The following is a 55,346-nucleotide window of genomic DNA, read 5'->3' as shown; positions in this document are numbered from 1 at the left end:
GCGGCGGTCTCCTTGCCGGCCACGTGCTCCGCGAAGACGTGCTCGGCGGCGGCGTCGAGCAGCGCCTCCTTGTCCTCGAAGAGCCGGTAGAGCGCGGGCGGCTGCAGCCCGGCCTCCTGGGCGACGCGGCGGGTGGTCACTGCGGCGGGCCCGTGCTCGCCCAGCAGACCGGCCGCGGCCTTCACGATGCGCTCGCGGGTGAGGTCTCGCCGCTCGGTGTTCGGTGCCATGGCAGCGATGGTACCGCTGATACCAGTTCTCTTCGGCTTCCCTTCGGCTTGAAGCGAGCCCTTGCACTCACTGGAAGTATCAGTGTTAACGTTATTTTCGTTCCACTGGAAACAAGGGAGGGAGTCAGCCGTGCTGATCGTCACAGGAGCCACCGGCCGCCTCGGCACACTGATCGTCGACCGCCTGCTGGAGCGGGTGCCGGCCGACCGGATCGGCGTCAGCGTGCGCGACGCGAGCCGGGCAGCAGGGCTCGCGGAGCGCGGAGTCCGAGTGCGCGAGGGGAACTTCACCGAGCCCGACGGCCTCACGCACGCCTTCGAGGGCGCGGAGCGCGTCCTCGTCGTCTCGGCGGCCATCCGGGGCGGCGGCGCACTCGCCGCCAACACGGCCGCCGTCGACGCGGCCCGGGCGGCGGGCGCCCGGCGCGTCCTGTACACGAGTCACCAGGCCGCGTCCCCCACGTCGCTGTTCCCGCCGCAGCCGGTACACGCGGCCACCGAGGAGCACCTGAAGCGGCAAGGGGTCCCGTACACCGCTCTGCGGAACGGCTTCTACGCCTCCACCCTGAGCCTCTACCTCCGCGCGGCGCTGGAGAGCGGCACGCTCGCCCTGCCGCAGGACGGCCCGGTCTCCTGGACGGCGCACGAGGACCTGGCGGAGGCTGCCGCCGTCGCACTGACGGAGGACGGCGTACTCGACGGCATCACGCCGCCGCTGACGGCCCGCCGGACGCTGGACTTCGCCGGCGTCGCCGCGATCCTGAGCCGCATCACCGGCCGGACGATCACCCGGGTCGTCCTGGACGACGACGCGTGGGTCTCGGCGGCCGTCGCCGGCGGGATGCCACGGCCGGCCGCGGAGTTCGCGCTGACGATGTTCGCGGCAGCGCGCAACGGCGAATTCGACGTCACCGGCCCCGCGCTGGAGGATGTGATCGGCCACCGAGCGAAGAGCGTCGAGGAGGTCCTGGAGGAAGCCGTCCACTCGTGGTGAGTGGTCGGCTGCTGATCGAGATCTCGACCTGGAGCGGTGCGCCGGGGAGACTGAGGGCATCCCTCACGTGAAGGAGCTGTGATGCAGGTAGCCGTGGTCACTTTCGACGGTTTCAACGAACTCGACAGCTTCATCGCTTCCGCGTTGATCAACCGGTGCCGTGCGGACGGCCTGGAGGCTTTCATCACGACGCCGACGCCGGTGGTCACGTCGATGAACGGCGTCGAGGTGACCGGGCAGCGCCCGATGGAGTTCGTGACCGACGCCGATGTCGTGCTCATCGGCAGCGGAGTGAAGACGCGGGACGTGGTCGCCGACAACCGGCTGATCTCCCGGCTGCCGCTCGACCCTTCGCGACAGCTGATCGGCTCCCAGTGCTCGGGCGCGCTGGTGCTCGCCCGGCTCGGGCTTCTGAAGGGCATGCCCGCCTGCACGGACAACACGAGCCGGCCCTTCGTCGAGGCCTGCGACGTCACCGTACTGGACGCACCGTTCCACGCCGAGGGGAACATCGCCACGGCGGGCGGTTGCCTGGCGTCCCAGTACCTCGCCACCTGGGTCATCAGCCGCACGCTCGGGGATGACGCCGCGCGCGGCGTCATCACCTACGTGGCCCCGGTCGGCGAGAACCGGGAGACCGTCGAACGCGCCCTCCGCACCGTCCACTCGGGGGAGGCTGCACTGCACTGACGCCGGCAGGCCGTCGCGGGGGCGACGACAAAGGACATCGTCCTGATCGTCGATGGCATCCCGGTCCCAACGCGCGGCCACACCATTGGTCGTCCGCGGACGTGGCCGGATCAACCGCGCCGGCCTGGGCGAACCCGACCAGGTGGTCCATGTCCGAGGCATGAAGTCCACAGCGTCGTTACTCGGTGCCCGTCGGTTGCACTCGTGTCGCGCAACACGATCTATCGGATCAGACGCGCCCGCGAAACCCGAAAATTGCTCACACCCCGATACGCACCCCACCGGGCCCCGCCCGGCGCGTGCGCTCGTGGATGGGGCCGCCCGGCACGAACCAGCCCGCCTTCTTCCGGACGGCCGGGCTCGGGTCCCGTTCGTGCGACGCCCGCAGCGCCTCGGCGGCGCGGGCGTCGTCGTGGACGAACTTGCCGACGAGCTCGGCCGCCATGGCCCGCGCCCGCGGATCCGGATCGGACGCCAAGTGCCGCAGCCCGGGCTCCAGAACACGGTCCGCGCCCGGGGCGCAGACGTCCCCCTTGCAGCGGTCGCACGCGAGCGCGTGAAACGCGGCGATCCTGACCGAGGCGTCCGGATCGTCGGCCATGGCGATCAGCTGCCCCATCGACTCGACGTCGACCATGTGGTCCAGGAGGCGACAACACCCCTCCCGTACCGCCGCGTCGGCGTGCGAGAGCCCCGCCCGTATCGCGTCACGCGCCCCGGCGCCGCGCCGCAGCAGCTCCCGGTAGGCGGGCACGGCGCGCTGCGGATCGCCCAGGCAGGTGACCAGGGCGTCGTTGTCGGTCCGGACGAATCCCAGCATGGCACCACCTTCCGCCCGCACCGCCCGTACGGACAAAGGGTTTTCGCCCGTCGCCCCCGTGCGGCGGGGCTGGTGCGGGTAGGGCGACGGGGGATGACCGACAGCCGAGGAGGAGGCACACGTGCAGGAACAGGTGCTCGACGTGATCGTGGTGGGCGCGGGCGTCCTCGGGCGCTCGCTCGCACTGGCGCTGGCCGAGGCCGAACCCGCCCTGCGGGTGGGCCTGTCCGGGCCCGGCGGGCCCGGTGCGTCGCCGGCGGCGGGGGCGATGCTCGGCGTGCTCGGCGAGGTGACGGCGGGCGCGCTCCGCACCGCCCACGGGCGCCTGCGGGTCGACCTCGCCGTCGAGGCCGGGCGGCGCTGGCCCGCCTGGCGCCGACGGATACGGGCGCTCGCGGGGAGCGCCGCGCCGGCGGACGGCTTCGGTCGGGGCACGTTCGTCCTGCTCAACGCCGTCGGCTCGACGCTCGACCAGCAGTCCCTCGGCGCGATCGGCCGCGCCGGCGCCGAACACGGGCTGCCGGTGGAGGAAGTCGACCCGCTGGAGGTACCCGGCGTCTCCGCACTCGACAACGACCGCCCCCTGCGCGCCCTGCACCTGCCGGACGAGGCCTTCCTCGACGCCCGCCGCTGGCTGGCGACCCTGGACGCCGCCCTCGCCGCGCTGCCGAACGTCGTGCCCCTGCCCGCGGGACGGCCGCTCCCCCACCCGGACGGCTACCTCCTGAAGACCCCTGAACTCCGGGCCACCGCACGCATCATGGTCCTCGCCACCGGAGCCTGGACGACGCAACTGGTCGAGGAGCTGGATCCGGACCTCACGCTGCTGCCCGTCGTCTGCACGGAGGGCACGGCCGTCACCCTCACCGCCCCCGCCGCCCTCCCCACCGTCCTGCGCACCCCGAACCGGGCCTACGCGTGCGGCCTGCACGCCGTCCCCCAGGCCGACGGCACCTGGTACGTCGGCGCATCCGCCAACCCGGCCCTCACCCCCGGCACCCACCCGACCCCGGGCGCCCTGCGGTTCCTCCTCGACGCAGCCCTCGGCCAGCTCCACCACGGCCTGGCCACCGCCCGGTTGCTCCACGTCCACCACGGCAACCGCCCCATCGGCCTCGACGGACACCCCTTGATCGGCCCGACCGGCCGCCCCGGCCTCTGGCTGCTCACCGGAACCCACCGCGACGGCCTGCACGGCTCCCCGCTGATCGCCCGGGAGCTCGCCGCCGAGATCCTCGGCGCCGCGCCGAGCGCGTGGCTCGCACCCTGGCGACCCGACCGCACCCCGATCGCCGACTGGACGGCCGACGAGGCCATCGCCGAAGCCGCCGCCCACCACCACGCCCTGACCGCCGAGTCCCGCATGCGCCCACCCCTGAGCGGCAGTTGGCCCCAGGCCCTTGCCGACGCGTACCACCAGCAGATCGCCGACGCCTACCGCCGCCTGCCCGACGGCTTCGTCCTGCCACCCGACCTCGCCCCGCTCGCCTACGAGCACGGGCCGGCGCTGGCCAAGCTCCTCGCGAGGACGATCGGGAGCCGACGCATCACTCCCTAAAATTCCCTATCGAGACCTTTAATAGGTATGTTTAAGTACACACCATGACTCACCCAGGCATCTACAAGTCCGCCGAGGGCGCTCGCGTCCTCGCGCGGCAGTACACCGCCCTGCTCGACCGATGGCCTGTCCCCGCCCAGTACTTGGACATCCCCACGCGCCAGGGCCGGACCTTCGTCGTGGCGAGCGGGCCGCCCGACGCGCCGCCCCTCGTGCTGCTGCACGGCTCCGGGGCGAACTCCGCCATGTGGACCGAGGACGTCGCGTGCTGGGCCCCGCACTTCCGGATCCTGGCGGTCGACGTCATCGGCGAACCCGGCCTGAGCGCCCCCGCCCGACCTCCACTCGCCTCGGACGCCCACGCCCTGTGGCTCGACGACGTCCTCGACCACTTGGGCGTCGACCGCGCCGCCTTCGTCGGCACGTCCCTCGGCGGGCGGCTCGCCCTCGACTACGCCGTCCGGCGCCCGGAGCGGGTCGAGCGGCTCGTCCTGCGCTGCCCCAGCGGCATCGGCCGCCAGAAGACGGCCGTACTCGCGGCCTCGCTGCTGCTCCTGCCACTCGGCCGGTGGGGGCGGCGCACGATGCTGAAACTGGCGCTCGGCCCGCTACCGCCCACCACCGCGAGGGAGCACGCCTTCGGCGAGGCCGTCCTCCTGATCCACCGCCACTTCCGCCCCCGGCGCGAACGGATCCCCGTCATCGACGACGCCGCGCTGGCGGCCCTCCCGATGCCCGTCCACGTCACGCTCGGCGCCCGGGACCGCCTCCTCGACTCCCGACACACCGCCCGCCGCCTCCAGCGTTCGGCCCCGCACGCCACCGTGTGCTTGCTCCCCGGAGAGGGCCACCTGCTGAGGGGACTGGCGGAGCCAACCCTGGAGGCGCTGCTGGCGGAGGCGGCCAGGTAGCCAGGCCGAGGCCGGCAGGATGGAAGTCCTGCCGAAGGTCGACCGGGGCCTGGCCGCGCAGTGGTGCGGGAGCGTAGACAACGGCTGGATGCCGGCGACGGGCTGCGCCCTCAATTGTCGGGACGACCGTCAGCCGAGAGACGGTGGTGAAGAACGCCCGCGGATCGGCGGCATCGGGAGGTCAGAGTATGCGCAGCTGGTCGAAGGCCGGCAGCCGGCCGTCCGCCAAGGCCTCCTCCGCCTTTGCGACTTCGCCGTCCGACGGTGGTTCGAGATCCAGGTAGCCGGGGTCGTCACCACCGCCGTCGGAAGTCGCGTGCGTGCCCAGGTGGCCGTGCAGCGCCGCTTTGGCCGACCGCGGCAGCTGCATCGGTTCGTCGGCCAGGAACCGGAAGACGTCGTCCGTGACCTGCCGTTCGTTGGGCAGGCCGCCGTGGACGGCGCGGACGTAGCGGACCTCGCCGACGTGCTCCAGCTCGGCCGATGCGAGCGGCACCCTGCCGTCCCCTTCCCGGTCGCGGTCGCCGGGAATCCGTTTGGTCACCCGCTCCATGGTTTCCCAGCCGAAGTCGACCGAGGACGGCAAGCCGGGATCGAGCCGCCTGCGGAAGGCAACGCGGAAGAGCGTGCGGTAGCCGACGCCCGCGATGACGGCCATCCGGTCGCGCTTTCCCTGGTCCAGCTGCTCGTGCCAGGCGTGGAGCTCGCGGTGCGCCGCACCGGCGGCCGACAGGACCGTCTGGAGTCGATCCTCCTGCTCGGCGGTGAGGCCGTCGAGCCGCCAGGAGTGCGCATCGTAGAGGTCGAAGTTCGCGCATGGGTGCGGATATCGGTCTCCGCCCTCCGCGGGCTTCGGATCGTCATCACGAGTGCCCGGGTAGACGCCCACGGGTGCCGGCAGCAGAGCGAGTACGCCCCACATCGAGCGGAACGTCCGGCGGCTCAGGTACTTCCCCAGCACGGCGAACCAGCTGAACCCCCAGAAGTGGTTCTTCAGGTAGCCCGCGATGGCCGGTGAACCGTAGTGCGGCGTCGCGAGGAACACCACCTTGCCGACCTGCCGCCACAGCTCGGGGTAGCGGCCGAGGGTCGTCCGGACCACCAGGCCGCCCATGCTGTGCGCGACCAGGTGGACGGGACGGCCCCCGTTCGCCGCGTGCGCGGCCAGCACAGCGTCCCTCAGCCGGGCGGCATCCGCCGCGATCGGTTTGCGCCAGTCGTAGGGGAAGCCCTGGTAGCCCAGGTCGGACCGACCACGGGTCGCAGTGAAGAAGGCATCGTAGCCCGGGTCGACGACGACCGGACCCACCTGGAAACCCTCGTCCTCGTCGGTCGTCCCGTCAGGGGACAGGCGCAGATCGTCGAGACGGTGCCGGGTCCGCGGATCGATCCACCAGATGCCGCCCTGGCCCTGGCTGGCGAGCACGCTGCCCATGACCCCCGGAAGGAAGATCAGGTCGACCGGTCTGGTGGCGAGATGGCCGGGCTCGCGTGCCGACCGGGCGAGGGCCTGGAGCTCCCGGAACCCGTCCTCGCCGAGCAGGGCCCTCAGCGGCTCCCGCGCACCGGGCTCGTCGGCCAGCCGCAGCCGTCGCGCCGGGTCGACGGTCAGGAACTCCGCTATGACGTCCGATGGTTGCCTACTCATCGTCGCACCTCCGGGTGCACGGCCGGCCCCCGTCAACGCAGGGCCGAGACCGCGGCGTAACTCCGGACGCACACCTTGTAGTCGTTGACGTAGTTGTAGAACAGGCCGCCCGGGTTGCGGTACTCGTCCCACAGGAACCGCCTGGCCTGCACCATCGCCTCCCCCGCGGGCACGGCGTGGCCGTCGGGCCGCAGGTACAGGAAGTGGAAGAAGACCTCGGCCAGGCGGGCGGCCAGCCTGATCGGCACCTCGCCCTCGGTGCCGATGAACACGCGGCACCCGCGCTCGAAGAAGACCTCCTCCAGTTCGTTGGCCTCGCCCGGGCCGGCGGCGGACGTGCCGCAGGCATTCAGGAACACCAGCGGGCGGTCGGGGAAGGGCGCTCCGGCGCGCAGGTCCGACAGGTCGAGTTCCTCCTCGGGGTCATTGGTGCTGCCGAAGCGGAGCCTTGGTGCCGATCCGGTCCCGGCGGCCTGGCAGTACGCGTACACGAGCCGGACCGGGGAGGGACCGGGCTCGGTCAGGAACTCTCTCACCTCGGCACGTGCGCCGTCCGGGCCCGACGGCAGCACGAGGCCGGTCCAGCGGCGCAGTTCGCCGCGGTGCACCCGTGCCTCCGGCGCAGTGATGTCACCGTCCGCGCTGCCCCAGTAGAGGAGGTGGGCCCGGGTGGTCTGCTCGCTCTCCCCAAGTGCCCGGCCGGCAGAGACCCGATGGGCTTGGTGCTCTGCCCGCAACCGCATCCCGAGGAACCTGCCCACCTCGACGGGCGCGCGATCAGTGGGCTCCGGCCCCGTGTAGAGCAAGGCCCACGGAACGTGCGGCAGCCGCTCGCTCTGTTCCGGGTACCAGACGATCCTGAGCCGGTCGCCCGCCGCGAGCCCGCCGACCAGTTCATTGAGCTCGGTGCCCGCGGGGAACAGCGCCAGGTACAACGCACGGCCGTTGGACCCGAGACGCCGAAGCTTCCTGCTGTGGACCGCCTCCTCCCAGGCCCTGCGGTGCCGCTCGTCCGCGCGGTCCACCGGCGCACTCCAGTCCCGGCACGGCTCGAACCGAGCGAGGCGGCCGACGAGGTCGGCCGGCTCCACGTCGTCGAGCAGGTCCGAGAACTCCTCTCTGAAGTCCTTGAGTGCAGAACGGAGTTCGGCGATGCGCTGCACCACGGTGGCCGCGGGCTTCCACGGAACGGTGCCATGGGCTTCGCTGTCCTCCCGGCGTGGGTCCGTGGTCTCCAGCTCCCAGTTCACCGTGTTTCCGTTCATCGACAGGCGCAGCTCGGTCAGCGGGTCGAACCAGTCCACGGGGATGCGCACTCCGGTGTGTTCGGCGGGCAGGAGCTCCACTTCGTCGACGGTCGTCGACGGTCCCTTCGGTGCTCTGTGCGGAAGTAGCCACGCCCGGTGCGTCGGGGCGGTGTAGAACGTCACGGTCAGCTCGCGGTAGAGATCGCCGCGCGCGAACACCCGCGCGTGCAGGGCGGGTGACCCGTCGGTGCGCAGCGTGACACCGAGCGTGCGGAGCTCGGAGTCACCGAAACGCGGGATCGTCAGGTCGAACGCGGCCTGCCACTGCGGTCCGTCGGCCGTCTCGACGGCCTCGAACGTGACGGGAGCGGGCCCGGAGCGGAACAACAGCGCCCCTTCCGGCGGTATCAGCTCGACGTCGCGGGACCAGACCTCCCAGCGGGTCTCCAGCCCGGACGCCGGGATGTCCGTAGCGGGGATCGGGGCCGCATCGGTCAGCAGGTTGCCGGGCACCGGTGCGCCGACCCGGAAGCAGCCTCGGTAGGGCCGTCCCACCTCAAGGGCGGTCACGGCGGCGAAGCCCGTTTCGGGCTCCTCGACCCAGAAGTTGATCGACCGTTCGTCGAGCGGGCCGCGCTCGTCCGGCGACAGACCCCCGTCCCGGGCGGGTGCGGGTCGGGATTCCAGGCGGCCGGTTCCGACGTTCGGGAGGTCCTTGTCCGCGTGTGAGGACCGGAACCGGAACCAGGGGCGCTTCTGAGGCCGAGCCGGCGGTCCCCCGCTTCCGTAGCCACCGGGATTCGCCGGGTTCCATGGGGACGAAACGGACTCGCCGGCCGGGGCCGGGGCCCCCAGCGGCGGGAGCGCCGGGGCAGGGGCTGGGGTGGGGAGAGGTGGGAGCGCCGGGGCCGGGGCTGGGGTAGGGAGAGGCGGGAGCGCCGGGGCCGGGGCCGGGGCCGGAGAATCGATGTTCCGCACGGGCTCACGGTCGTCGATCACTGCGCCGCCGTTCCCGGCCGTGTCCGCGGGACTGCCGTCACCCCCGAAGACCGGACCGACAGGCCAGCTCCGGTACTTCATCGCGTCCTCGAGCACCTGAAGCGCGGACACTCGGTCCGGCACCGACACAGAGTGCAGCCTGCTCGCCGTCTGCCGGACGATGTCCGGGACGGTCGCGCGCGACACCAGCCACGTGATCTGCCACCGCAGTCCCGTCGCGGGGAACTCGTCCACGTCCCGCAACCCGACGGCCACCCGCCCGATGTCACGGTGCGTGTCGAACAGCCGGGGAAGATCGGGTACGAACGCGCCGTGACCGGCGGCCGCCCCGACCACGCCCTGACCGATCGGCAGCCAGTCCTGCGGTGGGCGCGTCTCGACCGCACGGGCGAGCAAGGACGCGAGCAATGCACCCGCTGCGGCATCGTCCTCCACCGGAAGGGCCCCGGGTTCGAGGCGCAGTTGCCCGTCCGGAGGGAGCAAGCGCTCGGCCAGCCGGTCCGCCACGACACGGTGCAGGCCCGCGACCGCTGCCGGGACCGTGCGGGCGCCCTGCGTCGGCGGTGGACGCCGCGCCATGCTGTCCGCGTCGAGCAGCAGTCGGACGATCTCGTCGGCGTCCGTCGGCGTCACTCCGTCCGGGACCCGGTTCCGCAGGAAGTCCCCGAGCGCCGTGTCGACCGGGGTGAAGGCTGCGAAGGTCTCCCAGGGCAGTGAGCTCGGATAGTCGAGAGACCGGAGGTACTCGTCCCCCCGAGCAAGCCGATCAAGAGCCTTCCCGAGCCACCGGGTCGATCCACCGCCCCGTGCCACCGCCAGCCCGAGCCAGAACTGCACGTCGAGGTCACCGTGGTCCTCGATCCGGCGGGCCTCCTCCTCCGGCAGCCCGATCACGGCCAGCTTGCGAGCGGCCTCGATCCGTTCGTCCCGATCAACGCTCCGCGTCCGGGCGACGACCCAGGGCACCACCACTGGGCTGCGCGCCGTGACCAGCGCGTCAACGGCAGGCTCCCGGTCTCCCGGAAGCTCGTCGAGCAGCTCGGCCAGCCGCCTCCGAACCCGCGCGGTCGGCACCCGGCCCGCCACGGCCAGTACCGCCGACCTCTCGGTCCCGTAGCCGCCGGGTTCGAGCACCGCCAGCACCGCATCGGCCACGGCGATCCAGGCCCGCCGGGGCAACGGCAGCTGGACCAGAGCCCGCAACGCGGCGATCCGGACTGCCGGTTCCGGGTCCGATAAGGCGCTCAGCAGGGGCGAGACGACCTGATACGAAAGCTCCGGTTCGGCGCGGGCCTTCTCCTGGATCCGATCGGCTCCCATGGCGACCCCCAATGGGTGTGTCGATCCGCCGCGTGGATCGTCGCCTACATCCAAGCTACGTCCGATTCACGGCGTCCGGCGGAGCCGGCAGGCGGCCGCGACCACCACGTCCACAGAGGCTGGTGGCTGCCCCCTCACCGGCCCCGCCGGCAAGGTGCGCGTGGTAGGGGCGGAGACGTCGTCGGCGCGGGCGTCGGCGCGGATGTCTCCGGTGGTCGTGGCGAGGACCGCAGTGATGGCCGACGGGAGCTCCTGCCGGGTGTGAGCGAAGGAGATCTCGCCGGCATCGATCACGGCGAGCGGGGTGTCGAACTGCCGATGGCGGCCCTGGGGAGCGGTAGTCGGAAGCGCACCGGCGCGTTCGGTCCGACTCTGCCGGAGATCCGCGCCTCCCCGCTCCTACGACAACCATGTCGACATAGGATCCGGGCATGAGCGAACGCGTGGTGCCCGAGCCCCAGCGCCGACGGCGTCGGCCCACCAAACAGGGCGTGGTGCTCTCCCAGGAGCTCATCGTCGACACGGCGCTGCGGCTGATCGGGCAGCACGGCGCCGACGCGCTCACCGCCCGGCGACTCGGCGCCGCTCTCGGCGCCCACCCGAGCGCCGTCTACCGGTACTTCCACAGCACCGACGACCTGCTGCTGGCCATCACCGACGAACTCATCGGCCGCGCCCAGGCCGGCTGGCAGCCCACCGGCGACTGGCGGGCCGACCTGCGCGCCATCGGCCTGCGCATCCACTCCTCCTACCAGACCCACCCGCAGGCCGCTCTGCTCGCCGCCCACCGCACCACCGGGCGTACCCACGAGATCGCCGCCGTCGAGACCATCCTCGGCGTCCTGCGCACCGCGGGCTTCCCCGACCCCGAGGCCGTCCGTCTCTACCACGCCTTCGTCGACCAGAGCCTGGGCTTCGCCGCCCTCGACGCCGCCGCCCTCGCCCTCCCCGCGGTGTCCCAGGCGGCGGACCTGCAGGTCTGGCAGGCCTCCTACGCCCGCGTCGACGCCACCACCCACCCGCACATCGCCGCCACCGCCGACCTCCTCGCCGACGACATGCGCCGCAGCGGCTACCCGTACGCGCTCGACCTCCTCCTTGACGCCGCAGAGGCCCGCCTCACGGCGATCCGCTGAACACGGCCGCGCCGCTCCATCCTCGGGCCGGCGGCGCACCGGACCAGCGGCGGGCCACGGACAGGTCGGCGGCGATCGCGGCGGCGGTCTCGGCGTCGGCGGCGCCCGCTCCAGCGCGGAGTTGATGCTCGACCTGCCGGCCGGAGCCCGGACCGATCGCACCGCCCTGGAGCCGGAGCGCCGCAGGCCACTTCCGTTCCCGCCCGAGCCGGCCCGGTCGATCACCATGGGTATCGCCCAGTGGGCACTCACGCGTGCCGGCGCCGGCGCCGGGCAGCCCAATCCGTGGCTGCGCACGCCGGATCGCTTCGGCCCGAGCATCGCCGGCCGACACTCGGGCCCGTCCGGCGCCCGCACCCACCGCAGGCCGCCGTCGCCGAGCGCCCCCAGCCCGGCGACGGCAGCCTGCGCCGCGTTCGGCCGGCCTCGTTCAGCCGGCCCCGTTCGACTGGCCCCGTTCAGCCCGCCGCGTGGACGAGTTCGCCGCCCACGTAGGTCCGCAGCACCCGGGCGTCGGCGATCTCCCCGGCGGGGCCGGTCAGGATGTCGCGGTCGAGGACGACCAGGTCGGCGAGGTGTCCGACGGCCAGGGTGCCGGCGTCGTCGTGCCCGTTCACGTGGGCGGCTCCGGCCGTGTAGGCGGCGAGGGCGGAGGCCGGGTCGAGGCGCTGCTCGGGCAGGAAGATCCGGCCGTCGGTGGCCTCCGGCGTGATCCGGTTGACCGCCACGTGCAGGCCGGCCAGCGGATCCGGGCTGCTCACCGGCCAGTCGCTGCCCGCCGCCAGCGTGGCGCCCGCGCGCTGGAGCGCGCCGAACGGGTACTGCCAGGCGGCGCGTTCGGCGCCGAGGAAGGGGATGGTCAGCTCGTCCATCTGCGGTTCGTGGGCGGCCCACAGCGGCTGGATGTTGGCGATCGCGCCGAGCCGGGCGAAGCGGGGGATGTCGTCCGGGTGGACCACCTGGAGGTGGGCGAGGTGGTGGCGGGTGCCGCGCCACCCGTTGGCGGTGCGGGCGGCCTCGACGGCGTCCAGGGCCTCGCGGACCGCGCGGTCGCCGAGGGCGTGGAAGTGCACCTGGAAGCCGAGCGCGTCGAGTTCGGTGACGTACCCGCGCAGTGCGGCCGGATCGACGAAGCTGAGGCCCGAGTTGGCGGTGGCGCAGCCGCAGCCGTCCAGGTAGGGGCTGGTCATCGCGGCGGTGAAGTTCTCCGCGATGCCGTCCTGCATGATCTTCACCGAGCCGGCCCGGAACCGGCCGTGGGTCAACTCGGCCCTTCGCGCCACCAGTTCGGGGATCTGTTCGGCGCCCCGGTCGCGGTCCCACCAGAGCGCACCGGTCACCCGGGCGGTCAGGGCGCCGGAGCGGGCGGCGGCCAGGTAGGCGTCGGAGGGGTCCGGCTGGCCGTTGAACTCGCCGAGCAGGGCGTCCTGCCAGCCGGTGATGCCGAGCGAGTGCAGCAGGCGCTGCGCCCGCAGCAGGCCGTCCACCCGCTCGGCGGTGGTGGCGGCCGGCACCAGCCGGGCGACCAGGGCGGTGGCGCCCTCCTGGAGCGTGCCGCTGGGCGTGCCGTCGCCCTCGCGCTCGATCCGGCCGTCGGCCGGGTCGGGGGTGTCCCGGGTGAGGCCGGCCAGTTCGAGGGCCCGGGTGTTGACCCAGGCGCCGTGGTGGTCGCGGTTGGTGAGGAAGACCGGGCGGTCCGGGACGACGGAGTCGAGCAGCTGCCTGGTCGGCCGTCCACCGTCGAAGCTCTCCAGCGACCAGCCGCTGCCGGTGATCCACGCCGGCCCGGGGTTGGCCTCGGCGTAGGCGCGGATCCGCTCCAGGCACTCGGTCGCGCCGACCGTGCCGGTGAGGTCGCAGGCGGCCAACTCGACGCCGCCGTACACGGCGTGGACGTGGGCATCCTGGAAGCCCGGCAGCAGCAGCTTGCCGGCGAGGTCGACGACCTCGGTCTTCGGTCCGATCAATCCGCGGACCTCGTCGTGCCCGACGGCGGTGATCCGCTCGCCGGTCACGGCCAGGCCGGTCGCCCGGGTGCGGGCGGCGTCGCCGGTGTGGACGGGGCCGCGGGTGAAGACCAGATCGGCCTGGGTCATGGGTGGTGCTCCGTTCTCGGGTTGCGTGTTGCGTGTTGCGCGTTGCGCGTTGCGCGTTGTGTGCTGCGTGCTGTGTGCGGTGTGTCGGTCGTGCGGGAATCGCTCAGTGCGTGGGCCGCTGGAAGTACGGTGAGCGGCGCCGCCAGCGGGCCCAAGCCGCCGACGGGAGTCCGGTGACGACCATCAGCACCACGACGGTCAGCTCGAACCAGCCGTTGTCGGCGGAGAGTTCGAAGTGGTCGGCGGAGTCGTAGAAGGTCCAGGCCAGGTAGCCGCCGACGGCGAGCAGCGCCGCCGCGCCGAGCAGCGGACCGACCACGGCGCGCAGCCCCTGCAACGGGTCGGTGCGCAACAGGTGGCGGAAGCGGACGGCGGCCGCGACGGCGGTGAGCGCGTAGTAGAGCGCGACGATGACGCCGATCGCGTTGACGGCGGCCGAGATCAGGTCGTTGACGGTCGGGATGGCGATCGAGGCGAGGGCCAGCAGGACGGCGACGCCGGTGATCAGCAGGGTACCGGCGGCGGGGGTGGCGTGCTTGCGGTGCAGCCGGGTCCAGACCGGGCCGAGCACGCCGTCGCGGCCCATCGCGTACATCCCGCGCGCGGTCGGGATCACCGAGGACTGCAGCGAGGCCACGGCGGAGAACGTCAGCGCGATCAACGGCAGTGCGGCCAGCGGCTGGTGGGCGAGCCGGGTGCCGAAGTAGGTCAGTCCGTGCGCGCCGTTGTCGGCCAACTCACCGAGCGGGAGGACCCGTTGGAAGGCGGTGCCGGCCAGCAGGAAGAGCAGCATCATCACCACCAGGGCCAGGAAGCCGCCTCGGGAGGCGTAGCGCGGATCGCGCACTTCCTCGCCGACGCTGAACACCGACTCGAAGCCCCAGTAGCAGAACACCGCCAGCACCATGCCCTGTGCCACCGCGCCGAAGGAGGGGATGTCGAACGGGTTGTACCACTGGAGCGAGAACGGCTGGTCACCCGCGAACAGCCCGTACCCGCAGAAGCCGAGCAGCACCAGGTACTCGAAGACCAGTAGCGCCTTCTGCAGCCGGGCGGCGAGGTCGAGCCCGCGCACCGCGACGAGTGCGGCGCCGATCAGGACGACGAGGCCGAGCAGGGTGCACTGGACGGTGGAGTCGGCGTCCAGGCGCAGGCCGGCGATGCCGCGCAGGTGCGCTTCGTCCAGGAGTTGGATGACCGCCGAGCCGGTGACGGTGGTGGTGTAGGCCATGAAGACCACCGTGCCGACGGTGTTCACCCAGCCGGTGAGGAAGCCCAGCCAGGGACTGAGGGTCCGGCCCACCCAGCGGTAGCTGCTGCCGGCGTCCGGTTCGACCGCGTTCAGCCGCCCGTAGCCACCGGCGATGGCGAGCACGGGCAGGAAGGCCAGCAGCATGATCGCGGGCAGGTGCAGGCCGACGACCCCGGCCATCAGGCCCAGGCCGATGCCGATGCTGCTGGTGGCGGCCGTACTGGACGCGGCGATCACCGCTCCGTCCAGCAGGCCGATGGATTTGTGCATGGCGCCGTGGCTCGCACCCGTTCTCGGACCGCTGCCCGTGTCCTTCAGCGTCGGTACCAACGGATCACCGCCTTGCTCGTGGGGGTGGGGGTGAGGAAGTGCGAGTCATGAAACCGGGGGCGCCCTTACACGTCAATGCTGTTGTCATAAGCGCCCGGAGGCCTGCCGGAGGTTCTCCGGCCCGAAGGGCGGGTCGGCGGGTGGCGGGTCTTTCCGGATGGACGGCACCAGCCCGGACTCGTTCCCGAAGGCGTGGGCGACGTAGAGCTCGCCGGCGAAGTCTCCCGGCCGCTTCTACAACCGGCCCATCGCGCTCAGCATGAGACCCACGCTTCGGGCGGCACCCACATCCGCGACGTTCGACATCGCGAGATCATCGCGCTGTCCCACCCCGACGTCTCCAGCCAAGCCCCTCTGCCGACGAGACGGCGGCGAGGATCTCGCGGGTGGCAACGGTGTCGGGGTGGTGCTGGCCCAGAACGCGTTCCTGGTCGACGAGAAGCTCTTCCCACAGGGTGCCAGGGGGTCAGTTCTCCAGGGCGCGGGCGATGGGGAGGGTGTCGGAGGTCTGGCGGAGGTGGGTGATGCGGCCGGCGGCGAGGGTGAAGAAGTGGGCGAAGCGGGAGGTGAACTGATTGCCCTTCGTCGTGGTGCCGACGTAGCGGCCGAGGACGATGACCTGGTCGCCGTCCTCGTAGAAGGCGTCGCCGATGCACCGGAACTCGCTGAAGTCGGCGAGGAAGGGGAAGAAGTCGCCGACGATGCGGTCGAGTCCTTCGTGGACGCCGCCGTTGGGGAAGCCCTCCGTCACGTCCCAGCGGGCGTCCGCGGCGACGACGGAGCGGATGACGTCCAGGTCGCCCCGGGCGTCGTAGAAGCGGCGGACGACGTCGATCTGCGGGGAGTGGGACACCGTGGTTCCTCTCGACGGGGCTGCGACTGCCATGCGGGATACGCGACGGACGTTACCGGCCCGGAGGCCGGTTGGCGGGCGAATCACGGCACTTCACACCCCCGCTCGGCGGGCTCCGGGAGCAGCGCCAGCAGGCTGCGCCGTGCCACGTCCACGTGCTCCGCGGCGAGCCGGTCGAGCACGTCCTCCGCGCCGCCCGCCCGGAGCAGCCCGGCGAGTTCGCGGTGCTCGTCGACGACCAGTGCGCGGTACTGGCCGCGGGCGAGGGTCACCCGTTGCAGCTGGAACAGGAACACCTGCGAGCGCACGGCCTGCCAGGCCTCGGTGAGGCGGCGGTTGCCGGCGGCCTCGTAGATCCGGTCGTGGAAGGCCATGTCGAGGGCCAGCAGGCGCGGCACGCCGGCTCCGGCGGCGAGTTCGGCGGCCATCTCGTCGACGAGCCGGTCCAGGGCGTCGAGCTGCTGCGGCGTCGCGCGCCGCATCGCAGTGACGGCGGCCAGGCGGTCGAGGGCGGCGCGGACGCGGTAGACCTCCTCCACGTCGACGGCGGTCGCCTCGACGACGGTGGTCGGGCGGTGCCAGCCCGTGCGGATCAGACCCTCGCGCTGGAGCTGCGCGAGGCCTTCGCGGACGGCGCCGCGGCTCACGCCCAGCGACTCGGCGAGTTCGACCTCCCGCAGCGGGGCGCCGGGCGGGAAGCGCCCGTCGAAGATCGCGTCGCGCACCGAGTCCGCGCACTCGTCGGCGAGGCCGCGCCGGGCCGCCTTCCGCAGGGGTTCATCCGTCATGTTCGAATGTTGACATCCGGACATACCGCGGATCAAGGTGGGGGCATGACCCGTCCTGCGTTTCATCTCGCCATCCCGGTCGACGACCTGGCCCGGGCCCGCGCGTTCTACGGCGGTGTGCTCGGCCTCCCGGAGGGCCGCTCGACCGGCCACTGGGTCGACTGGGATCTCCACGGCCACCAGTTGGTGACGCACCTCGTGTCCGGCCCCCGCCCGGACGCCCCCGGACACGGCACCGTGGACGGCCACGCCGTCCCCGTGCCGCACTTCGGGCTGGTGCTGGGCGCCGACGCGTTCCACGCGCTCGCCGGGCGGCTGACGGAGGCCGGCACCGCGTTCGTCATCGAGCCGACGCTGCGCTTCGCCGGGCAGCCGGCCGAGCAGTGGACGATGTTCCTGCACGACCCGGCCGGGAACGCGCTGGAGTTCAAGGCGTTCCGCGACGAGTCCCGGATGTTCGCCCGATGAGCCCGACCAGCCCGATGAGCCCGGCGAACCCCACCGGCCCAGCAGGCCCGGCGAACCCCACCGGCCCGGCGCGGGGCGTGCTGGTCACCGGCGCCTCCCGGGGCATCGGCCGGGCGGTGGCCCACGCCTTCGCCGCCCGGGGCGACCGCGTCGCCGTCCACTACGGCTCGGACGCCGCCCGGGCCGAGGCGACGCTGGCCGCCCTGCCCGGCGAGGGGCACGTCGTCGTCGGCGGCGACCTCGCCGACCCGGACGCGGCCGAGCGGATCGCCGCGACCGCGGAGCGCGCGCTCGGCGGGGTGGACGTCCTGGTCAACAACGCCGCCGTCGCCACCTCGGCGGCCAACGCCCACCCGGTGGCGGAGGTGTCGTACGAGGACTGGCAGCGGGTCTGGCGCCGGATGGTCGACGTCAACCTGCTGGGCGCGGCGAACCTCGGCTACTGCGTCGCCCGCCGCATGATCGCCCGGGGCGCGCCCGGCCGGATCGTCCAGATCGGCTCGCGCGGCGCCTTCCGCGGCGAGCCGGACCACCCCGCGTACGGCGCGAGCAAGGCCGCCCTGCACGCCCTCGGCCAGTCCCTCGCGGTCGCCCTGGCCCCGCACGGCATCGCGGTCACGTCGGTCGCCCCCGGGTTCACCGCCACCGACCGCGTCGCCGACCGCCTGACCGGGCCGTCCGGCCGGGCCCTGCGCGAGCAGAGCCCGTTCGGCCGGGTCGGCACCCCGGAGGAGGTCGCCGCCGCCGTCCTCTACCTCGCCTCCCCGGAGGCGACGTGGGCCTCCGGCACGGTCCTCGACCTCAACGGGGCTTCGCACCTCCGCCTTTGAGCGGTCCGGCGGCCGCTACAGCTCCGGCAGCCGTTCACCGGGCGCGGGGGACCTGCCCTCCTCCAGCCAGTGGAGGTAGATCCGCAGGTCCCCCGCCAGGCCGCCGTCGATGTACGAGCGGTAGTCCCGGACCGCGTCCGCGATGCCCTGCTCCGCCCAGTCGACCTCATTCCAGTCCTGCTCGGACAGGTACCGCGTGATCCGGCCGCGGTCGCGCCACCACTCGCGGACCGCGTCCGGCGTCCAGTGCGCGTCCCCGTCGCAGCCGTACCCGAGGAGCGGATCGCACTCGGCCGCCTCGACCAGCCGGGCCGCCTCCGCCGCCGTCCGGGGCTGCCGGTAGACGTACTCGGCGAGGTACGTGCCCCCGTAGAGGACGTGGTCGGGCGCGGAGAGGCGTCCCGTCCAGCAGTTGTCGGTCTCGGCGCCGTAGAAGGGCCCGGGGACGTTGAGCCAGAGCCGGTCCTCCCAGCGGCCCCGGAACGCCTCGCGGTCCTCGCCGAGGGCCGCCGTGGGATCGAAGTACAGGGTCACGGCGCGAGCATAGGGCCACCCTCCCGACCTGCTCGCGGGGAGGTCGGCCCGGCGGACCTCGCGGCCATCCGCCGCAGTGCCGAGGCGACCTGCCGTCGGATCAGGTCGTCGGGGTCGTGCTCGACCGGTCTCAGGTCGGGCTCCGTCAGCCACCGCCGCCTGATCCCGATGGCGACCGCGGCGTGGCGCGGGACCGGATCGGGGTCGGCGAGGGCCGCGCGGGCCACGGCCGGGGCGCTGGGCGCGTCGAGGCGGGAGAGGTGGCTGATCGCCGCGGCCCGCACGGACGGCGCGGTGTCGTCTCGCAGCGGCAGGACGTCCTCCTCGGTCAGCACCTGGGACTCCTCCAGGGCCTTGAGGGCCGTCTTCCGCACGTCCGGGTCCTCGTCGCGCAGGAGTCGGCGGGCCCGGGCGTGCCAGGAGGTCCCCCGTCCGGCCAGGGCGCGGACGGCGGTTTCACGGACGGCCGCAGCCGAATCGGTCAGAGCCCGCTGGAGTACCGGGAGTTCCTCGTCCGGGAGCGCGACGTTCAGGGCTCTGATCGCGGTCGCGCGGACCCCGGGTTCCGGGTCCGCGGTGGCCGCCGCGCGCAGGACGGCTCTGGTCGCGGGGGTGAGGTGCGGGCGTCGCCGGAGGGTCCTGGCGGCGGCCGCGCGCAGGTCGGGGTCCGGGGAATCGGCGAGGGTGTCCGCGAGCGTCGGCTCGGTGCCGGGGAGGGACAGTTCGAAGCCGTGGGTGTCCAGTCCGTCCGCGGTCTCGTCGAGCCAGCGCTCGTACCAGGCGAGGAAGTCGGTGTCGGGGCTGAAGAAGGACTCGCGCCGGGGGTCGAGGTCGATGTTGAGGATCCGGCCGCGGGCCGGGCCGGTGACCACGAGCACGGTCAGGTAGCCGCACCCCTGGCTGGTGATGGCCATGGTGCCGGCGAACGGCGGCCTCGGGCTCCCCAGCCGCTCCCACCAGCCCCGGCCGGCCCGCACGGTCGTGGGGCGCAGCGGGAACGGCCGGGCCAGGTCGCCGGACTCGCTCAACCCGCCCTGGTTCCAGGCCCGGAGCGGCAGCAGCCCGTAGTGCGGCCCGGCACCGTCGTGGCCCACCTCGGTCAGGAACCGCCGGTACGCCGCAGGGAGCCGGACGCCGTGCTGCGCTTCGAAGGCGGAGACCCGGTCCTCGGTCAGCGGCGGGCCGAGGCGGAAGCCGTGGCGCTCTTCGCCGAAGGACTTCGCGCGGCCGGGCAGACGGGGAACCCTCGCCAGTTTGGCGGTGATTCTGCGGAGACGTTCATCCACGTCGCGTTGCTTCTCAGGGGAAGGCACGCACCCGTCGGGTGGTGCGGGGCCACCGATCATGCCAGGCGCCGGGGCCGTCCCGCCAGGCCCTACGGTCCGGCGGCGGCGCGAACACCGCCGGCGCTCAGCACGTTTCGCGCGCCGGGAGGGCGGCGAACAGCCCGGCGAGCGGGGCGGGCACGCGCTCCGGCGCGAGGGCCTCGACGAGGACGCGGCCGTAGTGGATCTTGCGCCCCTTCTTCGTGCCGAAGAACCGCCGCAGCTGCTGCTGCGCGGTGCGGCTCCGCTGCGCGGGCTGGCGCAGGAACACGTCCAGGGTGCGCGAGTCGCCCTGCTCCCGCACGACTTCGCGCACCGCGTCCACACCCAGCGCGCGGATCAGCTCGTCCTCCAGGTCCGCCGCGCACACGAAGACGTCGTGCGGGTCGGCACCGGCCCGCGCCCAGCCGCGGTCGTAGTAGCCGCGCTCCTGCTCGTCGCACAACCCCGTCAGCCGGAGCCCCAGCCCGGCCGGCCCGAGCAGCCCGGCGAACCGCCCCACGCTCATCGCCCCGCCCATCGCCAGGACGCAGACCCCCTCCCCCGCGAGGTCCCGCCCCCGGCCGGCAGCCAGCGCGTCGACGGCGGCGACATCACTCGGTCCTTCGAGCAGCACGACCGCCCGGACGGACAACCGCCCGGCCAGCTCCCGGGCCTGTTCCGCACCCGGCCCACCGGCCGCCCACGCGACGACCGCGTCGCGGAACGCCGTCATGCCCGCCGCCACGTCCCCCGCCGAACTCCCATGACCCGCTGCGCTCATGGCCGCATCCAAGCAGAAGGAGCAGCGGACGACCGCGGATTTTCCGGCGCCGGACGCGGCGTCGTGCCGGAGCGAGAGCCCTCCGATCAGCGACGAGGCCGCGGAACGGGCGGAGCGGAGCAGATGGGCACCGACCGGCGGAAAAGCGTTGGCGCGCCCGTCGGCGCCGTGCTGGAGTGGGCGGATGGATCATGGAGAACTGCTCGCCCTGTTCGACCGCCGGCTGCGACGTGAGGCGAAGCCCGACAGCGCCGGTGCCCGGATCGAACGGGACGGCGGCGTCCTCCGGCAGGTCGGCGCACCGCACGACTGGAACGGCGTGCTCTGGTCGGACCTCGACGAGGCCGGCGCGGACGCGGCGATCGCCGCACAGGTGCGCTACTTCACCGCGCGGGGCCTCGAGTTCGAGTGGAAGGCGTACGCACACGACCGGCCGGCCGACCTCGGGCGGCGGTTGCGGGCCGCCGGGTTCACGCCGGAGCCGGAGGAGGCGGTCATGGTCGCCGCCATCGCGGACCTGCCCACCGATGCCGCGCTGCCCGACGGTGTGCACCTGCGCCAGGTGACCGACGCCGCCGGGGTGGACCTGGTCGCGGAGGTACACGAGCAGGCGTTCGGCACCAGCAGCGCCCGGCTGCGGCAACGGCTGCTCGACCGGCTCGACCGGAACCCCGGGACGGTCGGCACGGTGGTCGCGATGGCCGGCGAAGTGCCGGTGTGCTCGGCGCGGATGGAGCTGTACCCGGGCACCGAGTTCGCGGGCCTCTGGGGCGGCGGCACGGTCGCCGCCTGGCGGGGCCGGGGCATCTACCGGGCCCTGGTCGCCCACCGCGCCCGGATCGCCGCCGACCTCGGCTACCGCTACCTCCAGGTCGACGCGAGCGACCAGAGCCGGCCCATCCTCCAGCGCCTCGGGTTCGCGGTTCTCAGCACCACGACCCCGTACGTCCACCAGGCCGGGCACGACGGCGGGGCATAGGCGGGCGAAGGGGCTCAGGCGCGCTTGAAGAACTCCACCTCCGCCAGGGCGATGGGACGGCCGGGGGCGGTGCCGGCGGCCTCCTGGACGGTGAGCCTCACCTGGGTGACGTCGCTGATCCCGGTCGCCACGGTCTGCGGTCCCGGCTGGTCGTTGAGCGTGACCTGCCGGCGGTGCACGGTGCCGTCCGACGAGGTGACGTCCATGGCCAGGACGAGCGGGCGGGCCTGCTCCTGGAAGTGCTGCGGGTCCGCGGTGCCGCCGGTGTGGACGATCAGGTCGACGAGCCGGTACGGGGTGCGGAAGTCGAAGGTGATGGAGTCCCCGACCGCGGGTGCTCCCCAGTAGGTGTTGGTGAGGCCGTCATCGGCGGCCGTCGCCGGGTGGCCCTCGACGGCGGCGCTCGCCGTGGTGCGGGAGGGGGCGATCGCGGCGGTGCTGCCGAGCTTGTCCCGCACGTCCTCGAAGGCCCGCCGGCCCGCCGGGTACAGCAGGATCGCCGCGATCACGAGCGCGGCCAGGGCGAGCAGCGCGATGGTGCGGCGCAGCGCGTTGCCCGAGCCGCCGATCCGCGTCCGGCGGCGGAACGGCCAGCGGGTGCGCCACCAGGGCAGCTTCGGTGCGGCCGCGGTCGGGGTCAGCGGTGCGGCGCAGCGGCGGCAGAAGCGGCGGTCGGGCAGGTTGGGCGTGCCGCAGCGGGGGCAGGGCGGGCCGTCGGGGACCTCGTCGGCTGCGGAGGGGCGGACGACGGGGCGGGCCGGGAGGGGTTTGGCGGGCTCGACGGCGACCGGGTCGGCTTGCGGAGCAGGGGCCGGGACAGGGGCCGGGGCCGGAGCCGGAGCAGGGGCCGGGACAGCGGGAGCGGGATCCGTCGTCGATGCGCGCTTCGGTTCGACGGCCGGCGGCGGTTCGGGGGCGGGGACGGGTTCGGGGACCGGCAGCGGCGCCTCCGCCTGCGGGGCGGGCGGCTGCTCCCTCCTCGCGCGCGTCACCCGTCGCGACACCGCCCGCCAGGTGGATTCGGTGCGGGCCGTCTCGGGCTCAGCAGGCGCAGGCCCGGGCGAAGGCTCGGACTCGGCCTTCGCCGGCTCAGACGTGGGCGTGGGCGCAGGCACGGGCACGGGCACGGGCGAAGGCGCGGGCAGAGGCGCCGGCGCGGGCTTCGCCGCGGCGCTGCGCGACCAGCCCAGGTACGCACCGCAGTTGCCGCAGAAGTCGTCGCCCTCTCCGTTGGCCGTCCCGCACTCGGGGCACACCGGCATCCGTCAGCCCTCCGCTCGTCCGGGCAGCCCCGGCGGACCGGGCAGGATCTCCACCCGGCAGTTCAGGTGGACCGGGCAGCCGGCCCTGACGACGGCCAGCACCTGCTCCGCGTCCGGTTCCGGTCCGTTCAGGGGCCAGACCCGGACGAGCACCTCACCGCCCCCGCCGGGCGGCAGGGCGGCGCCGGGAGCGGTCGACCAGGAGACGCCGCCGCCGTCCGTGATCTCGGCGCCGGCGCCCAGCACCAGCCGCAGCCGCTCGACGAGCCCGCGCCGGGTGCCGCGCCAGCGGTGGAGCTCCATCGCGCGCCCGACCACCGCGCGGCGCACCTCGTCCGGCCAGGCCGGGTCGACGTCCACCGCGACCCAGGTCGCCAGCCAGTCGAGGAAGTCGGCCGGCGCGAGGCGGGGCCGGAAGTAGGCGGGCAGGTTGTCCAGCGTCGCGAAGACGGGGGCGAGGACGGTGTCCAGGCCGGCCGTGAAGCGCTGGGCGAGGTCGTCGTCGGCGAAGAGGGCGGGCAGCAGTTCGCCGATGGGGTGCGGGCTCGGCAGACCCGGGACGGCGGCACGCGTCATGCGTCCGCCTCGCTCCGCTCGGCAGGGGCCTCGGCCCGTGCGCACCTTCCGATGACGAGCTCGCTGCGCTCACTCATGACGCACCGCCGTCGGAGGCCACCGCCGTGACCACCACCTGGTGCTGGTGGGAGAAGACCAGCGCGTCCGCCGGTACCTCGACCCGCTCGGCGGGCGCGCCCCGGCGGCCGGTGATGGGGTCGGCGGGGAAGAGCCGCAGCTCCTCCACGCCCGTGACGGCGGCCACCCGCTGGAGCACGGCGAACACCTCCCCGTACTGCACCGCCCGCCCGAACGGCCAGCCCGTGCCGTCGGCGCCGCCGCGCAGCGGGTTGAGGTACCGGTACAGCGTGGCGAGCACCGCGTCGCGGACGCGGTCGGGGTCCGCGGAGCGGGTCGTGAGCCGGGCCACCACCGTGACGCCCTGGTAGGTCGGCGGCTGCACGGCGACCCGGGTGCCGATCAGCCGCCGTTCGTCGAGGGCCGACGCGACGGCGGCCAGGACCTGCTCGTCGGGGATCAGCTGCTCGAAGCGCAGCCGGTCGCCGTCGTCGGCGACCGCGTCGGGCACCACCAGCACGCGGACCGCACCCGCCTCGCCACCGCCGGGCACGCAGGTGATCCGGGCGGCGGACGGCGCGGCCTGGCGGGCGATCAGCTCGTAGTCCCCGGCGGTGACGGCGCGTTCCTGGAGCCGCAGCTGGTGCGGGGCGCGCAGTTTGGCGTTCTCGACGGTCTCGCCGTCCACGCCGCCCCTGGCCGCCTCGCGGTTGTCCACCCGGGCGATGTACGGGACGGAGCTGCGCAGCACGGTGATCGTGCCGCGGGCGACGTTGCCGGCCGTCCCGCCGCCGGTGCGGTAGTGCGGGACCCGGAGGTGGGCGCCCTTGGGCGGCACCGCGCCGAAGGAGCGGAGGGTGCCGTCGGATTCCCGGACGGCGGGCGGGAAGAGGAACTCGCCGGTGGTCGCGTCGAGCACCACGTGCCGGTCGGCCGGTGCGGAGTCGCCGAAGTGCTCGACGACCGTCCAGCGCTGCCAGCCGTCGCCGGCCGAGGCCTCGACGACGGGCGGTTCGCCGTCGAGCAGGACCGGCGGCCGGGCGAGCCGGAAGTGCTGGCCGGCGACGCCCTCGGAGGTGCCGAGCGACGCGCCGGTGACGGTCTGGGCGTGGACGGCGGTCGCGGTGCCGCCGACGGTGAACACCTCGGCCCGGCGGACGGTCGGCGACTCCGAGTAGAACGGCTGGCCGGGCCGGGGCTCGGTGACGCGGCAGCGCAGCCACGCGGCCCGGCGCCCGGCGACGACCGACGCGGTGTGTCCGGCGGGCACGAACACCACCACCTCGCCGGGCCGGTTGAGGCCGCCGGTGGTGTCGGTGCCGGTCTCGCAGGCGCTCCAGCGCGCGCCGTCCCACACCTCCCAGGCCAGCGGCGGCTGGCGCGGGTCGACGCCGACGCCCTCCACCCGGCTGTCGAGCCGGACGACCAGGATGCAGCGGGGCACGACGGCGGGCAGCGCGAAGAGCATCGCGTCGCCGACCTCGGGGCGCGGCTGGAAGCACGGCACGTCCGTCCCGTCGGCCAGCCGGTCCGTGGCGTCGGACTGTTCCCCGGAGGCGGAGAGGGTGACCAGGCGCTCCAGCGCGCTGGGGACGATCGGGAGGTCCTCGGCGGTGGAGAAGACCACGGCCTCGTCGGTCTCGGTGCGCAGCGTGGAGACCTCGGTGCCGGCCCGCAGGAGCACCGTCTCGGGCTGCGCGGCGGAGAGCCAGAAGTCGACGTCGGCGCGGGCGGCCGCGGGCGGGAAGAGCCGGATGCCGAGCAGGTCGAGGAAGGCGGAGTAGTTCTTCTCGGGCACCCGGTTGAGCCGGTAGAGCAGGTGGTCGACGAGATAGGCGAAGGTCTCGATGAGGGTGACGCCGGGGTCGGAGACGTTGTGGTCGGTCCACTCGGGGGCGCGCTGCTGGACGTACCGCTTGGCCTCGTCGACGAGTTGCTGGAAGCGGCGGTCGTCCAGGTTCGGGGAGGGCAGGGCCATCAGCGCACGCTCCCGTCGGCGGACGTGGGTGACTCCGGGATGGTGTAGAAGGGGAAGACGAGGTTGCGGCGGTCGTTGGTGGCGCGCACGGTGTAGTGGACGTCGATGTAGAGCGTGCCCTCGTCGACGCTGTCGAAGGCGATCGCGACGTCGTCGACCTCGATCCGCGGTTCCCAGCGTTCGAGGGCGATGCGCACCTCGCGGGCGATCCGTCCGGCGGTGGTGCTGTCGCCGGGGGCGAACACGTACTCGTGGATGCCGCAGCCGAATTCCGGGCGCATCAGCCGCTCGCCGGGGGCGGTGCCGAGGATCAGCCGGATCGCCTCGGCGAGCTCCCGGTCGCGGTCGACCATGCCGATGCCGCCGGTGGCGTTCACGCGCAGCGGGAAGGCCCAGCCCCGGCCGATGAAGTTGCCGGTCATGCGACGCCTCCGATCAGGACGTTGAACGCGCCGGCGATGACGGCGGCGCCGCAGGTCGTCTTGTCGCCCATGCGGGCCGCGGGCAGGCCGCCGATGAGGACCACTCCCCTGGTCACCGTGCCGAGTTGGGGCTCGACGACGTTGGCCGGGCCCATCTCCACGTGCGGGACGCAGGCGTGCAGGCTGCCGACCACGGCGGCGGGCCGGCCGCCGATCAGCACGGTCTCCACGGCGATGGCGCCCGGCGGCGGGGTGGCGAGGACGCCGCCGTGATCGGTGGGGTCGCCGGTCCGGGCTGCGGGGGGCATGTGCGGTCTCCAATCCGAGGGTGCCCGACGGGATCCGGCGGGCCTGTTCCTGACCATGACGTTCCGTCAATTGATGTGCACGAACGCCCCCTTGAGGACCGCTTCGGCCCCGCCGTCCACCGTGACGGCCGTCGTCCCGCGGACGGTCACCGATCCGCCGCGCACGTTCACCTCTCCGGTGCCAGCGTCGAGGGTGATGCCGGAGGACGAGAGGCGGACCGTGCTTCCCCCCGCGCCGCCCACGCCGTGGACGGTGAGCACGATCTCGCCGTTCTGCTGGTCCAGCTTGACCTCCAGCTTCCCGTCCCCGCTCGCCAGTCGGACCCCCGACGTGCCGCCCGGCACGTCCAGCAGCTCCAGGCGGTGGCCCGAACGGGACACGACGGAGCGGCGGTTGACCGTCCCGGCGGCGGCGTCGACGAGCGGCACGTCGTGCGGCGAGGGCCGGTCCACGCCGTTGTAGAGCCCGCCGAGCACGTAGGGGCTGTCCAGGTCGCCCTGTTCGAAGCCGACCAGCACCTCGTCGTTGACCTCGGGACTCACCACGCCGCCGCCCCCGTGGCCTCCCCACTGCACGGTGCGCACCCAGTCGGACACGTAACTGTCGTCCAGCCAGGGGAACTTCAGCTTCACCCAGCCGCGCCGCCCGTCGCCCGGCTCGCGGACGTCGGTGACCACCGCGACGGCCAGGCCCGGCATCCGCGGCCCGCGCGGCGGCGCGTTGCCGCCGGTGGCCAGCCCGGCCAGGGAGCGGTCGGGCGACGCGCTGACGACGACGGTGGTCCGGTAGCCGCGGAACGGTTCGACGAGGTGGCGCACCCCGGTGGCGGTGTAGCGGCCGGAGAAGGCGGCGCCGACGTTCCCCAGGGCGACCGCGGTGCCCGCCCGCAGCCGCGGATTGCCCTCGACGACCGCCTCCAGCTCGCCGAAGCCGGCGGCCACCGAGGCCGCCAGCGAGCGCGCCGCGGCCGTCGTCTCCGCCTGGGTGCGGTACGGGGTGTCGGCGACGGTCAGCCGGGCCGGGCCCGCGAAGGCGGACGCGGCCACCGAGGGACTCAGGCCCGGCTGCACCGTCAGGGAGGTCACCGACGGCTCGGCGGCCACCAGTGCGCTCTTGGTCGTCACGTTCCAGCCGCGCGCCTCGACGGTGTCCGCCCCCGCGCCACCCGTCAGCACGCCGCGCAGCTCCAGCAGGTTGCGGCCGTACTCCAGGACCAGCGGGCTCTGCGGCGCCGGCGTGGAGGGCGCCGGCGCGCCGGACGCGGGCTCGGGCTTGACGAACTCCAGCCGCCCGTCGTCATCAGCCCGCACCTGCGCGCCGCTCTCCAGCGCCAGGAACTGGAGGAACTCCCAGTCCGGGACGTTCGCCTGGGAGAGCTGCTGGTGGACGACCGGGAAGGAGTCCACCCGCCCGCAGGTCAGGCCCGCGCCCGCGGCGACCTCGCGGACGATGTCCGCGGTCGTCATGTTCCGGAACGCCTTCACCCGGCGCCCGCGCATCAGCCGGTGCGTGACCGCCGACGCCCGCACCACGGTGTACGAGCCGGTGGTGTCCACCTCCAGCTCCAGCGCCGTCACCTCGCCGGTGAACAGCCGCACCTGGGTGTGCCCCTGCACGGTGACCACCGACACCCGCACCTTCGTGCCGATGGTGATCCCGGTCGCGGTGAGGAACGTGTGGTCGGCGTCCCGGAAGGTCAGGACGGCGGTGTCGGGCAGGCCGACGCTCTCCTCGATGTCGCAGGACACCAGCTGCGCCGCCCACGCCGGCGGCAGCGGCCCCGGCGCCTCGACGACGGGATCCGCGGCGAACGGGCGGCCGCCCCGGGCCTCGGGGGTCGTCACGCGCGCCCTCCCCGGGTGAGTTCGTCGATCCCCGGCACGATCAGCTCCGCGCCGGGGACGAGGACCAGCGGATCGTCGATGTCGTTGGCCTCCGCGATCGTGCGCCAGGCCGTCGCGTCCCCGTAGGCGCGCCAGGCGAGCAGCGGCAGCGTGTCGCCCGCGATCACCCGGTGGGTGCTGCGAGCCTCCGGCGAGCCCGAGGTCGGGTTCTGGCCGGCCGGGTCGACGCTGGCCTCGTCGATCGTGAGCGAGCAGACCGCGCGCAGCGGATTGCCGTCGACGTCGAAGAGCGTGTAGGTGACGGAGAGGCCGGTCAGCACCCCGTTGAACGAGGTCGTCTTCAACGTGCCCCAGTCCAGCCGGATCCACGGGCTGGCCGGCGTCTTGCGCGCCAGGCTCGTCGGGGTGGGCACGCACGCCGTCATCAGCTGCTCCACCGCCCGTTCCACCGAGTTGTCGTGCGTCGCCGTCGAGTCGAGGAACACGTCGAGGGAGAGCGACCGCGGCCCGCTGCCGACGAACTCCGGCAGCGCCGACTGGCCCGCCATCCGGGACGGCGTGCGCCGCCACTCCGTCGTCTTGCGCAGCACCAGGGTCGCCGGGTTGAACTGCAGCGGAAGCCGCGCGATCGCCCCTCCGGGCTGGGCGCCGACCGCGGACGGGGGCTCCATGATGGTCAGTTGGGCCCGGGTGACGCTCGCGGGGACCGCGGGGGACATCCTTGCTGCTCCTCTGGTGGACGGGACGGGTTCGGGCCGCGTGTCAGGACGGGCGCAGGCCCGCGTGGGCGATCTCCAGGGTCTCCATCGCGGCCTGCGAGTTGGAAGGGTCGAAGGACGGACCCTCCCACCGCACCGGGACGATCCCGAGCACCTGCCAGCCCACGATCCGGCTCAGGTCCGGCCGCAGCGCCACGATCTCGCCGTCCTTCGGCTCGACCCTCCGGACGATCTCCCCCAGCCAGCGCGCGATCTTCGCGGTGTCCGCGGTGACCGCGCGGGTCAGCGTGATGTTCGACCAGGTGATCCGGCCCGGCAGCTGCCACGCGAACCCGTTGTTGCCGCCCTCCGCGTACTGCTCGATCTCCACCTGCGCGCCGAGCCCCGAGCAGGTGGCGAAGTCGCCCAGGTCGTTGCCGCCGATGGTCAGGCTGAAGAACACGCTGCTCGCGAAGATGTTGTCGGTCATCGGTCCGTTCCCTGTTTGCTTCCGGCGGTCTGCTTCCTGCTGCCGTCCCCGCTCAGCGGCGCATGTCGTACGTCCTCCCGGCGCGCTCCCTGCCCCTGCGCAGCTCGGTGCGCAGCAGGCGGCCCACCGGTTCGACGAGGCGCCGGGCCAGGTCGTCGAGCTCGGCGGTGCCCGAGGTGGTCGTCTCGGGTGGGGCCGCTTGGGACGACGGGGGTGCAGGCGCCTGGGCGGTGGTCGGCTTCCGCGCCGGCACGGCGGTCAGCGGCACCCCGGACAGACCCGCCTGCGCGGCCACCCGTTGGAGCGCTTGCGCCGAGACGGGCGACGGAGGCGCGGCCGACAGGGTGCGCTGTACGACGGGCGGAGGCGGCGCTGCGGGCGGCTGCGCCGGGGACGGCTGCGGGATCCGGGCGATCGAGGGCAACCGCTGGAGCGCCGGGGCCGCGACGGGCGCGGGCCGGACCAGCGGGAGGCGCCGGCCGGTCACCGCGGCGGACGACGGACCGGAGCCGGTTGGCGTCGGACGCGGTGCGGGGGCGGGTTCGCGGGTGTTCGTGGCGGTGCTCGGCGGCAGCGCCGCAGGTGTGCCTGCGACGGGAGCCACAACGGGAAGCGTCGAACTCCCCGGTGGCGCCGGCCGATCGTCACCGTGCTCCGGCGAGCGCGCGGAGCCCGATCGTTGCACAGCAGTCTTGCCGCCGGACACGTCCGAACTCCGTTGCGGCAGCGGGCGATCAGTGGCGCTCGACCTCGACGAACCCCGGGAGCGCAGACGTTGAACCGTCGCGACGACCCCGCGCCCACCTAACGGCCGGCCCGGAGCGGCCGCGCCATCCGCGGCCCTCCGGCCGCCCGGCATCGCCGTTTCGCCGGGAGCCCCGGCCGAGGCCGAACGCTCCCAGGGCAAAGGGCGACCGACCGGCACGCGTTCCTCTCTGTCCTCCCCCGACGAACCTCGCAACCGCGAGCGCTGCACGGCCGCCGCGTCACCTCGCCTCACCGAACTCGTCTGCGAGGAGGGTCGATTGGTCCCGCCGTCCGCGAAATCCGCCGCCCGGCCCTCGGCCCGCGCCTTGAGCGCATGGGGCCAGGTCGCCGGAACCACTGGCGGGGCGGGCGTTGCGACGGCAGCGGCGGGAGTGCTGCCGCCAGCCGTCACCGACGACCCGGCGAGGGCGGTGGTCATGCGGTGAACGCTGAGCAACCCTCGCCTGGGGACGGTGAGTTCGGCGTACCGCTGTGCAGCACGACGGCCGCCGACCGGACGCACCGGAACCACGACGGGAGCCGCACCACCGGGCCGGGGCACAGATGCCTTCCTCGGCAACGCGGTCGCCCCACCCGCAGGCCGACCGTCGCGGCCTTCCCCTCGTTCGCCAACACTCCCACCAGGGAGTCCTGTTGCCCCCTGCGCGCCGTCGACGGCGCGCTGAACGGGCATCCCTTCGCCATTCGCCGACGTGCCCGGTTCCCGTGCCGTCCCCGCACCGGCACCCATGACCCGCCGAACCGGCCGTCGCTCGCCGAGCAGCGGAGCGGTGCCGCCGGGCGGCGTGCCCTGCACGTCCGCTGTCCCGCTCTCCCGCCCGGCAGCCCGTCGCCCACCGGCCCCAGCCGCCGTCGGCGGCAAGGCGTCGAGGGGCGCACCCAGGCCCCCACGCGTACGGACGGAGGTGCCGTCGCGCCGCGTCCGTCCTGTCGGCGCCTCGGCCGGCACACGCTGCACGGGCGCGTCGCTGGTGGAATCACGCGGAGTCGGAGACGGCGCCGGGCCGCCCCGATCAGGCGCCCCGGACGGCACACGCTGCACGGACACCTCACCGACGGACCCACGCCGAGACGGAGACGGCGCCGGGTCGCCCCGATCAGGCGCCCCGGACGGCACACGCTGCACAGGCGCGTCACTGGCAGACCCACGCTGCGCACCAGAAGTCGCCCGACCGCCCCGGGCAGGCGCATCAGCGGGCCGGGACCGCCCGGCCGGCGCCTCGGACGACGCACGCTGCACGGGCGCAGCACCGACGGACCCACGGTGAGGGCGGGACGGCCCCGGGTTGCCCCGATCAGACGCCTCGGCGGGTGCGCCCGCCACAGGGCCTGCCGTATCGGCGGGGACCACGGGCATGGCCGGCACACCCGATGCAGCCTGCGGAGCGGCAGGGGCCAAGGGTGCGGCACTCGCGGGCAGCGCCGCCATGGGCTCGCCGAGAACCGGGCGGGCAGCCCCACCCTCGCCCGGCGCGACGGCGGCACGCTGGACCGGCCGTTCGGCCTGCCCTTCCGGCGCCGGCGCGGGGCGAGGAGTAGTCTCGCCGTCCACAGCCGCCACGGGTCGCGATCCGCCCACACCCTGGCTTGACGGCTCGACAACGGTTTCCGGCGTCCTGTCCGAACCCCGCACGACCGCAACGGGCCGCACCGACAGGCCACGGGGACGCCGCGCCACCGTCAGCGCTTCACCGACGGGACGCAGCCGCACCGCACCGCCGACCGAGCGCACCTCATCGTTCCCACGCTCGGGCGCAGCACCCGCATCCGGCGCGGGCGCACCGGCCGTCGACATGCCACCAACGTCAGCGCCCTCCGGAACGGCCGGCCGCTGCGGCACACCCGCCCGTGCCGCGCGCTGCACCGCCCGCACGCGAAGCCTCCGCACCGCGACAGCACGCTGAACCGGCCGGACCTCCCCCGGCTGCCCCGGCTCCGCCGCCCCACCGTCGCCCCACACGTCCGGCAGCACGAGCGCGTCCCCGCCCTCGACCGTCGAGGGGGAGCCCGGTACCGCCACCGCTCGCAGGATCCCCACGGGAGCGCCCGGCAGGACGGCGTGCCCGAGCGGCCCGGACAGCGAGGGATCCTGCCAAGCGGCGAGCCTGGAACGGAAGTTCAGACCGTCACTGACGCCACGCGCCACGCCGTCCAGGGTCGGGACCAACGGCGCCACCTCGCGCCATCCCCCGTCCCCCGACGCCGGACGCCGCCGCTCGACACCACCACCAGCGGGGACGACGACCTCCGCGCCCCCTACGGCATCTTCGCCCCGCCGCCGGCCGAGCCAGTCCCGCAGCCCCATCCGCCGCTCACCCACCCTCGCTGATCCGGGTGTTGAGCCGCGCGATCTCGCGCACCCACTGCCGGCGCTCGTGGTGGGTCAGGTCGAGGATGTCCTCGCGCTGCCAGTGGAAGTGGTAGGCGATGTACGCGATCTCCTCGTGCAGCCGAGCAGGCGCGTACGTCACGATTCCCCCAGGCGCCCACCGGCGAGGTCGACTTCGAAGGCGCCGTCGCAGTGCGGGCAGGTCACGGCGGCGCGGGTGTGGCCCTCGCTGTTGACGCGGTGGTAGAGGTCCTGGAGGAACGCCACGTCGGTGGCGTACATCCGCTCGACGACGCCGGCGTGCACGTCGGTGATGTCGCCCAGCCGCGTGATGACGTGGCTGAGCAGCACGACGCTCAGGTAGGCCGGGTTCTCCTTGACCCGCAGGTCGATCTGCGGCATCAGTTCGTCGCGGGCGGTGGCCCGGCGCATGGCGCCGTACCGGTGGACGGTGCCCTCGTCGTCGACGTACCCGAGCGGCAGCTCGAACTCGAACTCGGTGTGCGGCGCCCGCGCCCGCGGACCGGCCGGTCCCGGGGCCTGCTGCTGCGGCTCGCTGTTCTGCTGGGCGGCGGGCGCCCGTTCCAGCAGTTCGTCCAGACCGATCTTCCGCCTCACCAAATCTCTCCCTGGATGCTCCCGGTGCCAGCCGGGAGAGCTGGGGGGCCCTCCGCCCGGAGAAATGGGGAAGGTTCATGATTCAGAGCCGCGCAGCGGCGGGTTTCTCTGCGCATCTGTTCTGGCCTGCGCTCTCTTTCATTCATTGTCAGTGGGTGCTGTTAGGTTGCGGATCATGACGACAGTGGCGATGATCGAAGGTCCCGGATACGCCCGGTACACCTACCGGCTTCGCGTGTCGTCCTCCGCGTCCGCCCTGCTGGAAGCGGAGTGGGGCCGGTGCCGTTGGGTCTGGAACGAATGCGTCCACACGTCTCGCAAGATCCACCTACACAACCGGGCCGACTCTGAGAGCAGGCGCACCTGCGGGCCGGCGGACCTGGACAAGCTCCTGACCGAGGCGCGCGTCGCGATGGCGTGGCTGCGTGACGGGGCGTCGGTACCGCAGCAGCAGGTCATCCGGGATTTCGGCAAGTCGAGAGCCAAGGCGATGAAGGACATTAAGGCGATGCTGCCGATGCGTCAGCGCGCCGGGTTGCCGAAGCCGAAACGCAAGCGCGAGGCGCTCGCGTCGCTCAACTACACTCGACGCGGATTCCGGATCAAGGACGGCCGGCTGCACCTGGCCGGCGGCATCGTGCTGACCGTGGTCTGGTCCCGCGAGCTGCCTTCCGACCCATCCAGTGTGCGGATCCACCGTGACGCTGTCGGGCATTGGTGGGCTTCCTTCGTCGTCCTCACCCAGCCCGAGCCGCTGCCCGCCATCGGCCGCGCCATCGGAATCGACTGGGGCGTCAAGGAGATCGCAACCACGACCAGCGCTGCCCACGACCTTCCCCATCCTCAGTACGGGAAAAGCGCCGCGCGGAAACTCGCGCACTACCAGCGGCAGATGGCCCGGAGACGGCAGCCGAAGGGGAAGGCACAGACGAAAGGCTACCGAAAGGCCCAACGACAGGCCGCCAAGGTCCACAAGAAGATCGCGAACCAGCGGCAGGACACGGCCCGAAAGTGGGCCAAGTCGGTTGTACGCGACCATGACGCGATCGCGGTGGAGGACTTCCGGCCGAAGTTCCTTGCCAAGACCACCATGGCCAACAAGGCGGCCGACGCCGTGATCGGCGCCACGAAGGCGGCGTTGGTCGAGATGGCGCGGAAGCACGGACGGACCGTTCATCTGGTCAACCCTGCGCACACCACGATGGACTGCGCGCACTGCGGTGTGAGAGCCAAACACCGCCTCCCCCTCTCTGAGAGGATCTACTCGTGCACCGCGTGCGGAGTCGTGTCGCCTCGCGACAAGAACTCCGCCCGCGTGATGCTCGTCCGGGCTGGTCTGAACCCGGCTGGTGTTGATCGCGGAAGACCTGAACGTCCGCAGGACGATCGGGCAGCGTGAGCCAGGAATCCCCCTCCCTCCGTGGGAGGGGGAGCATGTCAATCGACCGAGATCTCCTCGAACACGATGGTCACGGTCTCGGTCGCGGGGCTCGATTCGCCCGCGCTGAGCGTGGGGCCCTCCCAGCGGCTCGCCCAGGCGTTGTTGAGGTGGATGCGGCGCAGGGTGGCGCCGGTGGTGTCCTTGACCTCGATGGTCAGGTTCTGGCGCGCGGTGTTGATCGCCCCGTTGTTGAGGGTCTCCTTGATCCAGTTCGTGAACGCGCTGCTCTTGTCGAGGCCGCGGGTGATCGTCACCTCGCCGGGCAGCCGCGCACCGGGCTGCTTGCGGACGATGAGTTTGCCCTCCTGGGTCACCTGCTTGTACTCGACGACGTCCTGCTCGACCGTGAGGTTGCTGACCTCCTTGACCGACTCGACGTTGTAGCCGCCGAGTTGGACGCCGAATATGTGTGTGGAGAGCGGATCGCCTTCAGCCATGGCGTGCTGTCACCTTCCCATTCCCGTAGGTGCCGACGGTGCCGGTCACTCGTTGACGAGGCTCGTGCTGTCGGAGAACTGGGCGAGCCGGAACACCACGAACTCCGCGGGCTTCACCGGCGAGACCCCGATCTCGCAGATCACCTGTCCGAGGTCGATCGACTCCGGCGGGTTGTTGTCGCGGTCGCACTTGACGTAGAAGGCCTCGGCCGCGGTCTGGCCGAACAGCGCGCCGCGCCGCCACTCCTCGGTGAGGAACGCGGTGATGTTCCGGCGGATGCTGGACCACAGCCGGTCGTCGTTGGGCTCGAACACCACCCACTGGGTGCCGATCAGGATCGACTCCTCCAGGTAGTTGAAGAGCCGGCGCACGTTCAGGTAGCGCCACGCGGGGTCGGAGGAGAGCGTCCGCGCGCCCCAGATCCGGATGCCGCGCCCGGGGAACGCCCGCACGCAGTTGACGCCGATCGGGTTGAGCAGGTCCTGCTCGCCCTTGCTGAGGCGGATCTCCAGGTCGACCGCGCCCCGGATGACCTCGTTGGCCGGCGCCTTGTGCACGCCGCGCTCGGCGTCGCTGCGCGCCCACACCCCGGCGGCGTGCCCGCTCGGCGGGACCAGCACGTTGCGGCCGGTGGCCGGGTCGAAGACCTTGATCCACGGGTAGTAGAGCGCGGCGTAGCGGGAGTCGAAGCCGGCTTCGTCGTTGCGCCAGGTGCGCATCTGCTGGGCGTTGAGGCCGGGCGGCGGGTCGAGGACGGCGATCCGGTCGCCCATCTGCTCGCAGTGCGACATCACCGCGAGCTGCACCGTCCGCAGGCCCTCGTCGTCGAGGTCGCCGCGCTGGTGGGCGCTCATCAGGTCGGGCACGGCGACCATCGTGATCTCGTCGATCGCCTCCAGGCCCGAAAAGCCGGTCCTGGCCGCGGCGTCGCCGACGTACTCGGCCGGGTCGAGCCGGGCCGGCGGGGCCGCGACCGGTGCAGGCGCCGGAGCGGCGGCCAGGGCGTGGGTCCGGCGCTCGGGGCGGCTCGGCGCCGTGCCGGGCTGCTCGGCGACCGCGACCAGCTTCGACTCCCGCAGCTGGGTGACGACGTAGCCCTTGGTGTTCCGACGGGTCGAGACGTCGTACGTCTCGACGACCTCGGCGCCCTTGCGGACGAGCACGCGGAACCGGTCCTCGGGGACGTTCTCGCCCTCCGCGTCGGCGATCTCGACCGACACGTCGGCGCCCGCGCCGGGCAGGGCCGAGAAGAGGAGGCCGGAGACGGCGACGGGCGGCGGCGCCACCGGTCCGGGCACGACACCGGGGGCCCGCCGCGCCGGGTCGCCGACCCGGACGACGTAGGCCGAGCCACCGCCGTTGGCGAAGTAGCCGTACACGGCGTGCGCGAGGTAGGTGCCCTCGGTGAAGCCGCCGAACCGCTGGACGTACTGGTCCCAGGTGGTCACCAGCGTGGGCTCGTGGAACGGACCGGCCTCGGCGAAGCCCACGAACGCGGCGACGGCCGTGCCGACGCCCTCGATCGGGCGGGCACCGGACTGGACCTCCTCCACGTACACGCCCGGTGTGAGGTACGACGGCATTCGCGCTCCTTCGGGTGGCCGGTCGGTCGCCCCCGAGTCTGCTGCCGCGCGGCGCCCGGGGACATGTCCCACGGTCCCCGACCGGGGGCAGGGAGGACTGTCCCCGGCGGGCACTCCCAACCGTCGCGTCCGGCACAGCGGGCTCAGCCGTGCCCGGCGTCCCCGAGGACTCCGAGCCACGGCCCGAACTCGCTCTCCAGCACCAGCCGGCCCAGCTTGCGGTACTCGCCGACCACCGCCGCGACCAGTTGCGCCATGCCCAGCGGGGCACCCGTCCCGGCGGCCAGGTAGGCCGCGGAGACCGCGCAGGCCCGGATGGAGCCGCCGGTGAGCTCGAAGCTCCGGGCGCAGAAGTCCAGGTCGAGGTCGTCGCCGCGCGGCAGCCACGGCCCGAGGCAGCGGTCCCACAGCAGGCGCCGCTGCGCCTCGTCCGGCAGCGGGAACTCCGCGATGACGTCCAGCCGTCGGGTGAACGCGTCGTCGAGGTTGGCGCGCAGGTTGGACGTCAGGACGGCGATGCCCTCGAAGGACTCCATGCGCTGGAGCAGGTAGGCCGTCTCCAGGTTGGCGTGGCGGTCGTGGGCGTCCTCGACCTTGGACCGCTTGCCGAACAGCGCGTCCGCCTCGTCGAACAGCAGGACGCCGTTCACCTGGGCGGCCTCGGTGAAGACGCGTTCCAGGTTCTTCTCGGTCTCGCCGATGTACTTGTCCACGACGGTGGAGAGCTCCACGACGTACAGCTCCATGCCGAGCTCGGCGGCGACCACCTCCGCCGACATCGTCTTGCCGGTGCCCGACTCCCCCGCGAACAGGGCGATCACGCCGTTCCCCCGGCCGCCGCCCGGCCGCATCCGCCACTGCCCGAGCACCTGGTCGCGGTGGCGGGCCCGCAGCACGAGCTCGCGCAGCCGGGCCTCGGTGGGCGGCGGCAGCACCAGGTCGGACCAGCCCACCCCGGGCTCGATCCGCCGGGCGAGGCGGGCCAGACCGGCCGCGTTCTGGGCCCGGACGGCGGCCCGCACGTCGTCGGCGCACACCGGCCGCCGCTCGGCGGCCGCCGTCCTGGCCGCCACGGTGGCGGCCCGCCGGAGCTTCTCGCGGTCGAGCCGGTAGGCGGCCACCGCCTGCGCCAACTCCTCGCTCAGCGGCTTCGGTTCGTCCTCCTCCGGCACACCTCCCAGTGCGCGGGCCCACTGCTCGGCCAGCCCGTGCGCCTCCGGCGGGGGGACGGTGACGACCACCGGGCTCTCGTCGGCCCAGGCCGGGTCCCACACCTGCGGGCCGTGCACGATCAGCGGGACGCCGGCGAGCGCGGCGCACAGCTCGCGCAACAGGGCTGCCCGCTCGGGCCGTTCGGGTTCGAGCCGGTCCAGCGGTCCGAGCACCACGCCGCTCCCGCCGAGGCGCGCCTCGCGGGCGAGCACCCGCACGACGGCGCCCGGCGGACGGGCGGCCAGCGCGGCGGCGTCCACGACCAGGGGCGGACGTCCGTCGGCTGCCAGGGCGGCCACCGCCAGGGGGCCGGCGTGGCCGCTCCGGTCCAGGAGGTGCACCAGCCCGCCGTCGGCCGCGAGCGCGCGCAGACGGTCGACGGGCTCCGCGGTGCCGGAAGCGGGCGCTGCGGCACCAGGGGCGGCCCGACGGGCCAGCCCGGCGAGTGCGTCGTCCGGCTCGTCGTCGCCGAGCAGGTGGGCCGCCACGCGGTCCGGTACGCGCAGCGCGCGGGAGAGCAGCGGGCGCTCCGGCTCGGTGATCTCCAGGAGGCCCGCGGCGATCAGCGGGGCCCGCGCGGAGAACCGGAGGCGGCCTGCGCCGGCGGCGGGCAGTCCGCACAGGTCGAGGGCCAGGCCGATGGTCGCCCGGCGCTGGGTCAGGTCGTCGTTGAGGTAGCCGTAGAGCTGCTCGAAGCGGGTGTCGAGGTCGGGGGCGAGGGCCACCAGGAGGAGGTCCAGGTCCACCGGGAGCAGCCCGAAGGCCGCGCAGAGCCGGGCGAGCCGTGAGCCGGGCGGCGGCGGGTCCGTGTTCTCGTCGCTGCGGCCCCTTGCGGCGGAGGCCGCCAGGATCCGCTCGACCGCCTCCGGGCCGAGGTACTGGCCGCGGTAGGGGTCGTCCGGGTCGGGGTCGGCGGCGCGGCGCTCCTGGACGGCGGTGCGGACGCGCTGCTCGACCCGGTGCAGCCGTTCCCACAGGTGGTCGGCCGGGGCACCGGCGCGCGACCGGCTCACCGTGTCCCGCCGCGCGGTCGGCGGCCCGGCGGCAGTCCGCGCTCCCGGGGCGCGGCGAAGCCGTCCGGGCCCGGGTCCGCGCCGCCGCGGTAGCGCAGACGGCGGCCCGGGTGCTCGGCGGGCGCCGGGTGCTCCCGGGTGGTGTCCTCGGCGCGCACGACGAGCCCCTCGGTGACGGGCGGCCCGGCGGGGCTGAGCGCGCCGGGCAGCGGGGCGAGCACCCTCAGGTCGATCGAGGGCCGCATCTCCCCGCCGAGCGCGGACCACACGTCGGACACCGACGGCAGGCCCGAGTCGCGCCCGGCGATGTCGAGGCCGACGGTCAGCCCGAGCCGGGCGAGCGTGCCGGTCAGGACCCGGGCGGGCAGCGCGTCCACGGCCGTGAGGCACTGCAACACCTCGGCCAGCAGCCGGTGTTCGTCCTGCGGCCGGTTGGTCCAGACGGTGACCAGGTAGGCCAGTTCGAACCAGCGGGGCGCGGGCCGGTGGCCGACCACCACGCCGTCCTCGTCGTGCTCGGCGACGGCGCCGGCCTGCCGGCGGGCCGTGTCCTCGCGCATCCCGTAGAGGAACACGTCGACCGTCGGCGCGACCCGCCGGGCCGCCATGTCCCGCGTGGGCGCGTCGAACACCACCTCGACGCCGCGCTCCGGCAGACCGGCCTCGGCGAGCAGCAGGCGCAACGCCTCGTCGACCTCGTGGATCACCGCCGCACCGCCTCCCCCGACGGACCGTTCCGCTCACCCGTCACGTCCTCGCGGCCCCTCCCGGCCTCGCCGCCGACCACGCCGACCACCACCTCGCCACCCCTCCCGGCCTCGCCGCCGACCACGCCGATCACCGCCGCTCCACCTCCCCCGGCGGGCCGATACTGCCCTCCACGACGAGGAACGGGCAGGTCACCGGCGAGAACCCGGGACCGTCGGCGGTGATGGTCCGCGGACCCGTCTCGTCCTTGGCGAGGATCAGCAGCTGCCCGGCGAACGTCCCGTCCGCCCGCGGGTAGGTGGGCGCCGCCGAGGCGGTGATGCCGGGCTGCCAGGTGAACCGCACCGGCGCGCCGGGCGGGAAGTCCACGCCGCGGACGGACGTGACGAAGCCGGGCTTGCCGATCGGCGGCACCGCGACGATGCGGGGCTGCAGGATGCGCAGCGGGGTGCTCGCCCGGTGCGGTCCCGGTTCGGCGTCGGTGCCGGTGGTGGTGAGTTCGGCGGTGATGGTGGTGTCGAGCGCCGCTACCGGGGACAGCACCACGCGGACCACCTGGCTGCGGCCGGGCCGCAGGTCGGCGAGCGCACACGTCCCGGCCCGGCAGCCCGGGGGCAGCGCCTCGGTGGGCACGCCCGGGGGCAGCCCGAGGGACAGGCGCAGCCCGGTGGCGAGGGCCTGGCCGGCGTTGCGCACGGTGTAGGTGACGGTGACGTGGCCGCCGACGTAGCCGGGGTTGGGCTGGGCCGCGATGGCCACGCCGGGGCCGGCTGCGGGCTGGGGGCCCGGCTGCCCGTGCGGGTCGGTCGAGCCGGGCGGTGGCGCGGGGGCCGGCGACGTGGGCGTCGGGCTCGGCGTCGCCGTGGGCGAAGGCGTCGGCGTGGGCGAAGGCGTCGGCGTGGGCGTGGGCGTGGGCGAAGGAGTCGCCGTGGGCGAAGGCGTCGGCGACGGGCTCGGTGCGTCCTGCACCGGCAGGACCGTCTCGGCGAAGTCATCCTCCGGATTCGGGTCGACGACCGTCCCGGTGACGCTCCAGCCGAACGGCTGCGGCCCGCTGCGGGTGCCGATCAGCGTGGCCGTCACCCGGACCTCCGCGCCCGGCGCCAGGGTGCCGAGGTCGCAGCGCAGCGCGTCGGCGTCGCACGTCCCGACCGGGGTCTTCAGCCCGCCGAGCCGGGCGCCGGTCGGCACCGAGACCGTGAGGGCGGTGCCGGGCGAGGGCGCGGGGCCCTTGTTGGTGATGGTGACGGGCACGTCCGTGGCGGTGCCGACGGGGACGTCGGGGGTCCGGGCGGGCGCCTTCAGCGCGAGGTCGACGGACTGCTGGACGGACGGCTCCTTCTGGCGTCCCGGCAGTCGGCGGTCGAGCGGGGTGAGCGTGCCGGCGGCGAAGTCGTAGACGCCGAGCCCCTCGGGCGAGTCGGGCGGCAGGGCCCGGCGCGAGGTGAGCACCAGCTGCCCGCCGTTCGCCGTCCAGGCGACGTCGCGGGGCTGGTAGGGGCCGTTGGCGGAGGTGTCGGGCAGCGTGCGGGTGCAGGCGCCCTTGTCGTCGCGGAGCCCGGCGGGCAGGACGACCGTGCAGTCGGCGCCGGTGGGCGAGGTGACCAGCACGCCGTCCTGCCGGTTGTTCCCGCCGTCGCCCGCCTTGCGGTTGAAGGCGATGCGGCGGCCGTCGGGCGAGAACACGGGGCTGTCGTCGATGACGTTGCAGGTGCCCGGGCAGATCGCCTTGCTGAGGTCGGTCTGGCGGGTGAGGTCGCCGGCGGGCACGGTCCAGACGTGCAGGTTGCCCGCGTTGCCGTTGACCACGGCCGTCCTGGAGAAGGCGATCAGCTTGCCGTCGGGGGACCAGAAGGGCTCGCCGTCCGAGGCCCCCTGTTGTCCGGCCGGCGGCTCGACGGTGCCCACGACGGCGCCCGTGGACACGTCCGCGATCAGGATCCGGCCCGGCCGCGCGGGCGTCTGGCCACCGCCCGGGGCGCTGCGGCTGAACACGATCAGCTTGCCGTCCGGCGAGAGCGACGGGTCGGTGTCGCGGTCGTCGGGGCGGCGCCCGGCCAGGTTCATCGGGTGCGGGTTCGAGCCGTCGGCGTCGGCGAGCCAGATCCGTTCGATCCGGCCGGCCGGGGAGTCCTCGTAGCGGGTCACCACGATCTGGCGGCCGTCGGGCGTGTAGGCCTGCCGCTCGAACCAGGGGTCGTACCCGGGGCGAGGGTGGAAGAGCGGGTCGGCCGCCGGGTCGGTGCTGGTGTTGGTGTCGGCGGCCGGGTCCTCCCTCAGCACGCTGATGCCGAGGTCGCGCGGGTCGGCGCCGTCGGGGAGGACGTCCTGGACGTCGGCGACGTTGGAGGCGGACGCGCTGGTCTGCTCCACCACCGGGCCGCCCTGGGCCTGGGTGCCGAGCCAGGTCGGCGTGGCGATCAACCGGTCGGTGCTGTAGAGCAGTTGGGGCGCGGTGCAGTCACAGGTCGGCGCGCGGTAGAGGTTCACGACCGGCGGCTGCGGCGGATCCGCCGGGGGTTTGGGGGTGGCCACGTCGGGGCTGAGGAAGAGGACGCCGGTGCCGTCGGCCAGCCAGGAGGCGGAGCCGGTCTTCCAGGTCGAGCCGGTGCCGGGGAAGAAGGCCTTCTCCCCGCCGGTGGGCGAGGTGAGGATGAGCGTCCGGCCCTTCTCGCCCTGGTCCCAGGTGTAGACGATCTGGTTGCGGTGCTCGTTGTCGTCGAGCGGGTTCCAGGTCGGGTCGACGGCGTTCCCGCTGGTCACGTTGGTGATCCTGGTCGGGGGCCCGCCGGCGAACGGCCGCAGGTAGATCTGGGTGTGCGCCGGGTCGCCGGTGCACGCGTACGCGACCCACTTGCCGTCCGGCGAGACCGTCGGGTGCGTCTCGTCCGCCGCGCCGTCGGTCAGCCGCCGCAGGCCGCCGCCGTCCCGGTTCACCACCCACAGGACGTGCTGGGATGTGCTGCCCGTCCCGGTGGGCTCCAGCGCCTCGAAGACGACGGCCTTGCCGTCCGGCGCGAGCGCGGGGTGGGCGGTGTCCATGCCGGTGGTCAGCCGGTGCACCGCGCCGGCCGCGTCGCGCAGGTACACCTGTGGCAGCGGGCCGTCGCGCAGGCTCGTGAAGACCAGCTCGCCGCCGCGGGCCGAGGGGTCCTGGTCGAAGTGGACCGGGCCCGGACCGAACAGCGGCGTGCTGTCCGCCGTGCCGGTCACCCGGCCGAGGCCGCGGTGGTTCGTGCCGGCGAAGACGATCCGACCACCGGGCGCGTCGGCCGTCACGGCCGGGGCGGCCCGGCCGCCCGACCCGCCGGGGGCGGAACCCAGGGTCAGCACGGCCGCCGCCAGCGCGAGCAGGACGGCGACGGCGGCCCGGGCCGGCCGCCGGTTGGAGCGGGGAGTGCCGGTGGCGCCGGTCACGCTCGACCTCACAGGTTGCAGGGGCGGTCTCCCCGGCAGTCTCACCGGCCCGCGCGCCCGGGAACAGGGCCCGGGCACCCGATCCGGGGGTAGCGGCCGCTGTCCCCGGAGGGCAGGGCGCGGCGGTCCCGGGGCCCGCCCGCCGACGGGGGTTCGAAGGCGGGCCCCGGTGCACCGCCCCTCAGATGAGCCCGCGCCGCATCGCGAACCCGACCGCGTGCGCCCGGTTGCGCAGGCCCAGCCGCGTGATGATCTCGTGCAGCACGTTCTTGACGGTGCGTTCGGAGTAGGAGGTCTTGGCGGCGATCTCGCTCGTGTCGAAGCCCTCCGCCACCAGCCGCAGCATCTCCACCTCCCGGGCCGTCAGCGTCGACAGGGTCAGCCCGCGCCCGTCGAGCATCGTGCGCTGGAGCACCCCGATCCGGTCGAGCAGTTCGCCGAGCAGGTCCCCGGGCATCACGCCCTCACCGTTGGCGAGGGCGGTGATGAGGTGCACCAGCCGGTCCTGGTCCGCCTCCGAGCGCCGCAGCACCGCGGCGACCCCGTACTCGACGATCGTCTGCAGCCCGCCCGCCTCGAAATGGCCGACCACCAGGCCTATTCGGCCCGAGGTGGCGAGCCGCAGCCGGCGCAGCCGCTCGGCCACCACGTCGGTCAGGGCGTCCACCACCAGCAGGGAGACGTCCGCCTTCCCCGCGTCCGCCTCGCTCAGCAGCTCCACTTCCGGCCGCTGGCGCAGTTGCTGGACCACGCCGGCCTGCAGGATGAGGTCCTCCGCGTACACGGCCACGCGCACCTGGCCCGGCCTGCCCGGCACCTGGCCCGCCGCGCCGGACGGACGCCCCGCCGCGCCGCGCACCGGCTGGACGGGGACGCGCGCCGCGTCGGACGGACGGGCGCTGCCGGACCGTGGCGTCACCGGGGTCCGCCGGGTGGTGACGGCCTCCTCGCGGGACGTATCGGTCGACGTCGACGTCATCGAACACTCCATTCTGCAGTGGACCTGCGGTGTGACGGCCGTCCGCCGCAGGGCGGGACCGGCCGTAAGCCTGAGTGGGGGTGCCCGGCTCGCGCGCTGCTGCGCGGCGGCACCGGACGGGGGTGCGTCGTTCGCCCGTGGCGAGGGCGGCCTGTCCGCGCGGGGCAAGGGGTGCGGCCCGCGGCTTGCCCGCACGGCCCTCTCCGCGGACGGGCCGGCGGTCCTACCGTCACGCTATGACCACATCCGCCGAACTCGGCCTGCCCACACTGACGGTGGCGCCCGGTGGCGTGGCCACCACGACGCTGACCGTGCGCAACGGTCTCGACATCGTCGAGGCGTACTCGCTGGAGGTCGTCGGCGACTGCGCCGCCTGGACGACGGTCGAGCCGGCCCGCGTCTCCCTCTACCCCGGGACGTCCACGACGGTGACGGTGCGCCTCGCTCCGCCACGGTCGCCCGCCGCGCGCGCCGGTGAATTCCCGCTCGGGATCCGGGTGTTGCCGACGGAGCGCCCCGAGCTGGTGACGGTCCCGGAGACCACCGTCACGGTGACCCCGTTCCAGGAGCTCCAGGCCGCGATCGCCCCGCGCCGCCGCCGCGGCTGGCTGCGCGGGCGCTACCGGACGTCGGTGCGCAACCTCGGGAACGCCCCCGGCAGCGTGGTGTTCACGCCCGGGCAGGCCGGTGAGGACCTGCGGTTCAAGGTCACCCCGGAGAAGCTGCGCCTCGAACCCGGCGAGTCCGGGGAGGTGCGGCTGCGGGCACGCGCCCGCAAGCTGATCTGGTTCGGCAAGCAGGCGTCCTGGCCGTTCGAGGTCACGGTGGGCCCGGAGGAGGTCAAGCCGCCCGGGAAGGAGTCGGCCGACACCCCCGCCGAGGTTCCGACGGCGGCTCAGCGCCCCGTCCTCAGCGGTGAGTTCCTCCAGCTCCCGATCTTCCCCAAGTGGCTGCTCGCCCTCCTGGCGGCACTGATCGCGCTGTTGCTGGCCTGGTTCGCCCTCGTCCGCCCGGCGGTGCGCAGCTCCGCGAAGCAGGCCGCCGAACAGGCCGTCGCGCAGCAGAGCGCCACCCCCGGCCCGGCCACCAGCGCGGAGCCGGGAGCCCCGGCCCCCGGCGGCACCCCCAACCAGGGGAAGCCCGGCGCCGGCCAGCCGGGAGCCGGGCAGCCGACCAGCGGCAGCCGCGGCGGCCCCGGTCCGGGCCTGGCGGTGCCGGGCAGCGGGCAGCAGAGCTCCGCCACGATCGACGTGCAGACCGCGAACACCGCTTCGTCGTCCGGCAGTTACCAGGTGCCGCATGGCAAGGTGTTCGACATCACCGACGTCGTGGCCAGCAACTTCCAGGGGGACCAGGGGCAGTTGACCATCACGGCCGGCAAGCAGACGATCATCACCATCGCGCTGGAGACCTTCCGCAACCAGGACTACCACTGGGTGACTCCCATCCAGGTCCCGGAGGACCAGGCCGTGACGGTGAACGTGACCTGTGAGGCGCCCGGCACCCCGGCCTCCGGCAAGCAGGCGCCGACGTGCCACGAACTCCTCAACATCAGCGGAACGTTGAGCGACATCAGGCAGGGAAACTGAATCGGCGTGCATCCCGACGTCCGTTCCCCCGGGGAACCGGACCGGAAAGGTGCACCCGGCGCCCCACCCATGTCAACGGGCCCCTTCCGCCGGAACGGGCCCGCCCACCTCCCCGATCTCCCCCTGCTCCATCCCCTCCCGCGCCCCGTGACCATGTCAACACTCGGTAGACACCCTTGCTCGTTCGGGCACCTACTGCCAACTCCGGCCGACCGGCCCCCGCACACCCACCTGCCCTCCCGGGGAACCCTGTAGGGCCCCGGCGGGCAGCGAGCCCGTCCCGCACGGACGGCCGACTGTGCCCCGACGCGCTCCTGACGTTCCGTCGATCCGGAGTTAGCGTTGCGCCGATCCCACACCAAAGACGGCACCAGGGCCGCACGTCCACCAAATCACCACAAGACCGGACCGCTACACGAAGGAAACCCCACTCGACGCACGCGGCCCCCTGGCCCGCCGGCCCGCGGAGCCGACGGTCGATCGCGATCGGATCCCGGCGCCCGGCTCCTCACACCCTCCGATCGTGCGCACGGTTGCGCACGGTTGTGCCCGTTCGGGCAGCCTGTGCCATGATCGTCTGCCGTCATGCCGTCAGGTCGACCTCGGGGGGACACATGAGCCGGATCAACTGCCCACAATGCGGGACGCTCGACCAGGTGCGGAGCGTTCCCAGCGTCTACGAGTCGCAGACCAGCACGTACTCCGGGACCAGCACCGGCTACTCCTCCGGCGTCGCGTACGCGCGAGGGGTCGGGGTGGTCCCAAGCTTCGGCAGCTCGACCGTCCACAGCTCCGGCTCCACGAGCAGTCTGCTGGCGTCCCACATCGCGCCGCCGCCCCCGCCGCGGCTCGTCCGGCCGAGCGGCGGGTGCGCACTGGCGATCGTCGTGGCCGTCGCGGCGGCCTGGGCGCTCGCCATGCTGCCGTTGTTGACGTCCGGCGACAAGGGCGCCGGGCAGAACTCGGCGATCGCGTTCACCGTCCTGGGCGGCCCGTTCGTCCTCGCTGCGGTGTTGCTGATCATCCAGCGCTCAAGGACCCGCCGACGCTCGCAGAAGGCCTTCGAGGCACATTCCGTGGTGTACCCGTCCTTCGCGACCGCCTGGAGCGCCGCCTACCTGTGCCTGCGCTGCCACGTCGCGTACGTGCCGGAGGGCGCCCTCGGAATCGGCGCCTCACCGGCCGTCCCGGTCCACCGCTTCCCGGACCTGGTCGCCAGTACGGCGGCCCGGCTGCGCGGCGAGATGTGACGAGCACCTCCCGTCAGGGGAACGGCCGGTGGCCGTGCCGTGCGGGACGCCCGTTTCCAGCCCTGTGTTCTCGGTGCCCATGGGCCGCATCCCGGTGACCTGGTCGGCCATCTCGATCCCGCGCCGGCCCGGGGCGACCGACCGCGCGCCTCCCGGCGGAAGAGCTCCGAGCCACGGGCACCGCGCGATTTCTCCGTGGTGACGATCAGGAAGGTCCGGCACTCGCGGGCCATCGCCTCGCACGCGGGACTGCCGCCGAACAGCGACTCCAGGAGCCCGTCCAGGTCGTACCCCAGCACACGGCCCTCGGCCGCCGCGTCGATCCCGTCCCCGTGGAACTCCGCGACGATGCCGATGGCGATGATCCGCACCAGCGCGACGTGCCGCTCCCAGCTGGTGAACTCGGGAACCACACAGCGGACGTACTCCCAAGCACAGGCCAGGACCTCGGCCCGGGTCCCGGCCGGGAGATCCGGTCCCCTGAGATCGGAGTCGAACTCACTCGGATAGAACCAGGCATCCGAGCCCGCAGGCCTCGTGACCATCGGGCACTCCAGGGCTTCAGGGCTTCAGGGCTTCAGGGCTTCAGGGCTTCAGGGCTTCAGGGGACCTTGTCCGATCGGCTACCCGTTCCGGGCACCGAGCACCCAGCCCGGGCCGTCGAGTCCATCGAGCCAGACCCGCTGATCGTCCCCCGCGATGGTGAGGCCGTAGCGACCCCGCTCCGGGCGGTCGTGGTCCTCGTACGTGCGGTGGGCGGCTTCGAGCTCGGACCACAGGCGACGAGGCCCGCTCTCGCGCACGCTGCCGTCGGCCCGGAGCTCGGCGATCGACCCGCAGGGCGCCCAGACACAGGCGCCGACCGGCCGACCGGCATCCGACAGTTCGTAGGTCCAGCCCAGCCGGCCGAGGGCGACGCCGACCAGGAAGCGGAAGTCCTCGTCCACCACCGCATCGGCCCCGACCTCGCTCGCCCGGCCATCACCACCAGGCAGCCTCGGGCGACGGATGATCCCGCTGTCCCCCGCCGCGCGGAGCGGCATGAAGTACGCACCGGTGGCGAGGAACCGCCCACGGGCCTGCCCGGGGCCCGTCCTCTCGGCACGCACGACACCCGCCCCGAGCGGAGCCACGATCACACCGCCGTCGGCGAGCCCCGACAACCAGGCAGCCGGGATGCGGCCGATCCCACAGGTCGCGATGATCCCGCCGAACGCACCATCAGCGGCAGCAGCACCGTCCGTGGTGACGACGGTCGGCCGGTAGGGCGTCAGGCCGAGCCGGCGCCGGGCCTCGGCCGTCACGTCCGGATCGACGTCGACGGTCATGACCCGATCGGAGCCGTAGCGGTGGGCGAGCAGGGCGGCGTTGTAACCGGTCCCGGTGCCGATCTCCCTCACCCGGCCGTCGCCGAACTCGCCGAGGGCCTCCAGCATCGCGGCCATGAGGGACGGCTGCGTGGACGACGACGCAGCGTTCCCGTCGATCAGGTGCGTGACGAGCGGCCGGTCCTCGTACACGGCCCGCAGCCACCCGGGGTCGTCCCGGCAGACGCGCTCCTGCCGGCCGTCCGGCCCCTGCCGGTAGAAGTACGGCACGAAGACGTGCCGGGGCACATCCCGGAACGCGCGCTCCCACGCGGGGTCGTTCAGGGAGCCGCCCGCGACGAGCGCGTCGACGAGGGCGCCATGGAGGGTGTCGGCGCCCGGCTCGGTGGTGGAGGTCACGCGGTGCCCTTCTGCAACAGATCCGCCAGCGCGGTGGTGACGGCGGAGCGGGTGCAGTCGATCCACGCCCACTGACCGCCCGGGTTGACGTCGACCAGCCAGTGCGTCCCGGCCCGGTCAACGATCAGGTCGACGGCGGCGAAGACGAGTCCGAGCCGCCACAGCATGTCCAGGATGCCCGTGCGGACGGCGGCCGGCAGGCCGATCGGCGCGTACGTCAGCCGGCGACCGGGCCCACCCCTGACACGAGCGCAATATGATGATCCATCAGTTGTACTCCACGGGTGGATCAAGGAGAACAGTCATGTCCGAAACAAGAGTTCGCGATCTCGCGGGCAAGGTCGCGATCGTGGTGGGCGGCAGCCGGAACCAGGGCGCGGCCTGCGCCGAGGTACTGGCGGCGCGCGGTGCGACCGTCGTGATCAGCTACGCCAACGACGCGCAGGCCGCCGAGCAGACCGTCGCAGCTCTGCGCAAGCACGACGTCAGCGCGGAGGCGGTGCGCTCCGACGCCGCCGTGTCCGCCGACGTCACCGCGCTGTTCGCCGGGGTGGTGGAGCGGCACGGGCGGCTCGACATCGTGGTGCACCTGCCCGGCATGGTCCTCAAGAAACCGCTGGCCGAGATCACCGACGAGGAGTTCGACCGGGTGATCGACCTGAACACCCGCAGCGCGTTCTACAGCCTGCGGGCGGCGGCGCGCACGCTCGCGGACAACGGCCGGTACGTGGTCCTCTCCACCACGCTGACCTCGGTGATGACCGGACCGTACGGGCTCTACTCGGGCAGCAAGGCCGCCGTCGAGCGCATGGTCCTGGCGGCGGCCAAGGAGTTGGGCGCGCGCGGCATCACGGTCAACGCGGTGGCCCCCGGTCCGGTGGACACGTCCTTCTACCGGGCCGCCGAGACCCCGGAGTCGATGACGGCCGCCGCCGACCACAGCCCGCGCGGCCGGCTCGGCCGGCCCGACGACATAGCCCCGGTGGTGGGCTGGCTGGTCGGCGACGAGGCGGGCTGGGTGTCCGGCCAGACGGTGCGCGCCAACGGCGCGATGTTCTGAGCCTCAGCGGCCTGGGAGTCCGGCTCCTCGTCCCCCTGTGGGCGCAGGCCCCTCAGTACCAACGGGTCTGCCCGGCGACGCCCTGCCCCGTCCGGGCGGCATGGCGCAGCACGCGCAGCGGGCCGTCGAGGAGGGCGTCGGCGTCGTGGGCGGGATCGTCTCCCAGGCCGTCCAGCCAGGCCTGGATCCGTTCGATGACGTCCCGGCGCCGGGGGCCGGTCAGGGCCAGGGCTTCCTCGGCGCGGGGCAGGCAGGCCCGCACCTGGGCGGAGTCGAGCAGGAAGTCGCCGAACCAGCCGGGGAGTCGGAGCGTCGCCTCGGCGCCGAGTGCGTAGGCGAGGGCCCAGAAGGGGTTGGCCTTCCGGGCCGTGGCCGCGAACAGGCCCTCGCCCTCGTTCGCCGGGAACTGCTCCATGACGGCGTCGCGCAGGGCCTCCACGACGTCGGAGTCGTCCAGGCAGCTGTCGAAGAACCGGTAGAGCCGGAGGGCGTCCTCCGTGGCCGCCCACCCCCCGGCGCCGGCGGTCCGCCGGGTGAACAGGGACTCCCCCGCCAGCCCCCGCCACCACGCCAGCTCGGTCGTCACACCGGCGGGCGCCGACGGCGGGGGTGGCGGCGAGCTCCGGACGGCGGCGAGCAGCAGTTCCCGCACCTGCTCGTCGTCCACCGTGCCGACGACCCACACACCCGTGGCGCTCACGGCCTGCCTCCCACTCTCACGATCCGACCGCAGATCATGCCCGACGCCTCCGACGGAGCACCGGCCGGGGCCGGGCCTCCTACCGCTCCGCGGCCCCCGCCCACCACGCCGGGGCACAGGCCACCGCCGCGTCGACCAGGTCCTGCTTGGAGACCGATGCGTCGGCGAGCCACGCCCGGATCGCCCCCGCGAAGCCGTGCGCCAGGAACTGCGCCACCACCGGCCGGCTGACGTCCGGGAGAGCGCCGTCGCCCGCGCGCGCCAGGAAGGCGAGGGCGTAGTCGGCGAAGTGCCGCACCAGCGCGTCGTAGACGCCGCGGTCCGCCGGTTCGGCCAGGGCGTGCCGGTAGACGGCGGCGAACCGCTCGACGTGGTCGGCGACCTCCGCCGTGGCCAGGCGCAGCAGTTCGGGACCGGGCCGCCCCTCGGCCCGACGTCGCTCCTCCAGGCGGTGGCCGGTCTCCAGATCGGCGTGGAGCGCCTCGATGAGCGGATCGAGCGGGGTCGCGTAGCGGTTGTAGAAGGTCGCCCGGGTGATCCCGGCGCGTTCGGCCAGTTCCGCGACGGTGATCCGGGACACGGGGCGCTGCCCGGCGAGCTCGACGACGGCCTGCCGCAGGGCGGTCGTGGTCCGGGCGACGCGCGGATCGGTCCTGTCGTCCACGGTGCTCACGCCGCTCGCCTCCCGGCCCCTCCGCCCGGTTGCGGGTGGCCCGCGACCGATGTCTTATACAGGTGTCAAATAGTTTACGAGGGGAGTCGCCATGTCGCCCCACGCCACGGTCCCGCCCGGGGAGGCCGCCGACCGGCTCGCCATCCGCGAACTGGTCGACGCCTACGCGCACTGCGCGGACCGCCGGGACGCGAAGGGCCAGCTGGCCCTGTTCACGGAGGACTGCCGCTTCCTGGTCTTCATGGACGCCATCGCGGCCGAGCCGACCCAGGAGCTGCACGGCCGCGGGTCCCTCGCCCCGGTCTTCGACAACCTCAACACCTACCGGGCGACCACCCACTTCAACGGCCAGAGCACCGTGTTCCTCGATACCGACGGCCGACGCGGTTCCGGCGAGAGCTACTGCCTGGCCCACCACGTTTCGTACGGGACGGACACCGAACGCACGATCATGGTCGCGTCGATCCGCTACCTGGACGAGTACGTCAAGCAGGACGGCACGTGGCTCTTCGCCGAGCGCCGCCTGATGGTGGACTGGACCGAGACCCGCCCCTCCACGCCCTGAGCCGTACAACAGCCTGCGCGACGCCGACCCGGCCGCCGACCGTGAACCCCGCGCGGGGACGGGTGGCGAGTCCGGATGAGTCAGGCGCTCTCCGGACCGGCGCCGTCGACGAACGTGTAGAGCTCGACGATCACGCCGTCCTTGCAGCGGGCGATGTCCATCCCGGTCACGACGGGCGGCCGGCCGGCCGGACCGAAGCGGAACCCGAGGTGGCCGAGGTCGTCGTTCACGGAGACGGGACCGTCCGGTTCGAAGACCCAGTCCGGCGTCTCCTCCCGCAGCTCGGCCGCGCGCTGCGCGAGGGCCGCACGCCCGCGGACGACGCGGTCGGGCTCGTGCCAGACCACGTCCTCGGCGTAGGTCCCGGCGATGGCCGCGGCGCGGCGGACGGGGTCCGGCTCGTTGAAGACGGCGAGGAGGTTGCGCCGCATGAGGTCGGCGACGGTGCGGGTCATGGTCCGTCCCTAAGAATGTGAGGCGGTCCGGGAGGACCGGGTGTGGCTGATGGTCGGTTGCCGTCCGTGGCTGCGAAGAAATGGCCGCGCGGTCCTTCGGGACGCTCCGACCATTGATTGAGAACTGCGGTCATCGCTGGTCAGGGACCTGTCGGCGGAGTGTTCTACGGACCACGAGGTGCTGGTCACGATGGATACGGAGCGATGGGCTTGAGCGCGTCTCACGATCGGATATGGGTCGGCATCGACGCCGGCAAGGGGCACCACTGGGCGGTGGCGGTCGACGCCGCCGGCGACCGCGGCACGCAGCACGCGTACCGCCTCGTCGCGGTCGCGGGGCGGGCCGAAGACGTTGTCGCCGGCCAGCTGCATCGCACCGTATCCGATGCGGTGCACCCGCCGGGGGCCGAGGGCGTACGAGCCGGCGGCCGCGACGGTCGAGGTGTGTTCGGGCATGACGTCTCCCCTGTCCGGACGTGCGGACTCGGCCGTCAGTTTCGGACGGTCCGCATGGCCGCCGCCCAGGACTCCAGCTCTTCGAACAGCTTGGTGGCCGCGGCGTCGTGGTGCGCGCCGGGCTTGAAGAGCGAGAGGTCCTCGAAGTCGGTGAACAGCGAGAAGGCCAGCTGCTGGTTCACATGGGCGAGTTGGACCGCGCTGGCGACGGTGCGCAGGTGCTCGGCGGCCCGGATGCCACCGACGGTGCCGTACGACACGATGGCGGCCGCCTTGTTGTTCCATTCGGCGTAGGCGAAGTCGATGGCGTTCTTCAGCACGCCCGGGAGGGAGTGGTTGTACTCGGGGGTGACGAAGACGTAGCCGTCGAACTCCGCGACCTTGGCCGCCCACGCCTTGGTGTGCTCGCCCTGGTACTGACCCATGGCCGGCGGCATCGGCTCGTCCATGAACGGCAGCGGCCAGTCCGCGAGGTCGACGAGCTCGTACTCGGCGCCGGTCCGGGCGCCGGCCCGGTCGACGACCCAGTCGGCGACGGCCTTCCCGTTGCGGCCGGGACGGGTGCTGCCGAGGATCACGGCGATCTTGAGCGTGGTCATGACGTTCACTCCTTGCGTACGGCTCGGCCGAACGAGGCCGGGCGGGGCGAGGCTAGGCGGGGCTTCCGTCGGTCCGGTTCGCGTCCGTCAGGCGGGCCCGGACGGTCGCGGTCAGCCGGAGGCGGCGCCCGGCCACGCCCTTGAGCCCGGTGACGCCGTGGGCGTAGCGGTCGACGGTCGCGGTGGCCTCCACGGCGATCTCGTCGCCGTCGACGTCGGCGCTGGTCACGGTGAAGGTGACGGGCGCGCCGGTGCCGTGGGCGGTCAGCTCGCCCCGCAGGGCCCAGACGCCGGTTTGGTCCAGTTCGGCCCCGGTGGCGGTGAAGCGGATGTCCGGGTAGGTGGCGGTGTCCAGCAGGGCCTTGGACAGGACCTGGCGGTCGCGGTTCTTGTTGCCGGTGTCGAAGCTGCCCGCGTCGGCGACGGCGTCCACCCGGCTGGCGGTGAGCGGCTCGGCCAGCGAGACGGTGCCGCCGCGGAGCCGGAAGCTGCCGCGGACCGTGCCCAGTCCGAACAGGTGCTTGGTGGTGAAGGTGATCTCGGAGCGGGGGACGTCGATGGCGTAGCGGCCCGGCGTCGGCGTGGCGGTGGTCATGATGAACCCTCCTGCTTCACTTGAGCCTTCAAGTCAAACCCTAAGCCTGTGAACTTGAAGGCTCAAGCGACAACAAGCACGAATCGGCTCCTGTTCCCCCGAACGGGCTCAGCCGAGGCCGAGCTGGCGGGCGATGACGGAGCCCTCCGCGTAGCAGTCGAAGCGCTTGATCTTGCCGTCGGCCAGCTCGAACACGTCGCAGCACGGCGCGTCCATCCGCTTGCCGGTGGGCGGAACCGTCCCGGCGGGCGTCTCCAGCGGCCCGAGGTGGGTGCCCTGCAGGCGCAGCTGCACGATCACGATGTCGCCGGTGACGTAGAACCGCTCCAGCTCGCGGTGCATGTCGGGGAAGGCCTTGGCGTACACCTCGACCGTCTTTCCGAGCTCCTCGGCACCGCGGTACGTGAACGGGATGGACATGTCGGTGAAGGTGCCGTCCTCCGTGAAGGCCGCGACCCAGCCGGCGACGTCCTGCTCCTCGGCGACCTGGTACGCGGCGCGGATGATCTTCTCGTTGTCGTGGGACATCTCGATCCTTCCGATCCCTGCGGTGGCTTGCGGTACACATTCACTTTAACGTTCAAGTCATCTCCGAGCGCAAGAGGCTGGAAGGCGGGAATTTTCAGGACACTTGATCGCCCTGCGCCCTACAGGCGACTTGAATCGTCAACGAGCAGGCGAGTCGATGCGCTGCAGGATGCGCTCGGCGTCCTGCCCGAGCCGGCGCAGGCGCTCGCCGGAGAGGTTGTCCACGACGAGGCGGCGGACGAAGGCCACGTGGGCGGGTGCTGCCGTTTCGAGCTTGGCCATGCCGACGGGCAGCAGGATGGCGTTGGTGAAGCGCCCGTCCGCGGGGTCGGCCTCCCGGCGGACGTAGCCGCGGCCCTCCAGTCGCTTGACCAGGTGCGAGAGCCGGGACAGCGACGTGCTGGTGTTCTCGGCGAGGACGCTCATGCGCAAGGTCCACTCGGGGGCCTCGGACAGCATCGCCAGCGTCATGTACTCGACCATGCTCAGATCGGCGTCGCGCTGCAGCTGGGCGTCGATGGCCCAGGGCAGCCGCGTCATCAGCCGCACCACCGACAGCCAGGAGTCCAGCTCGGCCGGGCTGAGCCAGAGGCCGTCCTGCTCGCCCGCCCGCACCGCGGTCGCCTCGTCGTGGGTGGTCATTCTCGCAGCGTATCAGCCGCACTCCACGGATGACATGGACTGCCACAGCCGTGCACGATGCGGCCATGTCACATGAACATTCAATGGGGCCCCCGGCCGGGCGGCATAGCGGGTTCCTCCCCATCGACCGACCGCGCGCCATGGGGCCACGGCCGCGGGACCGATCCATCCGCCCACGATTGTACATACCAGTAGGTACAGGCACGTCTGCCAGGTGAGATCCCGGTTCCCCGGCGGGCCTCACCGATCTACGCTCACTCACATGCCACAGTCCGTACGCCTCCACGTCCACATCACCACCCTCCCGGGCCGCGGCCAGGAGCAGCTCGACGCCTACGAACGCCTCGCGCCGCTCGTGCGGGCCGAAGAGGGGTGCCTGCAGTACGACCTGCACCGGGTCGTCGGCGATCCGGACCGGTTCGTCCTCACCGAACTCTGGGCATCGCGCGAGGCGTTGGCCGCGCACGACGCCACCCCGCACATGGTGGCCGCGGACGCCGCCGGCCCGGCGTTCCGGGCGGGTCCCGCGCAGGTGATCGAGATCGAGGCCGAGCCGGCGGCGTAGGCTGACCGGCCGGGGACGCCGGCCACCGG

At 73.5% G+C, this 55,346-nt stretch carries 52 protein-coding genes and 1 pseudogene (1 of these 53 running past the window's edge); 14 read left to right on the top strand and 39 right to left on the bottom strand.

From position 1 onward, the window contains the following. On the bottom strand, positions 1–230 hold the 5' end (the start) of the coding sequence (locus ACFV4G_RS10765) for a TetR/AcrR family transcriptional regulator (RefSeq protein WP_380438703.1). The gene continues 457 nt to the left of window position 1, outside the view; the window shows 230 of its 687 coding nt (coding positions 1–230); the start codon lies at positions 228–230; its stop codon lies off the left edge, out of view. Between the two features lie 130 nt (positions 231–360). Between ACFV4G_RS10765 and ACFV4G_RS10760 the strand changes: the two genes are divergently transcribed. Together ACFV4G_RS10760 and ACFV4G_RS10755 are read left to right on the top strand one after the other, a co-directional pair. Next, complete coding sequence (locus tag ACFV4G_RS10760; protein ID WP_380438701.1) at positions 361–1,224, top strand: NAD(P)H-binding protein; 864 nt, start codon at positions 361–363, stop codon at positions 1,222–1,224. A gap of 81 nt (positions 1,225–1,305) precedes the next feature. Further along, positions 1,306–1,914 (top strand): DJ-1/PfpI family protein, encoded by a 609-nt coding sequence (locus ACFV4G_RS10755; protein WP_380438699.1) that lies wholly within the window; start codon positions 1,306–1,308, stop codon positions 1,912–1,914. Positions 1,915–2,173: 259 nt separating this feature from the next. Here the strand turns inward: ACFV4G_RS10755 and ACFV4G_RS10750 are convergent, their stop codons facing one another. Continuing rightward, positions 2,174–2,734, bottom strand: coding sequence for a HEAT repeat domain-containing protein (locus tag ACFV4G_RS10750; RefSeq protein ID WP_380438697.1), 561 nt, complete (start codon positions 2,732–2,734; stop codon positions 2,174–2,176). Positions 2,735–2,855: 121 nt separating this feature from the next. Here ACFV4G_RS10750 and ACFV4G_RS10745 point away from each other — a divergent pair, with 121 nt between their 5' ends. Both ACFV4G_RS10745 and ACFV4G_RS10740 read left to right on the top strand, forming a co-directional pair. Further along, positions 2,856–4,292: an NAD(P)/FAD-dependent oxidoreductase gene (locus ACFV4G_RS10745; protein WP_380438695.1), complete on the top strand. Its 1,437-nt coding sequence runs from the start codon at positions 2,856–2,858 to the stop codon at positions 4,290–4,292. A 44-nt stretch (positions 4,293–4,336) separates the two neighbouring features. Then, positions 4,337–5,203, top strand: coding sequence for an alpha/beta fold hydrolase (locus tag ACFV4G_RS10740; protein WP_380438693.1), 867 nt, complete (start codon positions 4,337–4,339; stop codon positions 5,201–5,203). Between the two features lie 181 nt (positions 5,204–5,384). On the opposite strand, the gene ACFV4G_RS10735 is transcribed toward ACFV4G_RS10740, so the two are convergent. After that, the gene (locus tag ACFV4G_RS10735; protein ID WP_380438691.1) at positions 5,385–6,851 is read right to left on the bottom strand and encodes a lipase family alpha/beta hydrolase; all 1,467 of its coding nucleotides are present in this window, start codon (positions 6,849–6,851) and stop codon (positions 5,385–5,387) included. 32 nt (positions 6,852–6,883) lie between these two features. After that, positions 6,884–10,417: a CHAT domain-containing protein gene (locus ACFV4G_RS10730; protein ID WP_380438689.1), complete on the bottom strand. Its 3,534-nt coding sequence runs from the start codon at positions 10,415–10,417 to the stop codon at positions 6,884–6,886. A gap of 431 nt (positions 10,418–10,848) precedes the next feature. Here ACFV4G_RS10730 and ACFV4G_RS10725 point away from each other — a divergent pair, with 431 nt between their 5' ends. Further along, positions 10,849–11,553 carry a TetR/AcrR family transcriptional regulator gene (locus tag ACFV4G_RS10725; RefSeq protein WP_380438688.1) on the top strand — a complete coding sequence of 235 codons (705 nt, stop codon included), beginning with the start codon at positions 10,849–10,851 and terminating at the stop codon, positions 11,551–11,553. 458 nt (positions 11,554–12,011) lie between these two features. Here ACFV4G_RS10725 and ACFV4G_RS10720 read toward each other — a convergent pair whose 3' ends face one another. The 4 genes from ACFV4G_RS10720 to ACFV4G_RS10705 all read right to left on the bottom strand — a co-directional run bounded on the left by ACFV4G_RS10720 (position 12,012) and on the right by ACFV4G_RS10705 (position 16,872). Next, positions 12,012–13,649, bottom strand: a complete 1,638-nt coding sequence (locus tag ACFV4G_RS10720) for an amidohydrolase (protein ID WP_380438686.1) — start codon at positions 13,647–13,649, stop codon at positions 12,012–12,014. Between the two features lie 103 nt (positions 13,650–13,752). Then, the gene (locus ACFV4G_RS10715; protein WP_380438684.1) at positions 13,753–15,171 is read right to left on the bottom strand and encodes an APC family permease; all 1,419 of its coding nucleotides are present in this window, start codon (positions 15,169–15,171) and stop codon (positions 13,753–13,755) included. Between the two features lie 526 nt (positions 15,172–15,697). Continuing rightward, a complete protein-coding gene (locus ACFV4G_RS10710; protein WP_380438682.1) occupies positions 15,698–16,117 on the bottom strand; it encodes a nuclear transport factor 2 family protein in 420 nt (139 codons plus the stop codon). A 50-nt stretch (positions 16,118–16,167) separates the two neighbouring features. After that, the gene (locus tag ACFV4G_RS10705) at positions 16,168–16,872 is read right to left on the bottom strand and encodes a GntR family transcriptional regulator (RefSeq protein WP_380438680.1); all 705 of its coding nucleotides are present in this window, start codon (positions 16,870–16,872) and stop codon (positions 16,168–16,170) included. Positions 16,873–16,917: 45 nt separating this feature from the next. On the opposite strand from ACFV4G_RS10705, the gene ACFV4G_RS10700 reads away from it, so the two are divergent. Both ACFV4G_RS10700 and ACFV4G_RS10695 read left to right on the top strand, forming a co-directional pair. Continuing rightward, positions 16,918–17,340 carry a VOC family protein gene (locus ACFV4G_RS10700; protein ID WP_380438678.1) on the top strand — a complete coding sequence of 141 codons (423 nt, stop codon included), beginning with the start codon at positions 16,918–16,920 and terminating at the stop codon, positions 17,338–17,340. A 14-nt stretch (positions 17,341–17,354) separates the two neighbouring features. Beyond that, a complete protein-coding gene (locus ACFV4G_RS10695; RefSeq protein ID WP_380438788.1) occupies positions 17,355–18,170 on the top strand; it encodes an SDR family NAD(P)-dependent oxidoreductase in 816 nt (271 codons plus the stop codon). A 15-nt stretch (positions 18,171–18,185) separates the two neighbouring features. Here ACFV4G_RS10695 and ACFV4G_RS10690 read toward each other — a convergent pair whose 3' ends face one another. The 3 genes from ACFV4G_RS10690 to ACFV4G_RS10680 all read right to left on the bottom strand — a co-directional run bounded on the left by ACFV4G_RS10690 (position 18,186) and on the right by ACFV4G_RS10680 (position 20,792). Further along, positions 18,186–18,704, bottom strand: a complete 519-nt coding sequence (locus ACFV4G_RS10690; RefSeq protein WP_380438676.1) for a ferredoxin — start codon at positions 18,702–18,704, stop codon at positions 18,186–18,188. Next, entirely contained in the window at positions 18,701–19,990 is a 1,290-nt protein-coding gene (locus ACFV4G_RS10685) for a HEAT repeat domain-containing protein (protein ID WP_380438674.1), read from the bottom strand. The genes ACFV4G_RS10690 and ACFV4G_RS10685 overlap by 4 nt, the downstream gene beginning before the upstream one ends. A 124-nt stretch (positions 19,991–20,114) precedes the next feature. Next, positions 20,115–20,792 carry a TOPRIM nucleotidyl transferase/hydrolase domain-containing protein gene (locus tag ACFV4G_RS10680; RefSeq protein WP_380438672.1) on the bottom strand — a complete coding sequence of 226 codons (678 nt, stop codon included), beginning with the start codon at positions 20,790–20,792 and terminating at the stop codon, positions 20,115–20,117. 184 nt (positions 20,793–20,976) lie between these two features. Here ACFV4G_RS10680 and ACFV4G_RS10675 point away from each other — a divergent pair, with 184 nt between their 5' ends. Next, a complete protein-coding gene (locus ACFV4G_RS10675; RefSeq protein ID WP_380438670.1) occupies positions 20,977–21,771 on the top strand; it encodes a GNAT family N-acetyltransferase in 795 nt (264 codons plus the stop codon). A 14-nt stretch (positions 21,772–21,785) separates the two neighbouring features. Here ACFV4G_RS10675 and ACFV4G_RS10670 read toward each other — a convergent pair whose 3' ends face one another. The 12 genes and pseudogenes from ACFV4G_RS10670 to ACFV4G_RS10615 form a co-directional block, all read right to left on the bottom strand. Further along, positions 21,786–22,763, bottom strand: coding sequence for an NADase-type glycan-binding domain-containing protein (locus tag ACFV4G_RS10670; RefSeq protein ID WP_380438786.1), 978 nt, complete (start codon positions 22,761–22,763; stop codon positions 21,786–21,788). A 204-nt stretch (positions 22,764–22,967) separates the two neighbouring features. Beyond that, a pseudogene (locus ACFV4G_RS10665) lies at positions 22,968–23,033 on the bottom strand (zinc-ribbon domain-containing protein); the annotation flags it as partial. Between the two features lie 3 nt (positions 23,034–23,036). Next, on the bottom strand, positions 23,037–23,609 hold the full coding sequence (locus tag ACFV4G_RS10660) for a phage tail protein I (RefSeq protein WP_380438668.1): 573 nt from the start codon (positions 23,607–23,609) through the stop codon (positions 23,037–23,039). A gap of 73 nt (positions 23,610–23,682) precedes the next feature. Then, a complete protein-coding gene (locus tag ACFV4G_RS10655) occupies positions 23,683–25,644 on the bottom strand; it encodes a putative baseplate assembly protein (protein ID WP_380438666.1) in 1,962 nt (653 codons plus the stop codon). Beyond that, a complete protein-coding gene (locus ACFV4G_RS10650; protein WP_380438664.1) occupies positions 25,644–26,066 on the bottom strand; it encodes a GPW/gp25 family protein in 423 nt (140 codons plus the stop codon). The genes ACFV4G_RS10655 and ACFV4G_RS10650 overlap by 1 nt, the downstream gene beginning before the upstream one ends. After that, a complete protein-coding gene (locus tag ACFV4G_RS10645) occupies positions 26,063–26,374 on the bottom strand; it encodes a PAAR domain-containing protein (protein WP_380438662.1) in 312 nt (103 codons plus the stop codon). Before ACFV4G_RS10645 ends, ACFV4G_RS10650 begins: the two co-directional genes overlap by 4 nt. Before the next feature lie 66 nt (positions 26,375–26,440). Beyond that, positions 26,441–28,219: a VgrG-related protein gene (locus ACFV4G_RS10640; RefSeq protein WP_380438660.1), complete on the bottom strand. Its 1,779-nt coding sequence runs from the start codon at positions 28,217–28,219 to the stop codon at positions 26,441–26,443. Further along, on the bottom strand, positions 28,216–28,938 hold the full coding sequence (locus ACFV4G_RS10635) for a LysM peptidoglycan-binding domain-containing protein (protein WP_380438658.1): 723 nt from the start codon (positions 28,936–28,938) through the stop codon (positions 28,216–28,218). Before ACFV4G_RS10635 ends, ACFV4G_RS10640 begins: the two co-directional genes overlap by 4 nt. Positions 28,939–28,981: 43 nt before the next feature. After that, positions 28,982–29,407, bottom strand: coding sequence for a phage tail protein (locus ACFV4G_RS10630; RefSeq protein ID WP_380438656.1), 426 nt, complete (start codon positions 29,405–29,407; stop codon positions 28,982–28,984). Positions 29,408–29,459: 52 nt separating this feature from the next. After that, complete coding sequence (locus ACFV4G_RS10625; protein WP_380438654.1) at positions 29,460–30,011, bottom strand: hypothetical protein; 552 nt, start codon at positions 30,009–30,011, stop codon at positions 29,460–29,462. A 2,476-nt stretch (positions 30,012–32,487) separates the two neighbouring features. Further along, the gene (locus ACFV4G_RS10620; RefSeq protein WP_359971796.1) at positions 32,488–32,646 is read right to left on the bottom strand and encodes a DUF6760 family protein; all 159 of its coding nucleotides are present in this window, start codon (positions 32,644–32,646) and stop codon (positions 32,488–32,490) included. Then, positions 32,643–33,122 (bottom strand): hypothetical protein, encoded by a 480-nt coding sequence (locus ACFV4G_RS10615; protein ID WP_380438652.1) that lies wholly within the window; start codon positions 33,120–33,122, stop codon positions 32,643–32,645. Before ACFV4G_RS10615 ends, ACFV4G_RS10620 begins: the two co-directional genes overlap by 4 nt. Before the next feature lie 175 nt (positions 33,123–33,297). On the opposite strand from ACFV4G_RS10615, the gene ACFV4G_RS10610 reads away from it, so the two are divergent. Next, positions 33,298–34,521: an RNA-guided endonuclease InsQ/TnpB family protein gene (locus tag ACFV4G_RS10610; RefSeq protein ID WP_380438650.1), complete on the top strand. Its 1,224-nt coding sequence runs from the start codon at positions 33,298–33,300 to the stop codon at positions 34,519–34,521. A 38-nt stretch (positions 34,522–34,559) separates the two neighbouring features. Here ACFV4G_RS10610 and ACFV4G_RS10605 read toward each other — a convergent pair whose 3' ends face one another. The 7 genes from ACFV4G_RS10605 to ACFV4G_RS10575 form a co-directional block, all read right to left on the bottom strand. Further along, on the bottom strand, positions 34,560–35,000 hold the full coding sequence (locus ACFV4G_RS10605; RefSeq protein ID WP_380438648.1) for a phage tail protein: 441 nt from the start codon (positions 34,998–35,000) through the stop codon (positions 34,560–34,562). Between the two features lie 45 nt (positions 35,001–35,045). Beyond that, positions 35,046–36,584: a phage tail sheath family protein gene (locus ACFV4G_RS10600; RefSeq protein WP_380438646.1), complete on the bottom strand. Its 1,539-nt coding sequence runs from the start codon at positions 36,582–36,584 to the stop codon at positions 35,046–35,048. Between the two features lie 143 nt (positions 36,585–36,727). Next, on the bottom strand, positions 36,728–38,809 hold the full coding sequence (locus ACFV4G_RS10595; protein WP_380438644.1) for an ATP-binding protein: 2,082 nt from the start codon (positions 38,807–38,809) through the stop codon (positions 36,728–36,730). Next, the gene (locus ACFV4G_RS10590; protein ID WP_380438642.1) at positions 38,806–39,516 is read right to left on the bottom strand and encodes a DUF4255 domain-containing protein; all 711 of its coding nucleotides are present in this window, start codon (positions 39,514–39,516) and stop codon (positions 38,806–38,808) included. Before ACFV4G_RS10590 ends, ACFV4G_RS10595 begins: the two co-directional genes overlap by 4 nt. Then, a complete protein-coding gene (locus ACFV4G_RS10585) occupies positions 39,513–39,650 on the bottom strand; it encodes a hypothetical protein (RefSeq protein WP_380438640.1) in 138 nt (45 codons plus the stop codon). The genes ACFV4G_RS10590 and ACFV4G_RS10585 overlap by 4 nt, the downstream gene beginning before the upstream one ends. Further along, on the bottom strand, positions 39,647–42,934 hold the full coding sequence (locus tag ACFV4G_RS10580; RefSeq protein ID WP_380438638.1) for a hypothetical protein: 3,288 nt from the start codon (positions 42,932–42,934) through the stop codon (positions 39,647–39,649). The genes ACFV4G_RS10585 and ACFV4G_RS10580 overlap by 4 nt, the downstream gene beginning before the upstream one ends. Positions 42,935–43,115: 181 nt before the next feature. Beyond that, positions 43,116–43,913, bottom strand: a complete 798-nt coding sequence (locus tag ACFV4G_RS10575; protein ID WP_380438636.1) for a response regulator transcription factor — start codon at positions 43,911–43,913, stop codon at positions 43,116–43,118. Between the two features lie 236 nt (positions 43,914–44,149). Between ACFV4G_RS10575 and ACFV4G_RS10570 the strand changes: the two genes are divergently transcribed. Together ACFV4G_RS10570 and ACFV4G_RS10565 are read left to right on the top strand one after the other, a co-directional pair. Further along, a complete protein-coding gene (locus ACFV4G_RS10570; protein WP_380438634.1) occupies positions 44,150–45,502 on the top strand; it encodes a hydrolytic protein in 1,353 nt (450 codons plus the stop codon). A 614-nt stretch (positions 45,503–46,116) separates the two neighbouring features. Continuing rightward, positions 46,117–46,752 (top strand): hypothetical protein, encoded by a 636-nt coding sequence (locus tag ACFV4G_RS10565; protein ID WP_380438632.1) that lies wholly within the window; start codon positions 46,117–46,119, stop codon positions 46,750–46,752. Between the two features lie 623 nt (positions 46,753–47,375). Here ACFV4G_RS10565 and ACFV4G_RS10560 read toward each other — a convergent pair. Both ACFV4G_RS10560 and ACFV4G_RS10555 read right to left on the bottom strand, forming a co-directional pair. Beyond that, positions 47,376–48,479 (bottom strand): methyltransferase domain-containing protein, encoded by a 1,104-nt coding sequence (locus tag ACFV4G_RS10560; RefSeq protein WP_380438630.1) that lies wholly within the window; start codon positions 48,477–48,479, stop codon positions 47,376–47,378. After that, on the bottom strand, positions 48,476–48,646 hold the full coding sequence (locus ACFV4G_RS10555; RefSeq protein WP_380438628.1) for a hypothetical protein: 171 nt from the start codon (positions 48,644–48,646) through the stop codon (positions 48,476–48,478). Before ACFV4G_RS10555 ends, ACFV4G_RS10560 begins: the two co-directional genes overlap by 4 nt. A gap of 137 nt (positions 48,647–48,783) precedes the next feature. Between ACFV4G_RS10555 and ACFV4G_RS10550 the strand changes: the two genes are divergently transcribed. After that, on the top strand, positions 48,784–49,539 hold the full coding sequence (locus ACFV4G_RS10550) for an SDR family oxidoreductase (protein WP_380438626.1): 756 nt from the start codon (positions 48,784–48,786) through the stop codon (positions 49,537–49,539). 52 nt (positions 49,540–49,591) lie between these two features. On the opposite strand, the gene ACFV4G_RS10545 is transcribed toward ACFV4G_RS10550, so the two are convergent. After that, positions 49,592–50,239, bottom strand: coding sequence for a hypothetical protein (locus tag ACFV4G_RS10545; RefSeq protein WP_380438624.1), 648 nt, complete (start codon positions 50,237–50,239; stop codon positions 49,592–49,594). 79 nt (positions 50,240–50,318) lie between these two features. Beyond that, on the bottom strand, positions 50,319–50,912 hold the full coding sequence (locus ACFV4G_RS10540) for a TetR/AcrR family transcriptional regulator (protein ID WP_380438623.1): 594 nt from the start codon (positions 50,910–50,912) through the stop codon (positions 50,319–50,321). 91 nt (positions 50,913–51,003) lie between these two features. Between ACFV4G_RS10540 and ACFV4G_RS10535 the strand changes: the two genes are divergently transcribed. Then, on the top strand, positions 51,004–51,477 hold the full coding sequence (locus ACFV4G_RS10535) for a nuclear transport factor 2 family protein (RefSeq protein ID WP_380438621.1): 474 nt from the start codon (positions 51,004–51,006) through the stop codon (positions 51,475–51,477). An 80-nt stretch (positions 51,478–51,557) separates the two neighbouring features. Here the strand turns inward: ACFV4G_RS10535 and ACFV4G_RS10530 are convergent, their stop codons facing one another. The 5 genes from ACFV4G_RS10530 to ACFV4G_RS10510 all read right to left on the bottom strand — a co-directional run bounded on the left by ACFV4G_RS10530 (position 51,558) and on the right by ACFV4G_RS10510 (position 54,752). Continuing rightward, positions 51,558–51,932 (bottom strand): nuclear transport factor 2 family protein, encoded by a 375-nt coding sequence (locus ACFV4G_RS10530; RefSeq protein WP_380438619.1) that lies wholly within the window; start codon positions 51,930–51,932, stop codon positions 51,558–51,560. A 491-nt stretch (positions 51,933–52,423) separates the two neighbouring features. Next, positions 52,424–52,987, bottom strand: a complete 564-nt coding sequence (locus ACFV4G_RS10525; protein ID WP_380438617.1) for an NADPH-dependent FMN reductase — start codon at positions 52,985–52,987, stop codon at positions 52,424–52,426. A 52-nt stretch (positions 52,988–53,039) separates the two neighbouring features. Continuing rightward, complete coding sequence (locus ACFV4G_RS10520) at positions 53,040–53,582, bottom strand: YceI family protein (RefSeq protein ID WP_380438615.1); 543 nt, start codon at positions 53,580–53,582, stop codon at positions 53,040–53,042. Positions 53,583–53,690: 108 nt separating this feature from the next. After that, positions 53,691–54,110: a nuclear transport factor 2 family protein gene (locus ACFV4G_RS10515; protein ID WP_380438613.1), complete on the bottom strand. Its 420-nt coding sequence runs from the start codon at positions 54,108–54,110 to the stop codon at positions 53,691–53,693. A 138-nt stretch (positions 54,111–54,248) separates the two neighbouring features. Beyond that, complete coding sequence (locus tag ACFV4G_RS10510; RefSeq protein ID WP_380438611.1) at positions 54,249–54,752, bottom strand: MarR family winged helix-turn-helix transcriptional regulator; 504 nt, start codon at positions 54,750–54,752, stop codon at positions 54,249–54,251. 262 nt (positions 54,753–55,014) lie between these two features. On the opposite strand from ACFV4G_RS10510, the gene ACFV4G_RS10505 reads away from it, so the two are divergent. Further along, positions 55,015–55,317, top strand: a complete 303-nt coding sequence (locus ACFV4G_RS10505; RefSeq protein ID WP_380438609.1) for a putative quinol monooxygenase — start codon at positions 55,015–55,017, stop codon at positions 55,315–55,317. Positions 55,318–55,346: the final 29 nt, after the last annotated feature.

Source organism: Kitasatospora sp. NPDC059747 (genome assembly GCF_042732955.1).
Lineage (GTDB): Bacteria > Actinomycetota > Actinomycetes > Streptomycetales > Streptomycetaceae > Kitasatospora.
The sequence above is the reverse complement of the archived record's forward strand: the minus strand, read 5'-3'. Positions and strand labels throughout refer to the sequence as shown.

Excerpts from the sequence above, each read along its gene's own strand:
- ACFV4G_RS10755 (WP_380438699.1), top strand. The coding sequence starts at position 1,306 with ATGCAGGTAGCCGTGGTCACTTTCGACGGTTTCAACGAACTCGACAGC.
- ACFV4G_RS10750 (WP_380438697.1), bottom strand. The coding sequence starts at position 2,734 with ATGCTGGGATTCGTCCGGACCGACAACGACGCCCTGGTCACCTGCCTG.
- ACFV4G_RS10740 (WP_380438693.1), top strand. The coding sequence starts at position 4,337 with ATGACTCACCCAGGCATCTACAAGTCCGCCGAGGGCGCTCGCGTCCTC.
- ACFV4G_RS10735 (WP_380438691.1), bottom strand. The coding sequence starts at position 6,851 with ATGAGTAGGCAACCATCGGACGTCATAGCGGAGTTCCTGACCGTCGAC.
- ACFV4G_RS10730 (WP_380438689.1), bottom strand. The coding sequence starts at position 10,417 with ATGGGAGCCGATCGGATCCAGGAGAAGGCCCGCGCCGAACCGGAGCTT.
- ACFV4G_RS10725 (WP_380438688.1), top strand. The coding sequence starts at position 10,849 with ATGAGCGAACGCGTGGTGCCCGAGCCCCAGCGCCGACGGCGTCGGCCC.
- ACFV4G_RS10720 (WP_380438686.1), bottom strand. The coding sequence starts at position 13,649 with ATGACCCAGGCCGATCTGGTCTTCACCCGCGGCCCCGTCCACACCGGC.
- ACFV4G_RS10715 (WP_380438684.1), bottom strand. The coding sequence starts at position 15,171 with ATGCACAAATCCATCGGCCTGCTGGACGGAGCGGTGATCGCCGCGTCC.
- ACFV4G_RS10710 (WP_380438682.1), bottom strand. The coding sequence starts at position 16,117 with ATGGCAGTCGCAGCCCCGTCGAGAGGAACCACGGTGTCCCACTCCCCG.
- ACFV4G_RS10705 (WP_380438680.1), bottom strand. The coding sequence starts at position 16,872 with ATGACGGATGAACCCCTGCGGAAGGCGGCCCGGCGCGGCCTCGCCGAC.
- ACFV4G_RS10700 (WP_380438678.1), top strand. The coding sequence starts at position 16,918 with ATGACCCGTCCTGCGTTTCATCTCGCCATCCCGGTCGACGACCTGGCC.
- ACFV4G_RS10695 (WP_380438788.1), top strand. The coding sequence starts at position 17,355 with ATGAGCCCGGCGAACCCCACCGGCCCAGCAGGCCCGGCGAACCCCACC.
- ACFV4G_RS10680 (WP_380438672.1), bottom strand. The coding sequence starts at position 20,792 with ATGAGCGCAGCGGGTCATGGGAGTTCGGCGGGGGACGTGGCGGCGGGC.
- ACFV4G_RS10675 (WP_380438670.1), top strand. The coding sequence starts at position 20,977 with ATGGATCATGGAGAACTGCTCGCCCTGTTCGACCGCCGGCTGCGACGT.
- ACFV4G_RS10660 (WP_380438668.1), bottom strand. The coding sequence starts at position 23,609 with ATGACGCGTGCCGCCGTCCCGGGTCTGCCGAGCCCGCACCCCATCGGC.
- ACFV4G_RS10655 (WP_380438666.1), bottom strand. The coding sequence starts at position 25,644 with ATGGCCCTGCCCTCCCCGAACCTGGACGACCGCCGCTTCCAGCAACTC.
- ACFV4G_RS10650 (WP_380438664.1), bottom strand. The coding sequence starts at position 26,066 with ATGACCGGCAACTTCATCGGCCGGGGCTGGGCCTTCCCGCTGCGCGTG.
- ACFV4G_RS10645 (WP_380438662.1), bottom strand. The coding sequence starts at position 26,374 with ATGCCCCCCGCAGCCCGGACCGGCGACCCCACCGATCACGGCGGCGTC.
- ACFV4G_RS10635 (WP_380438658.1), bottom strand. The coding sequence starts at position 28,938 with ATGTCCCCCGCGGTCCCCGCGAGCGTCACCCGGGCCCAACTGACCATC.
- ACFV4G_RS10630 (WP_380438656.1), bottom strand. The coding sequence starts at position 29,407 with ATGACCGACAACATCTTCGCGAGCAGCGTGTTCTTCAGCCTGACCATC.
- ACFV4G_RS10610 (WP_380438650.1), top strand. The coding sequence starts at position 33,298 with ATGACGACAGTGGCGATGATCGAAGGTCCCGGATACGCCCGGTACACC.
- ACFV4G_RS10605 (WP_380438648.1), bottom strand. The coding sequence starts at position 35,000 with ATGGCTGAAGGCGATCCGCTCTCCACACACATATTCGGCGTCCAACTC.
- ACFV4G_RS10600 (WP_380438646.1), bottom strand. The coding sequence starts at position 36,584 with ATGCCGTCGTACCTCACACCGGGCGTGTACGTGGAGGAGGTCCAGTCC.
- ACFV4G_RS10575 (WP_380438636.1), bottom strand. The coding sequence starts at position 43,913 with ATGACGTCGACGTCGACCGATACGTCCCGCGAGGAGGCCGTCACCACC.
- ACFV4G_RS10570 (WP_380438634.1), top strand. The coding sequence starts at position 44,150 with ATGACCACATCCGCCGAACTCGGCCTGCCCACACTGACGGTGGCGCCC.
- ACFV4G_RS10565 (WP_380438632.1), top strand. The coding sequence starts at position 46,117 with ATGAGCCGGATCAACTGCCCACAATGCGGGACGCTCGACCAGGTGCGG.
- ACFV4G_RS10555 (WP_380438628.1), bottom strand. The coding sequence starts at position 48,646 with ATGCTGTGGCGGCTCGGACTCGTCTTCGCCGCCGTCGACCTGATCGTT.
- ACFV4G_RS10550 (WP_380438626.1), top strand. The coding sequence starts at position 48,784 with ATGTCCGAAACAAGAGTTCGCGATCTCGCGGGCAAGGTCGCGATCGTG.
- ACFV4G_RS10535 (WP_380438621.1), top strand. The coding sequence starts at position 51,004 with ATGTCGCCCCACGCCACGGTCCCGCCCGGGGAGGCCGCCGACCGGCTC.
- ACFV4G_RS10530 (WP_380438619.1), bottom strand. The coding sequence starts at position 51,932 with ATGACCCGCACCGTCGCCGACCTCATGCGGCGCAACCTCCTCGCCGTC.
- ACFV4G_RS10525 (WP_380438617.1), bottom strand. The coding sequence starts at position 52,987 with ATGACCACGCTCAAGATCGCCGTGATCCTCGGCAGCACCCGTCCCGGC.
- ACFV4G_RS10520 (WP_380438615.1), bottom strand. The coding sequence starts at position 53,582 with ATGACCACCGCCACGCCGACGCCGGGCCGCTACGCCATCGACGTCCCC.
- ACFV4G_RS10515 (WP_380438613.1), bottom strand. The coding sequence starts at position 54,110 with ATGTCCCACGACAACGAGAAGATCATCCGCGCCGCGTACCAGGTCGCC.
- ACFV4G_RS10510 (WP_380438611.1), bottom strand. The coding sequence starts at position 54,752 with ATGACCACCCACGACGAGGCGACCGCGGTGCGGGCGGGCGAGCAGGAC.
- ACFV4G_RS10505 (WP_380438609.1), top strand. The coding sequence starts at position 55,015 with ATGCCACAGTCCGTACGCCTCCACGTCCACATCACCACCCTCCCGGGC.